General features: G+C 71.9%; 40 protein-coding genes (1 of these 40 running past the window's edge). 11 read left to right on the top strand and 29 right to left on the bottom strand.

Translation table 11 applies throughout. From position 1 onward, the window contains the following. From ABZ861_RS28995 to ABZ861_RS29055, 13 genes are all read right to left on the bottom strand, one after another. A partial coding sequence (locus ABZ861_RS28995) for a flavodoxin-dependent (E)-4-hydroxy-3-methylbut-2-enyl-diphosphate synthase (protein ID WP_361636161.1) occupies positions 1–203 on the bottom strand: 203 nt, incomplete at its 3' end. 4 nt (positions 204–207) lie between these two features. Beyond that, positions 208–1,230 (bottom strand): adenosyl-hopene transferase HpnH, encoded by a 1,023-nt coding sequence (hpnH, locus tag ABZ861_RS29000; RefSeq protein ID WP_361636164.1) that lies wholly within the window; start codon positions 1,228–1,230, stop codon positions 208–210. A gap of 5 nt (positions 1,231–1,235) precedes the next feature. Further along, entirely contained in the window at positions 1,236–1,928 is a 693-nt protein-coding gene (locus ABZ861_RS29005) for a 1-hydroxy-2-methyl-2-butenyl 4-diphosphate reductase (RefSeq protein WP_361636166.1), read from the bottom strand. Continuing rightward, the gene (gene shc / locus ABZ861_RS29010; protein ID WP_361636169.1) at positions 1,928–3,952 is read right to left on the bottom strand and encodes a squalene--hopene cyclase; all 2,025 of its coding nucleotides are present in this window, start codon (positions 3,950–3,952) and stop codon (positions 1,928–1,930) included. The genes ABZ861_RS29005 and shc overlap by 1 nt, the downstream gene beginning before the upstream one ends. A 116-nt stretch (positions 3,953–4,068) precedes the next feature. Further along, the gene (locus ABZ861_RS29015; protein ID WP_361636172.1) at positions 4,069–5,208 is read right to left on the bottom strand and encodes a polyprenyl synthetase family protein; all 1,140 of its coding nucleotides are present in this window, start codon (positions 5,206–5,208) and stop codon (positions 4,069–4,071) included. Continuing rightward, complete coding sequence (gene hpnE, locus ABZ861_RS29020) at positions 5,205–6,716, bottom strand: hydroxysqualene dehydroxylase HpnE (RefSeq protein WP_361636267.1); 1,512 nt, start codon at positions 6,714–6,716, stop codon at positions 5,205–5,207. The genes ABZ861_RS29015 and hpnE overlap by 4 nt, the downstream gene beginning before the upstream one ends. Before the next feature lie 154 nt (positions 6,717–6,870). After that, entirely contained in the window at positions 6,871–7,821 is a 951-nt protein-coding gene (hpnD, locus tag ABZ861_RS29025; RefSeq protein ID WP_361636175.1) for a presqualene diphosphate synthase HpnD, read from the bottom strand. Further along, complete coding sequence (gene hpnC / locus ABZ861_RS29030) at positions 7,818–8,714, bottom strand: squalene synthase HpnC (protein WP_361636178.1); 897 nt, start codon at positions 8,712–8,714, stop codon at positions 7,818–7,820. The genes hpnD and hpnC overlap by 4 nt, the downstream gene beginning before the upstream one ends. A gap of 595 nt (positions 8,715–9,309) precedes the next feature. Next, positions 9,310–10,194: a glycosyltransferase gene (locus tag ABZ861_RS29035; protein WP_361636180.1), complete on the bottom strand. Its 885-nt coding sequence runs from the start codon at positions 10,192–10,194 to the stop codon at positions 9,310–9,312. A gap of 8 nt (positions 10,195–10,202) precedes the next feature. Beyond that, positions 10,203–10,982, bottom strand: coding sequence for a CDP-alcohol phosphatidyltransferase family protein (locus tag ABZ861_RS29040; RefSeq protein WP_361636182.1), 780 nt, complete (start codon positions 10,980–10,982; stop codon positions 10,203–10,205). Next, positions 10,960–12,024: an iron-containing alcohol dehydrogenase family protein gene (locus tag ABZ861_RS29045; protein WP_361636185.1), complete on the bottom strand. Its 1,065-nt coding sequence runs from the start codon at positions 12,022–12,024 to the stop codon at positions 10,960–10,962. The genes ABZ861_RS29040 and ABZ861_RS29045 overlap by 23 nt, the downstream gene beginning before the upstream one ends. Further along, a complete protein-coding gene (locus tag ABZ861_RS29050; RefSeq protein ID WP_361636188.1) occupies positions 12,012–12,764 on the bottom strand; it encodes a phosphocholine cytidylyltransferase family protein in 753 nt (250 codons plus the stop codon). Before ABZ861_RS29050 ends, ABZ861_RS29045 begins: the two co-directional genes overlap by 13 nt. Continuing rightward, complete coding sequence (locus ABZ861_RS29055; protein ID WP_361636190.1) at positions 12,761–14,578, bottom strand: DUF5941 domain-containing protein; 1,818 nt, start codon at positions 14,576–14,578, stop codon at positions 12,761–12,763. The genes ABZ861_RS29050 and ABZ861_RS29055 overlap by 4 nt, the downstream gene beginning before the upstream one ends. 668 nt (positions 14,579–15,246) lie before the next feature. Here ABZ861_RS29055 and ABZ861_RS29060 point away from each other — a divergent pair. The 5 genes from ABZ861_RS29060 (at position 15,247) to ABZ861_RS29080 (ending at position 22,896) form a co-directional block, all read left to right on the top strand. Continuing rightward, a complete protein-coding gene (locus ABZ861_RS29060) occupies positions 15,247–17,220 on the top strand; it encodes a Helicase associated domain protein (RefSeq protein ID WP_361636193.1) in 1,974 nt (657 codons plus the stop codon). A 221-nt stretch (positions 17,221–17,441) separates the two neighbouring features. Beyond that, positions 17,442–18,839: a DNA-binding protein gene (locus ABZ861_RS29065; protein WP_361636195.1), complete on the top strand. Its 1,398-nt coding sequence runs from the start codon at positions 17,442–17,444 to the stop codon at positions 18,837–18,839. 154 nt (positions 18,840–18,993) lie between these two features. Continuing rightward, the gene (locus tag ABZ861_RS29070) at positions 18,994–19,875 is read left to right on the top strand and encodes a TnsA-like heteromeric transposase endonuclease subunit (RefSeq protein WP_361636197.1); all 882 of its coding nucleotides are present in this window, start codon (positions 18,994–18,996) and stop codon (positions 19,873–19,875) included. Next, positions 19,808–21,841 carry a Mu transposase C-terminal domain-containing protein gene (locus ABZ861_RS29075; protein WP_361636199.1) on the top strand — a complete coding sequence of 678 codons (2,034 nt, stop codon included), beginning with the start codon at positions 19,808–19,810 and terminating at the stop codon, positions 21,839–21,841. Before ABZ861_RS29070 ends, ABZ861_RS29075 begins: the two co-directional genes overlap by 68 nt. Positions 21,842–21,927: 86 nt before the next feature. Beyond that, positions 21,928–22,896 (top strand): ATP-binding protein, encoded by a 969-nt coding sequence (locus ABZ861_RS29080; protein ID WP_361636270.1) that lies wholly within the window; start codon positions 21,928–21,930, stop codon positions 22,894–22,896. Between the two features lie 366 nt (positions 22,897–23,262). On the opposite strand, the gene ABZ861_RS29085 is transcribed toward ABZ861_RS29080, so the two are convergent. Continuing rightward, positions 23,263–23,415 (bottom strand): hypothetical protein, encoded by a 153-nt coding sequence (locus tag ABZ861_RS29085; protein ID WP_361636202.1) that lies wholly within the window; start codon positions 23,413–23,415, stop codon positions 23,263–23,265. Positions 23,416–23,600: 185 nt separating this feature from the next. Between ABZ861_RS29085 and ABZ861_RS29090 the strand changes: the two genes are divergently transcribed. After that, on the top strand, positions 23,601–27,299 hold the full coding sequence (locus ABZ861_RS29090; RefSeq protein ID WP_361636204.1) for an NB-ARC domain-containing protein: 3,699 nt from the start codon (positions 23,601–23,603) through the stop codon (positions 27,297–27,299). Positions 27,300–27,855: 556 nt separating this feature from the next. On the opposite strand, the gene ABZ861_RS29095 is transcribed toward ABZ861_RS29090, so the two are convergent. From ABZ861_RS29095 to ABZ861_RS29105, 3 genes are all read right to left on the bottom strand, one after another. Continuing rightward, on the bottom strand, positions 27,856–28,863 hold the full coding sequence (locus ABZ861_RS29095) for a hypothetical protein (protein WP_361636207.1): 1,008 nt from the start codon (positions 28,861–28,863) through the stop codon (positions 27,856–27,858). A gap of 398 nt (positions 28,864–29,261) precedes the next feature. Continuing rightward, positions 29,262–29,837, bottom strand: a complete 576-nt coding sequence (locus ABZ861_RS29100; protein ID WP_361636209.1) for a MarR family transcriptional regulator — start codon at positions 29,835–29,837, stop codon at positions 29,262–29,264. A 24-nt stretch (positions 29,838–29,861) separates the two neighbouring features. Continuing rightward, positions 29,862–30,713, bottom strand: a complete 852-nt coding sequence (locus tag ABZ861_RS29105) for a hypothetical protein (RefSeq protein WP_361636213.1) — start codon at positions 30,711–30,713, stop codon at positions 29,862–29,864. 103 nt (positions 30,714–30,816) lie between these two features. On the opposite strand from ABZ861_RS29105, the gene ABZ861_RS29110 reads away from it, so the two are divergent. From ABZ861_RS29110 to ABZ861_RS29125, 4 genes are read left to right on the top strand one after another with little or no spacing between them, the layout of a single operon-like run. Beyond that, positions 30,817–31,368, top strand: a complete 552-nt coding sequence (locus ABZ861_RS29110; protein WP_361636216.1) for a hypothetical protein — start codon at positions 30,817–30,819, stop codon at positions 31,366–31,368. After that, the gene (locus tag ABZ861_RS29115) at positions 31,365–31,853 is read left to right on the top strand and encodes a hypothetical protein (RefSeq protein ID WP_361636219.1); all 489 of its coding nucleotides are present in this window, start codon (positions 31,365–31,367) and stop codon (positions 31,851–31,853) included. The genes ABZ861_RS29110 and ABZ861_RS29115 overlap by 4 nt, the downstream gene beginning before the upstream one ends. Next, positions 31,850–32,416: a hypothetical protein gene (locus ABZ861_RS29120; RefSeq protein WP_361636222.1), complete on the top strand. Its 567-nt coding sequence runs from the start codon at positions 31,850–31,852 to the stop codon at positions 32,414–32,416. The genes ABZ861_RS29115 and ABZ861_RS29120 overlap by 4 nt, the downstream gene beginning before the upstream one ends. Next, positions 32,413–33,801: a hypothetical protein gene (locus ABZ861_RS29125; RefSeq protein WP_361636225.1), complete on the top strand. Its 1,389-nt coding sequence runs from the start codon at positions 32,413–32,415 to the stop codon at positions 33,799–33,801. Before ABZ861_RS29120 ends, ABZ861_RS29125 begins: the two co-directional genes overlap by 4 nt. A gap of 110 nt (positions 33,802–33,911) precedes the next feature. Here the strand turns inward: ABZ861_RS29125 and ABZ861_RS29130 are convergent, their stop codons facing one another. Beyond that, positions 33,912–35,726, bottom strand: a complete 1,815-nt coding sequence (locus tag ABZ861_RS29130) for a zinc-ribbon domain-containing protein (protein WP_361636228.1) — start codon at positions 35,724–35,726, stop codon at positions 33,912–33,914. An 837-nt stretch (positions 35,727–36,563) separates the two neighbouring features. After that, a complete protein-coding gene (locus ABZ861_RS29135) occupies positions 36,564–37,682 on the bottom strand; it encodes a DUF4062 domain-containing protein (protein WP_361636231.1) in 1,119 nt (372 codons plus the stop codon). 76 nt (positions 37,683–37,758) lie between these two features. On the opposite strand from ABZ861_RS29135, the gene ABZ861_RS29140 reads away from it, so the two are divergent. Further along, a complete protein-coding gene (locus ABZ861_RS29140) occupies positions 37,759–38,211 on the top strand; it encodes a hypothetical protein (protein WP_361636234.1) in 453 nt (150 codons plus the stop codon). 808 nt (positions 38,212–39,019) lie between these two features. Here the strand turns inward: ABZ861_RS29140 and ABZ861_RS29145 are convergent. From ABZ861_RS29145 to ABZ861_RS29190, 10 genes are all read right to left on the bottom strand, one after another. Beyond that, positions 39,020–40,288, bottom strand: a complete 1,269-nt coding sequence (locus tag ABZ861_RS29145) for a pyridoxal phosphate-dependent aminotransferase (protein ID WP_361636237.1) — start codon at positions 40,286–40,288, stop codon at positions 39,020–39,022. Further along, complete coding sequence (locus ABZ861_RS29150; protein ID WP_361636240.1) at positions 40,285–41,595, bottom strand: 4Fe-4S cluster-binding domain-containing protein; 1,311 nt, start codon at positions 41,593–41,595, stop codon at positions 40,285–40,287. Before ABZ861_RS29150 ends, ABZ861_RS29145 begins: the two co-directional genes overlap by 4 nt. Further along, on the bottom strand, positions 41,592–42,671 hold the full coding sequence (locus ABZ861_RS29155; protein ID WP_361636243.1) for a GntG family PLP-dependent aldolase: 1,080 nt from the start codon (positions 42,669–42,671) through the stop codon (positions 41,592–41,594). Before ABZ861_RS29155 ends, ABZ861_RS29150 begins: the two co-directional genes overlap by 4 nt. Next, positions 42,661–44,907: a pyridoxal-phosphate dependent enzyme gene (locus tag ABZ861_RS29160; protein WP_361636245.1), complete on the bottom strand. Its 2,247-nt coding sequence runs from the start codon at positions 44,905–44,907 to the stop codon at positions 42,661–42,663. Before ABZ861_RS29160 ends, ABZ861_RS29155 begins: the two co-directional genes overlap by 11 nt. Then, positions 44,907–45,902, bottom strand: coding sequence for a kinase (locus ABZ861_RS29165; RefSeq protein ID WP_361636248.1), 996 nt, complete (start codon positions 45,900–45,902; stop codon positions 44,907–44,909). The genes ABZ861_RS29160 and ABZ861_RS29165 overlap by 1 nt, the downstream gene beginning before the upstream one ends. Next, on the bottom strand, positions 45,899–47,383 hold the full coding sequence (locus tag ABZ861_RS29170; RefSeq protein WP_361636250.1) for a lyase family protein: 1,485 nt from the start codon (positions 47,381–47,383) through the stop codon (positions 45,899–45,901). The genes ABZ861_RS29165 and ABZ861_RS29170 overlap by 4 nt, the downstream gene beginning before the upstream one ends. After that, positions 47,380–47,607 (bottom strand): MbtH family protein, encoded by a 228-nt coding sequence (locus ABZ861_RS29175; protein WP_361636253.1) that lies wholly within the window; start codon positions 47,605–47,607, stop codon positions 47,380–47,382. The genes ABZ861_RS29170 and ABZ861_RS29175 overlap by 4 nt, the downstream gene beginning before the upstream one ends. Before the next feature lie 93 nt (positions 47,608–47,700). Then, a complete protein-coding gene (locus tag ABZ861_RS29180) occupies positions 47,701–48,966 on the bottom strand; it encodes an MFS transporter (protein WP_361636256.1) in 1,266 nt (421 codons plus the stop codon). 14 nt (positions 48,967–48,980) lie between these two features. Then, entirely contained in the window at positions 48,981–56,144 is a 7,164-nt protein-coding gene (locus ABZ861_RS29185; protein ID WP_361636258.1) for an amino acid adenylation domain-containing protein, read from the bottom strand. Continuing rightward, a protein-coding gene (locus ABZ861_RS29190; RefSeq protein ID WP_361636261.1) for an amino acid adenylation domain-containing protein crosses the window boundary here: on the bottom strand, positions 56,141–57,671 show its end. 5,129 nt of this gene lie beyond the right edge of the window; 1,531 of the gene's 6,660 nt are visible here — the last part of the coding sequence; the start codon falls outside the window, past its right edge — the gene reads right to left on this strand; the stop codon is at positions 56,141–56,143. Before ABZ861_RS29190 ends, ABZ861_RS29185 begins: the two co-directional genes overlap by 4 nt.

Here is a 57,671-nt window from a genome sequence, read left to right on the forward strand (position 1 = left end):
ATCTGACACCCCGACGCCGTCAGCTCCGCGATCTGCTGCAACGTCGCGCCCACGTCCGAGGTCCGCGTCGTCGTCATCGACTGCACCGACACCGGGGCGTCCCCGCCCACCGCCACCGACCCGACCTGGATCTGCCGGGTCTTGCGGCGCTCGGCGATCGGGCGGGCCGGCATCGCGGGGACGCCTAGGTCCACTGCGGTCACAGGGTCACTCCCGGTTTCCGGAGACGGTCTCGCGCAGGGCGCGCAGGGACTCCTTCAGCGATCCCATGGTGGCCAGGACCGCGGTGGGCTCGTAGCCGCAGTGCGCCATGCAGTTGGCGCAGCGCGGGTCCTTGCCCCGGCCGTACTTGTCCCAGTCGGTCTCCTCGACGAGTTCGCGGTACGTCGGCACGTACCCGTCGCTCATCAGGTAGCACGGGCGCTGCCAGCCGAAGAGCGAGTAGTTCGGGATCGCCCAGGCGGTGCACGGGAAGTCGACCTTGCCCTCCAGGAAGTCGAGGAACAGGGGCGAGTGGTTGAGCCGCCAGCGGCGCCGGTTGCCGCCGGAGAACGCCTTCCTGAACAGCTCGCGGGTCTGCTCCACGCCCAGGAAGTGCTCCTGGTCGGGCGCCTTCTCGTAGGCGTAGGCGGGCGAGATCATCATCTCGTCGACCTTGAGGTCGTCGTTGAGGTAGTTGAGGACCTCGACGACGGTCTGCGGGGTGTCGGTGTTGAAGAAGGTGGAGTTCGTGGTCACCCGGAAGCCGCGTTGCTGGGCCTCCTTGATGGCCGCCACCGCCTCGTCGAACACGCCCTCCTTGGCCACCGACTCGTCGTGCCGCTCACGCAGTCCGTCGATGTGGACGGCGAAGGCGAAGTAGGGCGAGGGGGTGAACTTGTCCATCTTCTTGCGCAGCAGCATGGCGTTGGTGCACAGGAAGACGTACTTGCGCTTGGCGACCAACTGCCGGACGATCTCGTCGATCTGAGGGTGCATCAGGGGTTCGCCGCCGGCGATGGACACCATCGGCGCACCCGACTCCAGCACCGCTCCCACGGCCTGGGCGACCGGCATGCGCTGTTTGAGCACCCCGGCCGGGTGCTGGATCTTGCCGCAGCCCTCGCACTTGAGATTGCAGGCGAAGAGCGGCTCCAGCTCCACGATCAGCGGGAACTTGTCCCGCTTGCGGAGCTTCTGCTCGGCAAGGTATGTAGCGACCTTGACGGACTGGCGCAGTGGCATGGCCATCTGGCTCACCTCCTGGGGAGCAGCACATTACGGTGCCATTCGAAGAAAGTCGGCAGGACGGAACGAAGGACGCGGAAAGCAGATATTCCACCGCGCACCGTGCCGATGCGGACGAGTTCGTGCTCCGGGGCGTCCACGACCACCCGGACGGCCGCCACCGGACGCGGGCCGGTGCGCACGGCGGTCAGCAGCGTGGCCGCCGACTCCATGTCGACCGCGATGGCGCCGGTGGCGCGCAGCTCGGATCGCTCGGAGCCGCGGACGACGTGGTCGGCGCCGATGAGCGGCCCGGTGTGGACGGTGCGGCCGGGCAGGGCGCGGGCGAGTTCCTTCACGAGGAGTCCGGCGCCGGCGCACGGGACGGTCCCGCGCGCGTCGCGGGTCTCCTCGGCGACCACCAGGTCGCCGGGGTGCATGCCGGGGGCGAGTCCGGCGCAGAAGCCGGTGGCCAGGACGGCGGCCCCGGCCAGTTCCGGGCCGGCCAGGGCGCGGGCGACGGAGCGCTCCGCCGCTCGGGGGCCCATGCCGGTGCGCAGCACCGTCACCGGCCCGCCCGGACCCGCGCCGCCGTCCGCTCCTGCCCCGGGGCGCGCGGGGCCCCGGCGCGTCGCCCCGCGGTCGCCGGTGCGCAGGGCGAGGTGCTCGATGCCGAGCGCGCAGGCGATCAGCAGCGGGGCCGGAGCGGACGGGGAGGCCATCAGCCCGCCTTGGCCTCGGTGCGCGGCCCCGCCTGCGGCGGCCTGTCCGCGAAGGGCTCCCCGTGGACGTAGCGGCCGAGCGCGGTGAGCGGGAAGACCTGCCGGTACAGGTGGTAGTTGATGGAGAAGTCCCAGGGGAAGCCGGTGCCGGTGAAGTACGGCTCGTCCCAGGAGCCGTCCTCCCGCTGGGTGTCCGCGAGCCAGCGGACGCCGCGCTCGACGGCCTGGGAGTCCTTCTCCCCCGCCGACAGCAGCGCCATCAGCGCCCAGGCCGTCTGCGAGGCGGTGGAGGCGCCCTTGCCGCTCCACTCGCGGGCGTCCTGGTAGGAGCGCAGGTCCTCGCCCCAGCCGCCGTCGGCGTTCTGCACGCTCTCCAGCCAGGCCGCCGCGCGGCGGATCGCCGGGTGCGAGCCGGGCAGGCCGGCCGCGGTCAGGGCGGGGACGACGGAGCCGGTGCCGTAGAGGTAGTTGACGCCCCAGCGGCCGAACCAGGAGCCGTCCGGCTCCTGTTCGGCGAGCAGCCAGGCGATGCCGCGCCGGGTGCGCGGGTCGTGGCTCAGGCCCTCGACGGCGAGCATCTCCACGACGTGCGCGGTCACGTCGGCGGACGGCGGGTCGATGACCTCGCCGAAGTCGCAGAACGGCAGCCGGTTGGGGAACGGGCTGGTGTTGTCCGCGTCGAACGCGCCCCAGGCGCCGTTCTTCGACTGCATGCCGAGGTTCCAGCGCACCCCGCGCCCGATGGCGCGGTCCACCCGCTCGGGGTCGTGGTGGCGGACCCGGCGCAGCGCGAGCGCCACCTCGGCGGTGTCGTCGATGTCCGGGTAGTTGTCGTTGTGGAACTCGAACGCCCAGCCGCCGGGCGGCAGTCCGGGGCGGCGCACCGACCAGTCGCCGGGCCGCACGATCTGCTCGCCCAGCATCCAGTCGGCGGCCTTCACCAGTTGCGGGTGGTCGGCGCCGACTCCGGCGTCGGCGAGCGCGATGACGGCCAGGCAGGTGTCCCAGACCGGCGACTGGCACGCCTCGATCATCCGGGCGCCGTCCTCGCGCCAGACGGCGAAGCGGTCCAGCGACTCCAGGCCCGCGCGCATCACGGGGTGCTTGAGGTCGTAGCCCATCAGGTGCAGTGCGATGACGGAGTACACGGCCGGCGGCTGGATGCCGCCCCAGCAGCCGTCGTTCTCCTGGCGTTCGACGATCCAGCGGGCGGCGGTGTTCATCGCGGCCCGGCGCAGCCGCCGGGGCGCCACTCTGCGGAAGGCGTGCAGCGCCTTGTCCAGGCGCTGGAAGACGCCGTCCCAGGTGGCGGCCGGGGCGAAGGGCGTCTTCGGGCAGGGCCGCTCCGGGTCGATGTGCAGCTCGTCCAGGGAGAAGGGGGCGGGGCGCACCGGCCGCTTGGCGGAGACGACGGTGAGCGGCACGATGGTCTGCCGGGCCCAGCAGCCGAAGTCGTAGATGTTGAGCGGGAACCAGCGGGGGAAGTAGATCAGCTCCGGCGGGAGTTCGGGCAGGTCCTGCCACTTCCACCAGCCGAACAGGGCCAGCCAGATGCGGGTGAAGACGCGGCAGGCGGCGATGCCTCCGCGGGCCCGGACCCACGCGGAGGCGCGCGCCATGTGCGGGGCCTCGGGCGCGTCTCCGGCCAGCCGGAGGGCGACGTACGCCTCGACGGTGGCGGACAGGTCGCCGGGGCCGCCGTAGAAGGTGGCCCAGGCGCCGTCCTCGCGCTGCTCGCCGCGGATGAACAGCGCGGCGGCGCGGGTGGTGTCCTCGTCGGCGATGTCCAGGAACTGGCGCAGCAGCAGGTCCTCGGCGTCCATCGTGACGTTGGTCTCGAGGTCGCCCTTCCACCAGCCCTCGGCGTCCTGCCGGGCGAGCAGGAAGTCAGCGGCACGCCGCGCGGCCCGTGCGGCCGCTTCGTGCGCCCCGGCCACGACGGGGGCGCTGAGCACGGTGTCGCTGGCCGCGGCAGCGTGGGTCGGCAGTGTCGCCCCGGTGCTTCCGTCGGTCGTCGCTGTCATGGCTTCCCCTTCTTGCAGTCGTGCGAGTCGTGCTGCTGTGGGTCCGCCGTCGGCCGGCGCCCGGGACCTTCCGGCGCCGGCCGGCGACTACGCGAGGCTGGTTCGACCGATGGCGATCATCTCTTCCGTACGACGACGAAGTCGGCGAGCGCCGTGAAGGCGGCGCGCACCGGGCCGGGCATGTCGACGGCGTCCAGGGCCTCGACGGCGACGGCGTGCTGGCGGCGGGCCTCCTCGGCGGTCCAGTGGCGGCCGCCCGCCTCCTCGATCAGGGCGGCGCGGGCCGCGAACTCCTCCTCGGAGAAGTGCGCGAAGTCGCTGCTCTTGGCGTCGGCGGCGAGGATCTCGCCGAGCCGCTCGGAGGCGGCGCCGCCCGCCGCGAGCGCGGCCACCACCGGCAGGGACTTCTTGCGCTGGCGCAGGTCGCTCCAGGTCTGCTTGCCGGTGGCGTCCGGGTCGCCCCAGATGCCGAGGAGGTCGTCGACGGCCTGGAAGGCGAGTCCGAGGTGGTAGCCGTAGCGCTCCAGCGTGTCGGCGGTGCGGTCGTCGGCGCCGCCGAGCACGGCGCCGATGGAGCAGGCGCAGGCGAGCAGGGCGCCGGTCTTGTTGCCCTCCATCTCCAGGCACTCCTCGACGCTGACCCGGTCGCGGTGCTCGTAGGAGATGTCCTGCGCCTGACCGTCGATCAGGGCGCGGGTGGCGGCGGTCAGCCGCCGGGCGGCGCGGCCCGCGTCGACCGTGCCCAGCTCCAGCAGGACCTCGTAGGCCAGGGCGAACAGGGCGTCGCCGACCAGGATCGCCTGGGCGGGGCCGTGCACCTTCCAGACGGTGTCGCGGTGCCGGCGCTGCTCGTCGCCGTCCATCAGGTCGTCGTGCAGCAGCGAGAAGTTGTGCACCAGCTCCGCGGCGACGGCGCCGGGGACGCCGGTCTCGGGGGCGGCGCCGGCGACCTCGGCGGAGAGCACGGCCAGGGCGGGCCGCACGGCCTTGCCGCCGTCCCCGTGCGCCGGGTTGCCCTCGGCGTCGATCCAGCCGAAGTGGTAGGCGGCGACGGTGTCCATGGGAGGGGCCAGCCGGTCGACGGCCGCCCGCAGGACGGGCGTGGCCAGGGTCCGGCCGCGCTCCAGGAGCGCGGTCACGTCCACCGCGGTCCCTCTCACGGGCGTCGAGGCCGGGGGCACAGTGGGCACAGTCTCTCCTCTTGTCGCGGTGCCGGAGGCGAAGGGGCCCGCTGGGGGCCGCTGGTGAGTCGTCACCGGGCGCCTCCGCGCAGGAATGCTCCGGGCGCGTCCGGTTGCCGTCCGGGGCGGCGGGTCGCCTCCCTGGCCATGGCGCGCTCGGCCGCCTCCTTCTGGGCGAAGGGGCGGCTCGGCCGGGGCCGGCCCAGGGCGCTGAGCGCGGCGTCCGCCGCGCCGACTCCGCTGCGGACCGCGCTCTCCATGGTCGCGGGCCACCCGGTGGCGGTCCACGCTCCGGCCAGGTAGAGGCCGGGGGCCTCGGTGCGGGCGCCGGGCCGCAGCCGCCCGACGCCGGGGCCCGGGGCGAACGTGGCCGTGCGCTCCCGGGTGACGAAGAAGTCGCGGACTTCGGCCCGGCGGGCCCCGGGCAGCAGCCTGCGCAGTTCGGGCAGGTAGCGCTCGCGCAGCACGGCCACGGGCGCGTCGATCTCGTGCTGCGCCGCCGACTGGGACAGCGCGAGGTACTGGCCGTGGCGCAGTCCGGACGCCTCGGTGCGGTCGAAGATCCACTGCACCGGGGTGCCGAGGGCGGCGGCGAACGGGCGGGCGAGCACACGGCGGTCGTAGACGACGTGCACGTTGAGGATCGGCGCGGTGCCGATGGCCAGCAGCCGCTCGGGGGCCTTGAGGGAGCCGGGCGGGAGCAGGTCGTACGCCTCGCGGTGCGGCACGGCGAGGACGACCGCGTCGGCGTCGATCCGCTCGCCGGGGACCTGGACGCGCCAGCGGCCGTCGTCGCCGGTGGAGACGGAGGTGACGCGGGAGCGGACCTCGGTGCGCACGCCCGCGGCGTCGAGCGCCTCGCGGGCCAGCCGGTCGTGCAGTTCGCCCAGCGGGACGCGGGCCCAGCCGATGTCGGCCGCGCCCGGGTCGGACAGCAGACCGGTCTTGAACACCATCGCGGCCAGCCCCAGCGAGGTGTCGGAGGCGACCGCGTTCAGGGTGGCGACCCCCACGAGGTCCCACAGCGCCTCCACGGCGCGCGGCGACTGGCCGTGCTCGGCCAGCCAGCTTCCGAAGTCCCGGTCGTCCAGGGCCGGGTCGGCCGGGTCGAGGGCCTTGAGGGCGAGCGCGGCGCGGCCCACCCGCGCGCGCTCGGCGAGGGAGAGGTGCGGGTAGGTGGCCAGGCTGCGGCCGAGGTGCAGGGGGACGGGCAGCGGATCGCGGCGGAGCCGGCCGAGTCTGCGTCCCTCGGGCCTGCCGAGGTCGAGGACGGGCACGTCGAGCCGGTCCTGGAGCGGGGCGAGCGCGGTGGCGCCGATGCGGTCGAGGAACCAGCGGTAGGCGGTGCAGCAGCGCAGGTAGACGTGCTGTCCGTTGTCGACGGTGAGGTCGCCGCGCTGGAAGGAGAAGGCGAGGCCGCCCAAGCGTGGCCTGCTCTCCAGCAGGGTGACGCGCACGCCGGCGTCGGCGAGCGCGAGGGCGGAGGTGAGGCCCGCCAGGCCGCCGCCGACCACCACCGCGTGCCGTCCGGAAGAGTGCGGGGCGCCGGGCAGCGGACCGTGCGGTCGGGTCCCGTCGGTCATCGCGCGTCCTCCCCCGTGCGTCCGCGGCGGCGCGCGGGTGTCCCCCGGCCGTCCGCCACCGCTGGTGACGCCGTCCGGGGGCGCGGGGTTGCCCGCCGCCCGGCCCGGCGGCAGGACTGCGGGGTCGGCGGGGTCGGCGGGGTCGGCGGGGCCATCAGGCACGCCTCCTGACGGTCTGCCGGGTCACGTGCCGGGCGTCCAGGCCGGACAGCCCGCGCACGGCGACGTACGCCTTCTCGCGTCCGGGCAGGGAGACGCGGCCGCGCAGCACGGCCTCGGGGTCGCGCTCGATGCGGTCGAGCAGGCGGCGGTAGATCCCGGCCATGGCGGCGACGCACGCGCCGCTGCGCCGGTCCAGCAGGGGCAGCAACTGGTAGCCCTCGGCGAACAGGGCGCGGGCCCGGCGTACTTCGAAGTGCACCAGGCCCGCGAAGTCGGAGCCCTCGGGCGCCGCGGGCCCGTGGAACCCGGCCGAGCAGCCGAACTTGGCGAGGTCGTCCGCGGGCAGGTAGGTGCGGTCGCCCTCGGCGTCCTCGCGCACGTCGCGGAGGATGTTGGTGAGCTGGAGCGCGAGGCCCAGCGTGTCGGCGTACTCCGGGGCGCGCTCGGCGCCGCGCGCGCCGGTCTCGGTGCCGAACACGCCGAGCGAGAGCCGCCCGATGGCCCCGGCCACGCAGCGGCAGTACGTCTTCAGGTCGTCCCAGGTCTCGTAGGTCTCGCCGCGCACGTCCATCAGGACGCCGTCGATCAGCTCGTCCAGGCCGTCGAGCGGGATCGGGAAGGAGCGGGCGGCGTGGGACAGGGCGACGGCGACGGGATCGGTGTCGTCCTCCTCGACGGCGCCGCCCCGGATGCGGTCCAGCAGCGCCCGGGTCTCCCGCAGCCGCGCGACCTTCACCCCGTCGGCCAGCGCGCCGTCGCCGATGTCGTCCACCCGCCGGGAGAACGCGTACAGCGCCGACATCGCACGGCGCTTGGGCGCGGGCAGCAGCCTGATGCCGTAGGCGAAGTTGCGGGCCTGCTGCCCGGTGACGGTCTCGCAGTAGCTGTAGGCGGCGAGTACCGGTGCGGACGCGTGCTGTTCCGACTCCACGGTCCGGATCACCCCTTTCCTCGCAGAGTCGCGCCCGCCTCGCGCAGCAACTGGACCTTCCCGGGCTTGGGCGGGCCGGAGAGTACGTCGTAGTCGGCGGCGGCGATCGCCCTGATCGCCGCCCTTCCCCCCGCCACGAACCCCGCGAGCAGCAGCTTCAGCCTGCCGTGGACGCTACCCACCAGGGGGGCGCCTTCATTCAGCAGATCGCGGGCGCGTTCCGTCTCGTGCGCGACCAGCGCGCGCACCGACGCGCCCGCGGCGGGCTCGGCGAGGTCCGCCTCCTGCACGTCGAAGCGCTTCATGTCCTCGGCGGGCAGGTAGACGCGGTCGCGGGCGAGGTCCTCCTTGACGTCCTGGAGGTGCTCGACGATCTGAAGCGCGGTGCAGACCGCGTCGGAACGGCGGATCCGCTCGGGGGTCGAGGCGCCGGTGACGGCGAGGACGAGGCGGCCCACGGGGTTGGCGGACAGCTCGCAGTAGGCGAGGAGGTCGTCGTACGTCTCGTACCGGGTGACGAGCTGGTCCTGACGGTTGGCCGCGATCAGGCCGAGGAACGGCTCCGGGGTGAGGAAGCGGCGGCGGACCGCGGGCTGGAGGCGGCGCAGCAGGGGGTGGCGGGGGGCGCCGCCGAAGACCCGCCGCAGGTCGGCCTCCACGGCGTCGAGCAGGACGATCCGGTCGTCCGCCTGTGCGACCGGGACGCCGAGGAGGCGGGCGTCGGCGCCGCCGGGGGCCAGGTCGCCGTCGCCCGCGTCGTCGACGAGGCGGGCGAAGCCGTAGACGGCCATCAGGTCGTCGCGGCAGGTCCTGGGCAGGAAGAACGGCGCCACGGGGAAGTTCTCGCCCGCGGCCTTGTCCAGAGTGGCGCGTTCGGGGTCGTGCGCCGCGTCCGTCCGCCTCATCGCCCGCTGCCCGGGGCGTGGACGGCACCTGCTGTGTTGAGGTGGGGAGTTTCCGTAGCCATTGCCGTCACATCTCCCGTTCTACACTGCCGACCCGACACACACTATTTCGGACACGCCGCCCGGCTGTCCGCGAGGGCCCTGGTACAGGGTGTGGCGCGCTATCTCCCCACTTGCCGCTTTCCGGGACCGACACAGCTTACGTCGTACAACGCGGCGGCCGCGGCGAGGGTGTCCCGCAGATCACAAGAACACACCGATCGACGTCAAGATTCCTTGGCGTTGCCGGAGTTGACGCTTCCTTCGCGCACGCCGGGCCCGGCCGGAGCAGTGGCGCAGGGGTCCCGCGCGGCGCTCCCGCACGCGGTCCGCTCAGCCGCGCCCGTGCCTCTCCGGCGCCCTCCACAGGCAGCCGGAACGGTCGGCGAGGACGGTCGGGGCCCAGAGCAGCGCGCACGTCCAGACGTGCGGCGGGAGGCCGTCGGCGCCGCGGCCGTCGGCCGGGACGCGCGGCTCGCGCGCGGCGTCCGGCGCGCGGCGGCCGGGACGCGCGAGCCGGTCCGGGGGCGGCCGGCGCCCCCGGTGACGAGCCCGGTCAGATGACCGGGGGGCGGCCCAGCCGGGTGAGCCGCCACACCGTGCGCCACTTCATCGGCCGGCGCGGGCCGCACCCGGTGCTCCACCCCTCCTTGAAGCCGCCGAACCAGGCCCGCAGGGCGGGTCCGGAGGGGCGGCGCAGCAGGGTGAGCAGCAGCCAGATCCCGAGGTAGACGGGGACGAGGGGGGCCGGGAGGTTGCGGCGGGCCAGCCAGACCCGGTTGCGGGCCACCATGCGGTGGTAGACCGCGTGCCGCGAGGGCGCGGTCGTCGGGTGGTAGAGCACCATGTCGGACCGGTAGTCGATCATCCAGCCCGCGTCCAGGGCCCGCCACGCCAGGTCGGTCTCCTCGTGCGCGTAGAAGAAGGCGTCCGGCAGGCCGCCGACCTCGGCGAAGACCTGGGTGCGCACGGCGTTCGCGCCGCCGAGGAAGGTGGTGACGCGGGAGGAGCGCATCGGGTCCGAGGCGCGCAGCCGGGGCACGTGGCGGCGCTGGGTGACGCCGGTGTCGGGGTCGGCGATGCGGAAGCTGACGATGCCGAGCCGGTCGTCGGCGGCGAAGGCGCGGCGGCACAGCTCGGCGGTGTCCTGCCGGGCGAGCAGGCCGTCGTCGTCGAGGAAGAGCAGCACGTCGACGTCGCGGCCGCCGGGTCCGAACGCCTCGATGCCGACGTTGCGGCCGCCGGGGATGCCGAGGTTCTCGGGCAGTTCGACGGTCCGCACGCCCTCGGGGACGTCCGGGACGGGCGAGCCGTTGCCGACGACGACCGCCTGGACGCGGTCGCCGTCCTGCTTGGCGACCGAGTCGAGCAGCGCGCGCAGCTCGTCGGGGCGGTTGCCCATGGTGATGATCACCGCGCCGACCTTCAGGTCCGTGCCCATGCCGGCGCTCACTTCAGCCTGCTGGAGGCGAGGACGGACACCAGGTGCAGCACGGTCTGGAGCAGGGCGACGCCGGCCAGGACGGCGACGCCGAGCCGGGAGAAGAACAGGTCGCCGCGGATGTGGTCGGCGACCGCGAGGACCAGGATCAGCAGGGACGCCTCGATGCCCAGGACCAGCCGGTGGAACTTCAGCGCCGCGGCCGCCCTGCGGGCCAGCGCCATGCCGGAGGAGCGCGGCTCGGACGCCGCCTCCTGCACCGGCGCCATCCCGGCCTGGTGCCGGGCGACGCCGACGAGGTCGGTCTCCGCCTTGATCAGGACGGCGCCGAGGGCGGCGAGCGTGCCGAGGAACGCCCACAGCCAGTCGATCCGGCCCGAGCCGAACAGGTCGGCCGCGCGCAGCCCGAAGCCGACGAGGACCGCGGCGTCCGTCAGATAGGCGCCGACCCGGTCAAGGTAGACCCCGCCCAGCGAGTACTGCTTCTTCCAGCGGGCGACCTCGCCGTCCACGCAGTCGAGCAGCAGGTAGAGCTGGACCGCCACGACGCCGAGCACGGCGCCCCAGATCCCGGGCACCAGCAGCGCCGGAGCGGCCAGCACGCCGCAGACGGTCATCAGGTAGGTCAGCTCGTTGGGCGTGACCCGGGTGTTCACCAGGTGCCGGTCGACGCGCAGCGAGACCTCGCGCATGTAGAGGCGGCCGCCCCAGTGCTCACCGCTGCGCCGGTCCTTCACCCCCGCGGGGTGGACGACCGGCCGGAGTTCAGCTACCGATGGCTTGTGCATAGTCGGCGTACGCGTCCCTGATCTGGTCGGTGGACAGGTCGAGGTGTTCGAGGATCGTGTAGCGGCCGGGGCGGGTCTGCGGGGCGTAGTCGACGGCCTCCACGAACTCCTCCAGCTCGAAGCCGATCTCGCCGGGCAGCACGGGCAGGCCGTGGTGGCGCAGCACGTCGGCCATCTGCCCGGCGGTCTCGACGTCGCCGCGCAGGAAGGTGGCGAAGGCGCCGCCGAGGCCGCACTGCTCGCCGTGCAGCGCGCTGCGCCGGGGGAACCGCAGGTCGAACGCGTGGCTGATCTCGTGGCAGGCGCCGGACGCGGGACGGCTGTCACCGGCCACCGACATGGAGATGCCGCACAGGACCAGGGCCTCGGAGAGCGTGGTGAGGAACGCGTCGTCGCCTATGCCTCCGGGGTGGCGCAGCACCGCCTCGGCGGCCTGGCGGGCCATCGCGGCGGCCAGGCCGTCGACCTTCTCGCCGGTCTCGCGGTGCGACAGCTCCCAGTCGGCGACGGCGGAGATCTTGCAGATCACGTCGCCGATGCCGGCCCGGACGTAGCGCTGCGGCGCCTCGCGGATCACGTCGAGGTCGATGACGATGCCGATCGGGTTGGGCACGCCGTACGAGCCGCGGCCCGCGTCGTTGTCGAGGGTGGCGACCGGGGAGCACAGGCCGTCGTTGGCCAGGTTGGTGGCCACCGCGACCAGCGGGAGGCCGACCCGGGCGGCGGCGTACTTGGCGCAGTCGATGACCTTGCCGCCGCCGAGGCCGACCACCGCGTCGTAGCGGCCGGCCTTCTTGATGGAGTCGGCAAGCCGGACGGCGCCGTCGATCGTGCCGTCGGCGTCCTCGAACCAGTCGGCGTCCGGGAAGGCGGGCGCGAACCGCTCGCGCAGCACGCGGCCCGATCCGGCGCTGATGGCGAAGGCGAGCCGCCCGGAGGGCGAGACCCGCTCGTCGGAGAGGATCACGCCGAGGTCGTCCAGGGCGCCGCGCCGGATGTCGACGACGATCGGCGAGGGGATGAGCCTCGTCAGTACTGGCACGCGATCTCCCGGCCCTTGGCGAGGTCGTCGTGGTTGTCGATCTCGACCCACGTCACCTCGCCGATCGGGGCCACGTCGATCGTGAAGCCGCGGTCGACCAGTTCCTGGTAGCCGTCCTCGTAGTAGAGCTGCGGGTCCCGCTCGAAGGTGGTCTTCAGCGCGTCGGCCAGCTCCGCGGCGGCGTCGCCCTCGATCAGGGTGACGCCGATGTACTCGCCGGTCGCCTCGGCCGGGTCCATCAGCTTGGTGATCCGCCGCACGCCCTTGGCGGGGTCGACGACGACCTTCATCTCCTCGTCGGCGAGCTGCTTGACCGTGTCGAGGGCGAGGATTATCTTCCGGCCCTCGCCGCGGGCGGCGAGCAGGGTCCTCTCCACCGAGACCGGGTGCACCGTGTCGCCGTTGGCGAGGATCACGCCGTCCTTGAGGGCGTCACGGCCGCACCACAGGGAGTAGGCGTTGTTCCACTCCTCGGCCTTGTCGTTGTCGATCAGGGTGAGCTTGAGCCCGTACTTCTGCTCCAGGGCGGCCTTGCGCGCGTACACGGCCTCCTTGCGGTAGCCCACGATGATCCCGACCTCGGTCAGGCCGACCTCGGCGAAGTTGCCGAGGGTGAGGTCGAGGACGGTGATGCCGTCCTCCGCGCCGTCGGGCCCCACCGGCACCAGCGCCTTGGGCAGGGTGTCGGTGTAGGGGCGCAGTCGCCGTCCGGCGCCGGCCGCCAGCACGAGGCCGATCATGCGGGTTCTCCTTCGTCGTGTACGGCGGGTGCGCCGTCGTTGTGTGCGGATACCCAGAAGCGGATGCTCTCGGTGAGCACCACCGCGGCCACGAGCACGGCGAGCACCGTGAGCGCGACCTTGAACTGGGCGGCGGTGAGCAGTGCGGCGAGCACGGTGACGAGCAGCGTCCGCCCCTCCTGCCCCCCGATGGCGCGCACCAGCCGGGCCGGTGGCGCTCCGGCGTCGCCGCGGATGCGGTACACCGTGTCGTAGTGATGGTAGGCGACGGCCGCAACCAGCCCGAAAGCCGCCGGCAGCGCTCCGTTCACCTCCGCCCTGGCGGCCAGGGCGAGCACGGCGCCGTACTCGGCGGCGCGGAAGAACGGCGGCACCAGCCAGTCCAGGGCGCCCTTGAGCGGCCGGGCGACGGCGAGCGCCGAGGTCAGCGCGTAGACCAGGGCGGCGAGGACCGGCCAGGGGCCGCCGAAGGCGGGCAGGGCGCAGGCGGCGAGCAGGGCGGCGGCGCCGAGGAAGGCCGCGGCGGGGGCGGCGAAGCCGGGCAGCGTGCGGGCGGGGCCGCGCAGCAGGCGGGCGGCGGCCTCCGCGAGCGGGCCGCTGTCGGCGAGGTCGGCCAGCGCGCGGGCGGCGCGGTCGGTGCGGGTGGCCTTGCGGGTCACCGAGCGCAGGACGCGGCCGGCCGTGGTGTAGGCGGCGGCGCAGGCGCAGCCGATGAGCAGCACGGTGAAGGTGACGCGGGGGGTGGCGGCCGCGGTGAGCACGGCGATCATGGCCCAGCGTTCCCCGATGGGCAGCACGATCATGCGGCGCAGCCAGACCGTCCAGCCGACGCTGTCGAGCCGGTCGGAGAGCGCGGCGGTGGGGCTGGTGTTAGCGGTGGCGTCGTGGTTGGCCTCGGTGAAGGAGAAGTCGACCACGTGCCGGCAGGTCTGGAGCACCATCGCGCCGAGGGCGAGGGCCCACACGTCGTCGCCGCAGCGGGCGGCGCCGAGGGCGAGTCCGGCGTAGTAGGCGTACTCCTTGGCCCGGTCGAAGGTGGCGTCCAGCCAGGCGCCGAGGGTGGAGTACTGGAGGGAGTAGCGGGCGAGCTGCCCGTCGGTGCAGTCCAGGACGAACGAGGCGATCAGCAGCACGCCGGCGGCGACGAAGCCGGCCCGCGCGCCGGTGGCGGCGCAGCCGGCCGCCGCCAGCGCGGTGAGCAGGGAGGCGGTGGTGACCTGGTTGGGGGTGAGGCCGCGGCGGGCGCACCAGCGGGCCAGATACCGCGAGTAGGGGCTGATGAAGAAGGTCGTGAAGAACCCGTCGCGGGCCTTGACCGCGGACTTTAGCCGGACCGCCTCGTCGTCCACGGCGGCCACGGCCTGCCGGGCCTCGTTGCGGGCCTGCGGGTCGGCGGGGACGGCGGCGACGAGCCGGCCCAGCTCCGGGCGGTGCACGGCGGCGCCGTCGTCGTCCAGGGCGGTCGTGATCCGGTCGGCGAGGCTGCCGACGGCGAGGGCGGCGCCGCCGCCGGCGGAGGTCTCCCGGGCCATGGCGCGGGTCAGCGCCTGGCGGCCGGCCGGCTGGGCGGTGACCGCGCCGGGGACGGCGGCGAGCGCGAAGCGGGGGTCGGTCAGGCCCAGCCGCAGGGCGTGCGGGTGACCGACGAAGGCCGCGTCGACGACGGCGACGCGCTGGTCGCCGGGTATCTGGGCGAGGAGCGTCTCGGCGGCGGTGACGTCGGCGGCGGTCCGCACGTCGAAGCCGAGTGACCGCAGATCGCCCTCGATCGACGATCCGGGCACCGGCTGGCCGGTGAGGATGGCGGTCGACAACCGAACTCACTCCCTGGTGACGACGCGTCCGCGTCGGTCCCTGTGCACGAGAAATGGGGGCGCCGTCTGCCCGGTGGCCCCCGGGGGCGGCATGTCGGCAGAGGCTATCGGATGCCCGGAAGCCGGTGTTCACCGCCCGTTCACGGGGCGGTCGACGGTGTCTGCCGCAGCCCGCGCCGCGATCATCATCCGTGATCGGGGGCCGCGCCACAAACTCCGCCCCACAGTCGGGCATACGCCGCAAACGCCCGCGGGGCCCCTACGGGGGCCGTCGCGTGCGGCTCCTGTAGGGGACCCGGTGCGCGGCTCGGGGTCGGGACGCGTGACGCGGCGTCCGGGCATGCGGCGCGACCGCCGGAGATGTGCCGCGCGTGCGGGAGAGGCGGCGCTGGGCCGCTGTCTGCGGGGGCGGGTGCTCGCTGGGCACGAGGGGGCGCCGCGCGCCGTCGCGCCAGGCGGACGAACCGGCACCGGGGGGTGCGGGTGCTCGCCGGGCACGACGCGGTGCCGCGCGCCATCGCCAGGCGGACGAGCCGGCGCCGGGCGGGCCGCCGCCGAGCCGGGCTGGGCCGAACCAGGCCGGGCGGGCGGGCACCGCGACCCCGCGCATCCTCGCCGCTCCCCAGTCGCAGAAGGGCACCGCCGGCCAGAGGGCGGAGATCGCGACCATGGCCGACGACCTGGACGGCACCTACGGCGCGTGGCTCGCCGAGCTCGGGCTCTCCGAGGCGATCGAACGGGAGATCCTCGCCGGATTCGAGATCGACGTGCTGGAGATCCGCGACCCCTCCCCTGTGCTCGGGGAGTCCGAGGAAGCCCGGCGGGGCCGGCGCCTCGCGCTCCTGCAGACCGCGCTCCTGGAACACGCGGCGGCGTACAACCTGCGTACGGTCATGACGTTCCACCAGAAGGTCGAAGAGGCCCGCGCGTTCGCGGACAAGCTCCCGGAGACCGCGGCCGAGCTGTACATGAACGACGCCTCCGATGAGGACCTGGCCGCCGCCGGCAAGCTGCCGAAGTCCTCCATCGACGCGGAGTTCTACGAGTTGGAGGCCGGCCGCCACGTACCCCCGGACCGGGTGTGGTCGGCATGGCTGTGCGGCGACCACCTCGTATCCGAACGCCGTGAGGCCCTGCGTCAGTTCGCCAACGGCATCGACGCCGCCGGGCGGCGGGTGCATCGCGCCTTCCTCGCCAGCGTTCGCGTCCTCGGGGAAGGTGTCGACATCACCGGCGAACGGGGAGTCGACTCGATCTGCTTCGCCGACACCCGCGGCTCCCAGGTCGAGATCGTCCAGAACATCGGCCGCGCGCTTCGCCCCAACAAGGACGGCAGCACGAAGCTCGCCAGGATCATCGTCCCGGTCTTCCTGGAACCCGGCGAGGACCCCACCGGCATGGTCGCCTCCGCCAGCTATAAGCCACTGGCAGCCGTGCTCCAAGGCCTGCGCAGCCACGATGAGCGCCTGGTCGAGCAGCTCGCCTCCCGCGCCCTCACCAGCGGCAAGCGAAAAGTCCACCTCCAGCGCGACGAGGACGGACGAATCGTCGGCGGAGGTGAGGGCGAGGACCGGGAGCAGGAGGACACCGACGCCGCTGCCGAGTCGGCCCTCCTCCACTTCTCCACTCCCCGGGACGCATCGACCATCGCCGCGTTCCTGCGCACCCGCGTCTACCACGTGGAGTCGGTGGTCTGGCTCCAGGGCTACCAGGCCCTCATCCGCTGGCGGAAGGAGAACGAGATCAGCGGTCTCTACGCCGTGCCCTACGACACCGAGACCGAGGTCGGCGTCACCAAAACCTTCCCCCTTGGGCTGTGGGTCCACCAGCAGCGCAAAGCGCTGCGGGCGGATGAGCTGGAGGAGCGGCGCAAGACGCTGCTGGACGCGCCGGAGGCCGGGATGCTCTGGGAGCCGGGCGAGGAGGCGTGGGAGAGCAAGCTCGCCGCGCTCCGGTCATACCGGCGGGCCACTGGGCACCTTGCGCCGCGGCAGGACGCGGTGTGGGGCGAGGGCGAGGCGATGGTGCCCATCGGCCAGCACATGTCCAACCTCCGACGGAAAGGCGCGAAGAACGGTCTGGGCAAAGACCCGGAGCGGGCTGCCGTCCGCGCGGCGCAGCTGACGGCGATCGACCAGGACTGGGACTGCCCGTGGCCGCTGGACTGGCAGCGGCACTACCGCGTCCTGGCGGACCTGGTCGACGCCGACGCCCACCTGCCCGACATCGCACCCGGCGTGCTGATGCACGGCGACGACATCGGTAAATGGCTCCAGCAGCAGAAGCAGCCGGCCATCTGGGCGCGGCTCCTGCCCGAGCAGCAGGAGCAGCTGTCCCAGCTGGGCGTCACGCCCGCTAAGGCGCCGTCTCCCGCTCCGGCCTCCAAGAGCGCGACGAAGGGCCCGAGCAAGGCGCAGCAGGCATTCCAGCGCGGATTGACGGCCCTCGCACAGTGGGTCGAGCGGGAAGGCGCCGACCGGCCTGTACCCCGCGGCCACAGCGAGGACATCAAGGTCGACGGCGAGACGGAACCGGTGACCGTGAAACTGGGCGTATGGGTATCGAACACCAAGACCCGGCGGGACAAGCTCACGGCGGAGCAGCTGGGTGCGCTAAGAGGGCTCGGCATCCAGTGGGCGTGAGCTCGCCTGCCGGCTGGTGAAGCGCGCTGGTGGTCTCCTCTGCAGGGTGGCGTGGGGGGTCCGGTCCGTGCTCGAACGGCCGAATCCCCGGCACGCCGGCGCCTGTCTGCTCCAGGAAAGAGAGACCCACGGCCTGAGGAAGTAAGCAGACGGCGGACTGGGGACCGGACGACTACTGCGAAAGCGGCCGCCCGGATCGGCGAACACGAGACCGTGGTGGAGTGACCCATCATCCCGGCCTCCTGCGGACCTCTCCCTTGCGTGGGGAGACGACCTCGTCGCTGATCTGCCGCATCGCGAGCCGCTACGGGATGGAAGCGAAGGTGTTGCGGTCGTGCTGGCAGTGGCGCAACTACCCGCCGGGGCACGACGGCGGGGGCGCGCGGGCCGACGCCGAGGTGCTGCTGAACGCGGCCGGACGGCAGCTCCTGGCATGCCTGTGCGGCGTCGAAGAGAACGTGCTGGCGCGGGCGTTGCCGTCCTGGGGACAGGAGGACGCCAAGCTGTCGGCCGGAAAGGACGGGGTGCCGGCGGCGGCGTGGCGGACCGGGGGCGCGGTGGCCGGTCCGGTGGCGTTCGGCTGCCGCCTGTGCACCGCCCGGCGCACGGGGACGGCTCTCCGGGTGGTGCGATACGCGCCGCGGTGGGAACGAGCGTGTGTCCGGCATGGGCGGTGGCTGCTGGACGCAGACGCCAACCAGCCGCTGGAGCACCTCAACCTGCGTGGCCTGCCGGAGGTGGTGGCGGCGCAGCGGCGGTGGGCCCCGGTGGCGCGGCGGGCGGTGCGGGCCGGAGTAGAGCCGGAGCGGGTGTTCGCGCTGGCGCACGCGGTGGTGGCCCGGTGGTGGGAGCAGGCCTTTGGCTGGGAGCGGGAGACGATCTGGCCGGGGCGCCTGCACGAGGTCGCGGGCGGGGATGCAGGTGGTGATCTGGAGCGGTGGCGGATCGTGGGGCGGGACGCGGTCGTCTTCCCGGAGGTGGTGGCGGTGGCCGACGCACTGCTTGACCCGGCCATGGCCGGGTTGGTGTGGGCTGACAGCGGTGCCGGGCGGCCGCGGGCACTTCCCGCCGACGGGATGTTCTGCCGCAGGCTCGGTGAGCGGCTGGGGCGGGGATGGCTGGGGCCGCTGGCCGCGACGGACCACGGCGGGCCGCTCATCGCGTGGATGGGAAGCGTCATCCGCATTCGCCGGGGCGCAGGCGGGCCGCCCGGGTACGACAACGACCCGTGGTGGCTGCGGCAGGAGCACCAGGCCGCCAGCATGGCCTGTCAGCTGCGGGTGCTGGGCAAGGAGAAGGAGGCGCCCGGTTCGGGGACGATGTGGCGGGCTGCGGTACCCGCAGAGCAGCGCAGGCTGATCACCAGCGCTATCGACAGCGCCGAGGAGCAGCTGCTGCAGCTGCGCGGGGTGCAGACCGGTCCGACCGCCGACGTCGCCCGACGGCTGCTGCGCGGTCTCAGTCACAGTGCCGGCCTCATCGAAGCGGCCTGGAAACGGACCGCGGTGGCGGCGGTGAACGGCGGGGTTCCACTTCAGGAAGTGGCCCAGTGGATGGACATGCCCGTTGAAACACTCAACCAGATACTGGTGACGGGCTGGCAGGAAAGCGGCGGCTGAGAGCACTGCGCCGAGGGGCGGGTCATCTGTTAGCTGATACGGCACTCGTTTGTGGCAGAAACACTGAAAACGGCGGTGTTCGCTGGCGGGAGCGGTTTGGCTGACGCGAGTGACCAGCACAGGAGCAGCCCGAAGCCGGGCAGGGCGAGCGGCCGTGGACCAGGGCGGCGGGTTCGAGGCGGTGTTCCTCGACCCGGTGGGGCAGGCTGTGCAGCAGCGGTGGGCGGATGCCGCCATGACCGTGGCGTTCGAGGACTTGCCGCCTGTGTCGGCGTTCCCGGTGGTCCCGGGGCGGCGCTGGGGGCCGGGTCTGTGGTGGTCGGCGACGACCGGGCGGCACGTGGCTGCGGGTTCGAACGCGATGCGTGTCCAGCTGATGGTTCTGGACCGCGACCCGGACGTGACGGGGCTGGCGGGGCGGCCGGTGCGGCTGCTGTGGCGTGACCCGCGTGGACAGGTGCGTTCCTGGGTGCCGCAGCTTTTCGCCCGCCGTGCGGACGGCACCGCGCTGGTCGCCGACTGCCCCGGCCACCCCGGCGCGGGCGGGGAACGCGCGAGAATGGGCGCCGAGGCGGTCGCGCAGGCGTGCGCGGACATCGGCTGGACCTGCCGGCGCCTGCTGCCCCTCGACGACGTGCTGGCCGCCAACCTGAAATGGCTGGCCGGCTACCGCCACCCCCGCAACGCCGGCCGCCCCGGTATGGCGGCCGCGGTGGCGGAGGCGTTCACGCGGCCCCGGCCGCTGATCGAGGGGGCTGGGGCAGCAGGCGACCCGATCGAGGTCCTCCCCTGCGTATTCCACGCCTTGTGGCACGGACAGCTGACGGCCGGCCTGGATGCGCCGTTGCACGAACGCGTCCTCGTCGGCCCGCAGGACGCATCCCGGGCACGACGGGAGGTGCCTGGTGAGCGCGCGGCGCGGTGCCCGGCCGACCGTGAAGCCCGGTGCGCGCGTCCGGTTCCGTGGCGTGACGTGGCAGGTCGTCGCTCTCGCGGGGCAGGAGATCCATCTGGTCGGGCCGGACGGCGGGGGTGAGGCCGTGCTCGCCGGGCACCTGTTCGCCGACCCCGGCTTCGCCGTCATCGGCGCCGACATGCCGCAGGCGGCCCCGCAGTGGGGGCTGTTCGAGACCGCCCCCGCCGCGGCACGTGAGAAGGCGCTGGCCTGGCGGCGGCACGTGCGGGAAGTCGAGTGCGGGCTCACTGGCGGGCCCGGCAGCGACGGAGTGGTGCGGGAGCAGTACGACCCGGAGCGGTACACGCTGGCCGAGCGGGAGCAGGCCAAGGCGGAGGAGTTGACCGCGCTGGGCTTTGGCCGGGTCTCGCGCACCACGGTGCAGCGCATGCGGCTCGTCTACCGCAAACAAGGCCTGTGGGGGCTGCTCGACCACCGCACCACTCGCGCCTCCAGCCCCACCGGCCGGGCCGACGAACGGGTCGTCGCCGCCGTCCGCGAGGCGCTGCGCCGTCGGCGCGGCCGCTCCAAGGGCACCATCAACGGCCTGTTCCCGCTGATCAGCCAGATTCTTCAGGACCGGTACGGCCCCGGTACGGTGCCCGCGCCGTCGCAGGCCACGCTGTACCGCCTGGTCACCACCTTGGCCCGGCCCGGTGAACTGCCCACCGGGCCGGTGAGGCAGGTGCCGGCGAGCGTCGACGGGCGGGCCTTCACCCCCGCCACGGCGCTGCGGCCCGGCGAGCAGGTCCAGGTCGACACCACCCGCCTAGACGTCCTCGCCCTCTTCGACGACGGGCGTCTGGCCCGCCCCGAACTCACCATCGCTGTCGATGTCGCCACCCGCGCCATCCTCGCCGCCGTGCTGTGTCCCAGCGCGACCAAGGCCGTCGACGCGGCCCTGCTGCTGGCGGAGATGGCCGTGCCGCACCCCGCCCGGCCGACCTGGCCGGACATCCTGCGCATGGACCACGCACCCGCACTCCCCCACCAGCGGCTGGCCTCACTTGACGAGCGGCTGGCCGGCGCGGCGGCCCGGCCGGTCGTCCTGCCCGAGACGATCGTCGTCGACCGCGGCAAAGTCTTCGTCTCCGCCGCGTTCACCGCCGCCTGCGAGCACCTCGGGATCAGCGTCCAGCCCGCCCCGCCCCGCGCCCCCACCGCCAAAGGCATCGTCGAGCGGACCTTCGGCACCATCAACGCCCTGTTCTGCCAGCACCTGCCCGGCTACACCGGCTCCGACGTCACCCGCCGCGGCCCCGACACCGAGAAAGACGCCTGCTACAGCGTCGCCCAACTGCAGGATCTGCTCGATGAGTGGCTGGTGCACTACCACCACCGGTCCCATGAAGGCCTGCGCCACCCGATGATGCCGAAGAAGGCCCTCACCCCGAACCAGATGTGGGCCGCACTGGTCGCCGTCGCCGGCTACATGCCGGTCCCGCTCACCGGCCGCGACTACCTCGAACTGCTGCCCGTGCGCTGGCAGGCCATCACCCCCGCCGGCATCACCATCCACCACCGCACCTACGACCACGATCTCCTCGCCCCGTACCGCGGCCAAGCCTCCCCCGTCGCCGGCCGGGGCGGGAAATGGGAAATCCACTACAACCCCCACGACGTCCGCCAGATCTGGATCCGCCTGCCCGACGGCCACCTCACCGAAATCCCCTGGATCCACCGCGACCACGTCCACCAGCCGTTCAACGAACACACCTGGCAGCACATCCGCACCCACGCCCACCACAACAACCACGACGACAGCCAGCAGCATGAAGCCGACCTGGCCGACGCCCTCGACCAGCTCATGCGCCGCGTCCACAGCGGCCACGCCACCACCACCGAACAAGCTCTCCTGGCCCGCGCCACCACGCCGCCGGTTCCCCCCGCCCGGCACCCGCAATACGGCACCGGCCCCATCACCGCCGAGTCGGCGCAGCACGGCGAGGACGACAGCATCGACGACCTCCCCGAGGACGACGCCCGCCCCGCCGCGACCGCCGGATTCGGGCTCTACGACGCACACGAGGAAGCCGACAAGTGGTGAACACCCGCCCCCACCCCGCAGCGCATCAACCGCCCAGCGCACCCGGCGACGCTGACAGCGGCAACACGGCCGAGCCGTGCTGGGCCTTGACCACCTGGCAGGGCTGGCAGCGTTTCGCCACCACCGAGCTGCCCGCCCCGCCCCAGCCCGGCGACCCGCCCCGCAGCACCGACGAACGCCTCGCCTACCACTCCGCGTTCGTCACCATCCGCACCCCCGCCATCAGCCAACTCGCCACCCAGGTCCGCACCCTGATGATCCTCGGCCGCCACCAGCAGACCACCGCACGGCCCTCCCTCATCGTCACCGGCCCCGCCGCAGCCGGCAAAACCACCGCCCTGCTCAACGTCGGCCGCACCTGCCACCTCGCCCACACCCGCAAAAACCCGCCCCCGCCCGGATCAGCCCACAGCGCGGCACCCGTGGCGTACGTCCTCGTCCCGCCCGGCGCCACCGCGAAAACACTCATCACCGAATTCGCCCGCTACCTCGGCATCCCCGTCACCACCCGCATGACCCAGACCCAGATCACCGACGCCGTCTGCCACACCTACACCCAAGCCGGCGTCCAACTCGTCCTCATCGACGAGATCCACCGCCTCAACCCCCGCACCACCACCGGCGCCCAGGCCGCCGACCTCCTCAAAGACCTCACCGAACGCCTGCCCGCGACCTTCGTCTACGCCGGCATCAACGTCACCGACACACCCCTGTTCAGCGGCACCCGCGGCGCCCAGCTCGCCGGCCGCGCCACCCTCATCACCTGCGGTCCCCTCCCCGCCCGCCACGGCACCCGACAGCCGTTCCGCGACGTCATCACCGACATCGAAAACGCCCTCGACCTCCAACAGCACAAACCCGGTGTCCTCCCCCGCCACGCCGCCTACCTCCACCAGCGCACCGCCGGCCGCATCGGATCTCTCACAAGGCTCATCCGCCAAGCAGCCATCACCGCCATCCACGACGGCACCGAACGCATCACCAAAGCCACCCTCGACGCGGTACGACTCGACCACCTCGCCGAACAACACAACCGCCCCACCCGCAACCGCTAACCCCCGACCACCGAACAGGAAAAACAGCCCTGACCAGCACAAACACCAACCGATCCTTTACACGCTAGTAAAACCCACAACGAACCCGGTACCACTCAACACACACGACACAACCCCAGCCCACACCCCGAACCGGCCGCCGGAACCGCCCACCCGGCCACTCTCAACGAACCCACAACACACCAGGCCAACAAACACTCGGCACACCAACAACCCACCCTCCGAGCGCTACCACACTCGTGGGGGTCTGTCGACCTTTCCCCGGTCGACAACGATCGTCTCGGGATGCTTCCCACACATGCGGGGGTCTGCCGTTCGCCAACCGGGCACAGCTGTCCGTCGCCGCATTCCCCACACGCGTGGGAGTCAGCCGTACAGCAGGGCGGCGAGTTGAGCGATGCGCGGCCTTCCCCCTACGTGCGTAGGCTCGCAGTTCGACAGCTCCGGATGGGTCAGCCAGGTCCTTCCATCACTGGGCAGACCGGTGCGGTGGCGGCTGCGCACTGCCGCGGTGGCCACTGATCGGCTCCCGCTCTTCCCGCCACGGCCTCGTTTATCCCTGCGTGTCCTGGTCTGTGCCTGGTGTCGTGATGTGTGGCTGGGCTGAGGCCGAAAGCAGTCGCGAGTGGTGTCGCAGGAAGGCCCGTTGTCAGACACCGCACCTAGCCTTACGGCCACAAGTCGGTTTCGGCACAGGGGGTTGCGTGGCGTTCGACGGTGGGCGTGTGGCTGCTCGCGGGTTCCAGTATCAGTATCTGCGCACGGTCGAAGCGCTGCTGGCCAGTGTGCGCACCGGCAGGGCGGCTGTCTGCCGCATCGAGGGGCCCGGGGACACGGGGTCGCTCCAGCAGGCGGATTCGGTCGATTTCGATCTGACCGACGCTGATGGCCGCTCGCTGATGGCGGTCCAGGTGAAGAGCGCCGGAGCGGGACGGACTGTGCGGGCACGCGAGGCGGTGGCGGTGCTGGTGCGTCTGGTCACGGGGATCGACGCTGAGCGATACCAGCTGATCACCTCGGCCGTGCCGGATGAGGGATGTCTGCGGCTGGCTGAGCTGTTGCGCCGTAATCGCGGTGACGTGCTGCGGATCAAGGCCGAGCTGAAGGACCTTCTCGTGAAGGCGCCCGCTGCGTGGGGTATCTGCCAGGCGCTGCCGGAGGAGCATTGGGAGCGTCTGGCGCGTGCGGGGGTCGAGTTCGATGGCCGCAGCGACGGGCAGCTGCGTGCGGATCTCAATGACGCGCTGCGCGCCGAACGGGGGCGTGCCGGGCAGGGATTGTCGCGCAGGGCCGGAGGGCTTGTGCTGGGTCATTTGGTGGCTGAGGTCATGCGCCGTGCGGCCGACCCTGGCCTGGCGAACTGGGATGTGCGGGATTTTCAACGGTCGGTGCTGGTCGGCGACGAGGAGTTGATCGCGGCTGTCGGCCGGCAGGAATTCGGGATCGTCTACGGACAGCTGCCGCCCATTCCGGAGGTGGTGCGTGCGGACCTCGTCGATGGGATCGCAGAGGTTCTCTCTCCCGGCGAGGAGGGCGCTGAGGGTGTGAGGACGTGTGTCGTCACCGGGCTGTCGGGGCTGGGGAAGTCGAGCCTGGCGGCGGCCCACATCGCTGATCAGGCCTTCCGCTATGACGCGGTGTTCTGGGTGGATGCCGAGAGCGAGGAGGCCTTGGTCGCGTCGTTTGCCCGCGTGCTGGCGCATCTGACCGGCAGTGAGGAACCGGCAGAGGTGCGGGATCCGCGGTTGGTACGCGAGCGGGTGCATGCCGCGTTGCAGTCCCTTCCGGGGCGGTGGCTGATGGTGTTCGACGATGCGAGCGCGCCCCTGGCCAGTGCTTGGATACCGCGTCGCGGGCGAGGCCGGGTCATTGTCACGACGCTGGGCGGGCACTGGCACGGTGTGCAAGGGCGCATCGATCTGAGCCCGATGAGCGGTGAGGAAGCGCTCTGCTTGCTGCAGTTGCGACTGGGCTTGAGTGAGAGCGAGGTTGAGCAGTACGCGGCGTCGCTGTCCGGGCTGGTCCAGGTCCTGGAGTGCTGGCCGCTGGCGATCGAGGTTGCCTGTGGCTATCTGGTCAGCTGCGGTATCGGCGTGGACCGCCTTCCCGTCTACACGGATACGCTGATCCATCGGGCCGCGGACGATGAGCGGTCGGTGCCTGCCGGGTATCCGCGGACGCTGGCGGCGGCCGTGGCGCTGAGCACCGAGCGTCTGATCAGCGGCGCCCGCTCGCGTGGTCTGCTGCAGCCGACCCTGGCGACGGTGGCCGCACTGTGCTGGCTTGCTCCCCGCCGGGCGCCGGTGCATCTGGCGTTGGCGAGTGCCTTCGTCGGCCCCAGGAACCTGCCGCTGGCTCCCGGTTGGGTGGTGTTCGACGAGACGCAGATCCCGGTGCGCGAGGTCATCCGAGAACTGACCGACGTCTCCCTGGTGCGGTATGACGAGCCGCTGCCATCCCGCAAGGAGACTTTTCCGGGCAGTGACGACACGGTGTCGATGAACGCGGTGCTGCAGGACATTCTGGCCCGGCACCTGGGGCTGTCGCAGTCGGATGTGGCGGCGGGCCTGTCGCATGTGGCCTGTCACACCGACCGCTGGCTGCGCGGGGCCCTGCTCTCCGGGCAGGCGGAACGGACCTGGGAGCTGGCCCAGCACGCCACCGCGCTGATCGGGCACATCCGCTCCGCGCGCACAGCCGACGGGTACACGGCCCTGCTCATGGGTAATCTGGCGGCGTTTCACCATGCCCACGGCCAGTACGACGCCGCACACAGCCTGCTGCAGCTCGAGCTGCAGTGGCTGGGCCGAGCCGACGGCCCGGACGAGGGACTGGCGGCCCAGGCGCACACCCTGCTGGCACACCTTGCCCAGCTGCGCAAGCACGCCGACGCCGGCCCCCGTGTTGCCGCCCATCTGCGTCCCGTGCTGTTCTACCTCCGCCAGCTCGACGGGCCGCTGCCCGAGCCCGTCGTCAACCTCGCGGCCGAGGCGTCGCGGATCCTGCAAATGCGACTGCGCGACCAGCCGGACCCTGCGCTCGCGCAACTGCTGGAGGAGTTCCGTGCCCTGGCCGACGTGCTCCCCACCAAGACGACACAGGCGGTAAAAGACCTCCTCGCCGTCCAGGACCTGTTGGAACAGAGAGAAGCCGAACGCGCCGAAGATACCGCCACCGCAGCCTTGGCCAGGAGCACCGATCCATGGTCTGCCGCCACGGCCGACCTCAAACGCCTCCTGGTCGAGGCGCTCGTCCTGCAGGATAAGTGGGAGCAGGCCGATGCTGCACTCAGCGACTTTCTGCCTTATGCCGGCCCGCGCACCCTCTACGGATTCGCCCTGCACCACCTGGTGCACAATGTCGGCTGCCACTGCGCCTGGACTTGGGTGACCCTGGGAGAGCAGCGTGCGGTGAAACTTTTGGGGCGGCTGCTGGAGGAAACCGGCATCGCCGAGAATCCGGCGCTGGAGACGGCCACCGATGAGGCCAGGTTCATCCTGCTGCAGGTCGTGCACGACAGCTGGCGGGCCATGAACGGAAGCTCCGAGTATGGGGGGTTCCTGGAGCAGATGAGCCGACTCAACGACAAGGGGTTCACCGAGCCCTACGACCCGGACAGCGTGTGGGAGCGGATCTACTCCGGCTTAATGCCGCGGCTGTCTGCCGTGATGGGTGAGACGGTGCACCGCAACTACCAGGAGGAGGCAGACGCCATCCTGGCCATCGGCCTGCCCTCGCTTGATCGGGATCCAGCGGTCAAAGACGCCTACGCGGCCGCCCGTTGCCACGCGGTGCTGTCGTTGTCCACGGATCCGGTCTACGGCGGCCTCGCCGGACGCTCCACGATCGACCTCCTCCTGCCCGAAGCCCGGAAGTTCCTGCCCGGCCCGAAAGCTCTGGTCATCCTGCAACCCCACAAGATGGTCGGTGCCACCTCTCCCGACACCGGCAAGTCCATCGAGCTCCAGGTCCACCGGGCCTGCGACAAGGGCTTGCGCAGACTGGCGGGACCTCAGCCCACCCTCATCTCACCCCAGCACCTCACCCTCGTGCTGACCGGCCAGCGGCTGACCCTCGAACATGACGACGGCACCGTCATCGCCCGCGCGACCGTGCAGGCCTCCAGTCAATGGCGGCAGGCGGTCCGAACCCGCCTCAGCGCGGTGGTCTACTTCGGTTACGGCTTCGAACTCCACCACTCCCCCACACACCGGCGCCTCATGGCCTCCCCCACCGAACTCGGACGCCACATCAACAGCGCCAGCGACAACGGCCTCCTCGCAGCAGGGCTCGTATCCGTCCGCATCCAGCCCACACCCTCCGTTCAGCACCGGCCGCCAGCTACAGCCCGCCAGCAACCCCGCCGGTCAACCCGCGCCCAACGGAGGAAACCTCACGGGTAAGTCCGCCCACCGCGCCGCTGAAGAGCCCAACTCCACCTATTGGTCGGGCATTTCAGGCCGAACCACCGTAGGGAACTGCCGCCAGGCAGCGGCCCTCAACCCGCGCGGTCAGGCCATGTAAAGTGAACAAGAAACGCTTTACCAGTCTCCAAAACCACAGGCGCGCAAGGGCATTCCCCACATCTGTGGGGGTCTGTCCACGGATCTGCTGATGGTCGGCTTCGACCTGCGATCTTCCCCACACGTGTGGGGGTCTGCCGGTTACGGTCAGAGAGCCGGGAAAACGCTCGGGTCGTCCCCACACGTGTGGGGGTCCACCCTCTCTGAGGATGGGGTTGATCGTACCCAGCCCGTATTCCCTACGCACGTGGGAGTCTGTCGGGCTGGTGAATAGTCGCGGTGGATCCACGGGACCTCTTCATACACGTAGGGGTCGCCCCCCCCCCGGCCGTTATGGCAGACCGCGCCTGCGGCTGCGTTGTCGGTGGTTGTCAGTGCTGGTCGTCATCGAGCAGCCCCGGGACGACATCCCTGCCGACCATGAGGCACTGCCGGATCAACCCGTTGTGCCTTCGGCGGTGTTGACCCACATCACCATCTCTCCAGGGTTGTATTCCGCTGCAGCGTTCAGCGCCTCCACAGGGACAGCGTGTAACGCCGCCACGAACTCGGCCGGCAAGGCGCGCCCCGCCGGGTTCGTCACCAGCGCGTGCGGGGGAAAGTCACCGGGGCGGCCGTAGTCCAGAAGATGTGCTCGGCTATCGGCCAACGGCCGGCCCGCAAGACCCTCCACCACCTGGTGCTGATGTCTGACCAGCAAGACCGCGTCCACGTTCGCGAACTCAACCGCGCCACCATCAGCGCGGTAGAACGACCTGGGGGTGAACAGTCCCGAGGCCGGAGAGGTCAACGCCGTCAGAGGCTCGTTGACGAAGTCGTCCCACACGACGACGAGAACCGACCAAAAGTCCGGATCCGTCGCCCGGAAGCCGGCGAACTTCTTGTCCGCACTGATGAGGAAGTCCTTGACCGGGTTGTCGCGAGGGAATGTCACGGCCTTGTCGCCCAACGCTTCAGACGCCGCGGTGCGGGCGTTCAGCTGCCACCCGTTCGACGCTCGCTGTTCCCTGTGTACACGCAGGTCAGCAGCCTTGACCTCAACACCGAGCGCGCCGACACCATCAAGCTTGATCACGACCTCGGGATTGGCCTTCGCCCCGCCTGCGACCGGCTCCATCTCAAACGCTGCAGGTGCCGGCCAGCCGTAGGCGGCCAGATGCGCCACGACCAGCACTTCGCAGTACCAGGCCAGAATCTGCTGATAGTGGCCCAGATCCTTCTCGGCCCCGCCGAACGACTCCAATCGCTTGAGCTGCTCTGCGGCGAAGCCCGGCATCACCGCATCACCAGCCGCCAGCGCCATCACCGTCGGTCCGCCCACCATCGCGAAGCCAGGCGTCTTTGGATTGAAGTTATAACCCAACCAGTGCCATTGCGTGCGAATCGGACTATTTTGAATGGAACTCATCAATTCTGCGGCACGTCTGGCGATCGAGTGCGTCATCCACAAGGTCTTTCACTAGCTGAAGCAGTAACGGTCATCGTCGCTCACATGCTGACAGCTGGTCGCCTGCCGCGGGCGGGGCCCATGCCCGGTGTGCTGCCTTCGCCCGGGCCGGCGCCTTCACATCCTTGCTAGCCAGGCGCCGCCGTTCGGCTCCCGCGGACCGACACCGAAGTCAATGCCGGCCCTGACCCTTCAAAGTGAACAAGATCCAGTTCCTTGATCTACAAAGCTGCAGGTCAGCAAGGGCCTTTCCCGCACACGCGGGGATGCGTCTCACCCCGAGGCCGCATCCGTGTATTCCGGCCGCCTTCCCCACACGCATAGGGGTCGGTCCGGTAGGCCCCCCGATGGCTGTCCAGATGCGGCATCCCTGCACTCGTGCTGTCAACTGCTGGTCATTTGGTTGCACCTGCGGCGCCCTGGGCTTGGCGGTAGGTGTACTCTTTCCCGCCTCGGTCAGGGCCACTCGACCGCTCGCGGTAGAGGGCTCCGGCTTCGACGAGCTTCTTGAGCCGGTTGTTGGCGTTGGGCAGCGAGATACCGAGCTCTTCGGCGAGCTGGGCCGCCCGGAAGTCTCCCAGTCGGCGGATTTTTGCGTAAGTGTCGGCCAGGACGGCGGTGTCGCCGAGCAGTTCGTGCGTGTCGCCGTCCACGGCGATCTGCTTGCGGCGCTCGAGGCAGACAGTGACGCCGTCGCGGGTCTCTTCGTTCAGGCCGACAAGACGGACGCCGTCGGTGCGGATATCTCCTGCGGCCAGCAGGAGATAGAACTTGCCGAGGAACTCGTCGACGAAGCTGTTGGTCATCGCTTCGACGCCGCCGAAGTCGATGGTCAGCAGAGTCAGGGGGGCGGCGGCAAGTTGCTCTTCCAGGGCTTGGCGGGTCTCGGTGCCCTTGGCCCGGGTAGCGAGAAACGTGCCGTGCTCTTTCACGGGATAGCGGAGCATCGTTTCGCGTTTCTGCGGTTTCATTTAATTCATTGAAGCACAGCTCGCTCAGGAACGATACGAGACTCTCAGCCAGGACCAGGTTCCCTGTACGGGGGTGGACGTGTCGGTGGAGTGGGTCGGTGTGGTGTTGCCGCGGGGCCGGCTGGTGCGCAGCAGCCCGTCTCCGCTGCGCAGCACGAGGCGGGTTGCGGCGGTCCCGCCGGGGCCGGACAGCAGATCGGGCAGGCCGTTGCCGCGTTTGTCCTGTGTTCCGCTGACGCCGGGGCGCAGGGCGTGCTTGAGGGCTTCGGCGCTGGTGGCGATGCGGGTGTGGGCGGGATTGCGGCACAGGTGGGACAGGACGCCGATGCCGGTGTCGCATACGGCTATCTCCAGCCGGCGGTAGCCGGTGGTCTTGCCGCTGTAGGCCTGGGCGGCGATGAATGCGCCGCAGGTGCTGGCTCCGTGACTGGTGGCGTTGTCTATCAGTTCGCCTACGCCCTTGAACACTCGCCGCCCGTCACGGGTGCCGAGGTGCCGGATGGCCATCTGCCCGATTTTCCCACCGATGGCGTCGGCCGTGTCCGGCCGCAGGTGGGCGACCTCGTGCAGGGTGGTGGAGCGGTCGTAGCGGGTCTTGCCGGGGGTGGTGCCTTCGACGTGAGTGCCGTGCGGCAGAGCTTCGAGCAGGTCCATGCGCTGCATGTAGGAGGTGACATCCGGGGAGGCGGGCAGGAGCAGCGTGATGCTGCTGCCCGCGCCGGTGTGGGTGTGTACGTAGGCGGCCGCGGCCGTCAGGTCGAGGGGGCTGGCGAAGGCCAGGCGGCGGGCGTCCAGGACGAGCCGGCCCGGTTCGGCACGGCGTACGACGAGGTCGCGGCGCAGCAGGGGGTGGCGTCCGGCAAGTTCCAGTAGCACAGCTGACCAGCATGCCATGCGCCGGGCGGGGTGCGGGGGATCACTCGTTCGGGCGCGTCTCTGCACCTCTGGACTCACTCGTGATACGATTTCACTGTCGTCAATGAAAACGTATCTGGCGGTCGGCCCGTATGCCGCCCAGCCGAGGCCGGGCACGCTCGCGCGGGCCGCCATGTTCGGGAGAAAGGTTCAGGTCATGAGGGTTCACACCTACAGGGTCGGGCAGGGCGGGGCACAGACTCAGGAGGTCGAGCCGAAGGCCCGCCTGGCCGACGTGGTGATGGTCGAGGCCGACGAGAAGGCCTACCGCGTCGGCGACGAGCTGGAGCTCGACGTGGAACTGACGGTGCTCGAGCTGTTCGGCCAGCAGCCGGGCCACGTCGTCGTCCACAAGTGCCACCGGATCGAGGTCACGGTTGCTTACGCGGGTACGGAGAAGGCCGTGCAGGCGCACCCGGCAACACGGGTGCGGCAGGTACGCGAGGAGGCGGTCAAGGCCTTCGGTATCCCTGCGGCGGACGCAGCCGATCTGGTGCTGCGGCTGCCGGGGACCACCACGGACCTGCGTCTGGCCGAGCCGGTCGGCGGGCTCGTCCCGGCTGGCTCGTGCACGGTGGCCCTCGACCTTGTCCACGCCGGCAGGGCGCAGGGATGAACCGCGCTGTGGAGCCGGGCGTCGATCCGTGCAAGGCACGGCTGCTGCGCGACCTCCAGGATGCGGCAGTTGATGCCGGGGTCGACGCCGGGCTCTGGCACATCGTCAGCATCGCCTGGCCGGCGATGACTGTCGCCATCTCGGTCGGTGAGGGCAGGGAGTGCGGAATGCGTCTCGACCTGCAGGACTATCCGGCCACCGCACCCGCAGGCCGGCCGTGGGATCTGGCGGCCGATGCACCCCTGCCGGTTGAGGGATGGCCCGTCACCGGTCGTAACCCCGAGGTCTTCCGCCCCGACTGGTCACCCGGCAACCAGAACGCGCCCTATCTGCCATGCGACCGGGTCGGCCTGGCGACACACGGCCAGTGGGCCACCGAATCCCCGCAGCGGGCCTGGAACCCGAGCAGAACCATCGTGTTCTATCTCGAGGAGATGCACCGCATGCTGTCCGACGCCCGCCTGCCGTCAGGAGGCACCTCGTGACGGACGCGCGTCTGGTCTTCGACGCCTCCATGTTCCGGGGCTTGATGCGCGAGCTGGCACGCCGCGGCGCGGGCCGGCGGGAGTCGGGGGCGTTCTTGCTGACCGATCGCGACCACCCCGCGGACCGCCTCCCCCAGCCGGTGACCGCCATCGCCTACTACGACGACCTCGACCCGGGCTGCCTGACCGGCGCGATCACCTTCCGCGCCGACGGGTACACCGCGCTGGCCGCACGCTGCCGCCGCGAGGGGCTGCGCGTCGTCGGCGACATCCACACCCACCCCTCCGAGCGTGTGGCCCAGAGCCGCACCGACGCCGCCAACCCGATGGTCGCCCTGGACGGGCACGTGGCGCTCATCGCCCCCCGTTACGCCAGCGGCGTCACCGACGCCGGGGCACTGGGCGTGCATGTGCGGGAGAGTGGGGGCTGGTTCTCCTCCTTCGGACCCCAGTCCGCGGCCCTCGTACGTATCCGCACACACCGCCTCCCCCGACTTCGGTGGGCACGGCTGCTCACACGCCGTCTGGCCGCAGGCTGGAAACGTCTTTGGAGGAACTCATGAACGTCCCCAGCAGGGACATCGTCCATCGCACCGCCCTGCTGGGCGTGCACGACGGGACCCATCCGACTCTCGAAGCCGCGCTCGATGCCCACGCAGCCACCGGCATCGTGATCGTCGCCGGTCACCAGCATGATCGGCATGGCGCGTACCAGGCTGCACTGTGCACCGCGATCGCCACAGCCGTGCGGGCCTTCGGCCACACCAAGGTGGTGGCGGACGACTCCGAGGTGATGGCGGGCGGCCCGCACCGCGGGCGCACGCTCGCCGAGGTCGTGGCCAGCGAGGGCGCCACTTTGACCACGGACCTGCGGGACACGCCGACGCACTGGCCGGTAGTGCTCCTGGGCACGCCAGCCCCTACGCTCTCGCAGAGTCTGTCCGCACATCCGATCGTGCTGCGCGCGTGCTGGAACAGGTGGACTGCCTCGGTGCACCCGGCGGTAGGACCGGCCGCCAACGCGGACCCCGCGCGTGCGGACACGAGCGACGCCGGGAACGTGCTGGCCGCGCTCTGCGCGGCCGCCCTCGGCGTCCACGAAGCGTTCGGCGCCGTACAGGCCCGCCCAGGCAGCGACGTCGGTCACCGGTCCATCAGCCTCAACCTGTGGTCACCGGCCGGAGAAGAAGACGAGGGGCCGCTTCTCACCCACATGCCTGCCTCATGGTGGCTGATCGGACTCGGCCACCTCGGGCAGGCCAACGCCTGGGCCCTGTCCTGGCTGCCCTACCCCGATCCCAGTCAGGTCTGCGTCCTGCTTCAGGAAGTGGACAGGGCCGTCAACGCCAACCACAGCACCGGCATGCTGACTCCCCGCCGCCCTGCCCCGGTCCGTAAGACCCGTCTCGTCGCCGCCAGCCTCGACACACTCGGCTTCGACACCCGCATCATCGAGCAGCGTCTGGACCACAACACCCGCATCCCCCCGAACGACGCCCACGTCGCTCTCCTCGGTGTCGACAACCTGGCCACCCGCCGCATGATCAGCGGCGTAGGCTGGAACCTGGCCATCGACGCCGGGCTGGGCGCTGGCCCGGCCGATTTCAACGCCATCCAACTGCGGCGCTTCCCCGCAGCACGCCTGAGCGATCAGGTGACCGCCTGGGCCGAGCCCTCGGTCACCAGCCCCGCGCTGCCCCGCAACCACGCCTTCGACGATCTCTCTCGCCGCGACGCTTGCGGCGCCGTCCAGCTCGCCGGAACTGCGGTCGGCGCCGCCTTCGTCGGCGTGATCGCCGCCTGCCTCGCGCTCGCGGAGGCAACACGCCAACTGCTCGGCGGTGTAGGTCTGGACGTCCTGAGCCTGCATCTAAGCTCGGCCGACCTCGATACAGCGCCGGCCACTCGCGAGTCTCATCCCCCTGCCGTCCGGCTCACCACGAGCTGAACGAGTACGAGGCCCTACGAGCACCCTGCGCTCTCCCCATCCGGAAAACCGACCGGCACCTGACCTCCCCGTTAGGATCAGGGGGCGCGGCTGCCTCCACCGCAGCAGGGCTAACCCTGGGCCCCCGGCCGCTTGCCTCGCCTGCTTGCCCACCTGCACACCCGCTCGATGATCTCGTCCGGTTTCGGCAGTGCCGAGTACACGACGAACTCCGCGTAGTTCGGGTCGTCGATCGACAACGGTGGCAGTGGATGCTCGCGCAGCCTTGCCACCAGGTATCCGGCAGTCAGCAGGTCACGGGACTTCTCGATGTCGAGGTCAGTCTTGTCCGCGTGCCAGTAGGAGCCGTCGTACTCGATGGCAAGCTTCTGCCCTGCTGCCGTCTCGACGGTGATGTCGACGAGCCAGCTTGCGCGTCGGGCGAATGCCTCGTGCCGCACCGACTGACCCGACGATGCCCGGCCGAAGGCACGCTCCGCGGCTGCCCAGTGATCCAGCTCTATGCGGGACTTGCCATGTTCCCGGCACTCTGGACAGCCGCTGCCGCTGGCTCGTGAGGACAAGGCCGCCTGCCACTCGTGAGCCGGGTTTGCCGAACACACCCAGGCAGGTATGAACGCGGTCGTGCCGGTCGGGCGCACCTGCCACGCGGACAGCGGGTTGGCCGGCGACCATTGCGCCGCGAGGTCGGGGAAATGGTAGGCGAGCGAGTCGAGGATCGTACGGCACTGCGGGCAGCGCAGACGCTGGCCTTGTTCCCGGCGGGCCGGTGTCTCCTGCCATTCGTGGCCGCAGTCGTCGTTGCGCCACCAAAGGAGCTTGCGTGAGCCGGGCGACACCTTCGACAGCTGAGTCCTGCCGTTCTTGGCAGGGTGCCACTGTGCGGCGATCTCGGCGTTGAGCGCGAAGGCCACAGGACCGGTCTCGACCGCTTCAAGACGCCGCGCGCGTGTGTCCTGGCCGCGGCAGGACGGGCAGCCGTTACGCAGATACGTGAGCGGAGACTGGCGGCGACTGTGTCCTCGTGGGCAACGAAACTGGTGGCGTCGGTAGTCCGCGGTCATCACGGTATGAGGGTCCGCCTCGTCGTCCCATACGGCGAGCAGTTGGGGCACGTCGGCGACCGGCGTCCTCTCATAGCGCGCGTGCTCCGCCTCCCGCTCGGCGCGTCGCCTCGGTTCGCACTGCGGACATGCGCGCATGTTGACCATGTCGAGGATCCGTTTGGTGAACCGTATTCCGCAGTCCGGGCACCGCCAGGCCGCCTCTCGCCGGGCTTTGACGGTGGCGGTCTCCCAGGCTGCGGCGTCGTTGTGCTCGTGGTCCCACCAGTCGAGGACCGGCAGTTCGCTGTCTTTGAGGAGGTCGCGCTGCTGAGAACCGGCGGGCCTGGTCGTCTGCCGCTCACGCCGGGGATTGACCTGGCACTGGCAGCCGAACCCGATGTCCCCCAGCCGCGCGGCGCTCACGCGGCAGCAGTAGCGACACCGCACATGGTGCGGGTCGTCGGACAGGGACGGGGCGGTCAGGGCGCTGAGGTAGTCGTATCCGTTCTTCTCGGCGTGCTCTCGCGCCTGGGCCTGCGGTACCGGGCTCAGGTCCGCGTACGCGCCCATGGCCTGGCGGGCCTCCCGCGCCCACTGCCGCCAGTAGCAGGCCCGGCATGTCGCTTCTTGGTAGGCGTTCTTCTCCAATGTGTACTCGAAGCGGTAGTGCGCTTCACAACCGCATGCCAGGCACCGGGTCAGACGCCACGCCTTCGGTTTCGTGAAAGGCTCCAGCGGTTCCAGGCCGCCCTCGCGCAGGATCTGCGTGATGTGGGAATCACACCAGGTGCTCTTCGTGCGGGTAGAGAACGCGGCTGGCTGTCCGCAGTCTGGCTCAGAGCACAGTTGGGGCGTATTGCGGGGCAATGGGGAACTCACGTGCGGATTCTCGCAGGTGCGTGCGCCGGTGGCACGAGGCGGCGTACGTGTTGCACTGCTATCTCCAGCAGCTGGTGATGCGGCGCAACTCGGCCAGCAGGGCATCGCTGTGCACGTGGTCCTGCAACCCGTCGGCGTCGGTCGGTCGCAGTCGTTGCAGTCCCTGGCTGTTCAGTGTCTGGAGCAGGGGCTCGGCATGGTCGTCGAGCCAGTCGTCCGCGCCGAGGTCGCGGGCCAGCCGGAACAGACCGATGACAACGCGCGGTGGCCTGGGCTGCGGGATTGTTGCAGGAGGGTGAGTGCTTCGGTCAGGGCGGCCTGACTTTGCCGACCTGCTGTGTTCCACATCAAGGTGGTCTGGGCCTCGACAAGCAGGCACGACAGCCTGGTCAGTGGGTTACCGCCGGTGTCGAGAGCCGGTGCCTGGGGTCCGAAACGGCGGGAGATCTGGGCGAGTCGAGAACGTAGATGACTGTGGCGACAGGCAGATCGGCGGCGGCGTGAAACCGCGGATCTTCCGCACGCGCGTGGAGGTCGTTCCCAGGTCAGCGCCGCGGCCCTGGCAGCAATCGCCCGACGGGAGCCAGGTATGACTGGGACGCATGAACCGGCTGTACCAGGACGTCGCGGAACTCCTGGACACTTATCTGCCCGCAGACAGGCCGGCCAACCGGTTCTCGGACGGGACCGTCGTTATGAGCAAGTGGCAGCAAACCCTTGATTAGGAAGACTGGAGCGCCGAGGCCGACGAACAACCTCCCGGACTGATGGTACTGATACCGGCCCCGTAGTAGCTAACTGCTGCGTGGGGCCGGATGTTGCCGTGATGACACCGCATTAGCTGGCTGACGGGTGCTGGTTGATCAGGACTCGTGCCAGGACGGCTGCTACCTCGTGTGCACCGGTGTCCAGCGCGGCCAGGCTGGTCGACTCGTCGGGCTCGGTTTGCAGCGTGAACGAGCGCCCGAAGCCGACGAGTTCGGCGCGTGTACGTGACTGGTGTGGGTTGAACCTGTCGATCTGGGTCAGTGTGGGGTTCGATACGCCGATGGCCACTGCGATCCGTTCGTGCTGGATCAGATTGAGTGCGCCAGTGGACCTCAGCAGGGCGGTGATCTGCTGAGGCAGAGCGTCCTGATCGAGGATGGAGCCCATGGAGTCTCGGGGGAGTGTGGCCCGCAGGGACACCTGACCGGTCTTGTGCAAGCGCACTTCTACCAGTTCCCCCGCCCGGGCGGCGTCCCACCGACGTGGCCGTGTGAGGGGGATGCTGACGGTCACATGCGTCTGGGAGCTGGACGGCGTCAGAGCAACGTCATTGCTGACTGCCCCGGTCCGGCGGATGCGGTCCACCAGCGAGGTGCCGAACTCCGCGAGTTCCCGGGCGGAGTAACCCGCGAAATCCACGGGTAGAACATGCAGTTCCAGCAGAGGAATGTTAACGCCGCCTTCGACGCCAGCCTCGTCCAGGCTCCAACGCAGTTCAACGGGTTGCGTCAATGCCGCAAAGGACAGCGGGGACGGGCCTGACTCTAGCTCCTTCACCTTCTGCACGACCTTGGTCATCAACTCGGCCGTGTCGTGGAACGAGTCACGGAACACGCCGGTGGCGTAGGCCTCCACGGTTCGGGCGAAATCCCGCTGGACGTCCTCGAATGTGACGCCCAGCTTGCGGTAGACCAGGCGTGGCTTGCCCACTGTTTTGGCCGTCACCCACTCGTCGTGGGTTGCCGACTGTCCTGTCTCGGAGAAGACGTGACCGTAGGCCGGTCCGAGCAGGAAGAGGCAGACATCGGCAGAGTCGAGAGCTGCCAGGCACGCTTCCCGGCCGGGGGTGGTCTGCGCGGTGAAGTCCTCGAACAGGACCGGGGTGTGCCCCAGCGCACGGATGAGGCCGGGCAGCGCGTCGCGCTCCTCCTCCAGTCCCTTGCGGACGCTGCTGATGAAGATTCTCACGCTACTGTGTCTCCACTACTGAGGCGCTCGTCGAAGTGAACCGGATGACCGGCGAGTGTCGGGATGCGGGGGCTTCGTGGCTGAAGTTTCAGAAGAGGCGATACGCGCCTATTGGAAGGAACACCGGGAGCAGCTACGACAGTGTGAGACCCAACGCTCGGCACTGACCAACCTCCTGCTCGTCATCACGGCTGCTCTGAGTGCTCTCATTGTCCAGCAGAAGTTCTCGACGTACGTCATGCCCCTGTGCCTCTTCGTGGCGATGACCGGAGGATATGGGGCAGTGGCCGTCTCCAAGTACTTCGAACGGGCTTCCTACCACCTCTCTCAAGCACGAGCTCTGACCAAGGACTTGGTGGACCGGGGAGTCCTTGGCTCCGACGAAAGACTGGTACAGGCGAGAGCCGATCACTACCGCCGCTTTCCTCGACTGCACCGCATTCGCCTTCATCGTCTGTGGGTGATCCTGCATCTTGCCATCGCCCTGTATGGAATGTGCCTCTTCGGCGTGTGTGTGGCCATGACCTGATGCCGACCTGGAGGGTATTCGGCTGAGTCCTACCCGCGCTGACCGGCGGGCGACGTGCCGGTCCCCAGGCTCCGGAGGCTGAGGGCGCGCATGACGCGCGACCTGGCGTGCGGCCGGACGAGGACCGGAACCGGGACGACAACGACTGGACGGACCCCTCCCCCGGCATGCACCTGACGGTGAACCGCTTCTGGTCCTCGGCCCAGTCGACCGTCGCCAAGACGTTCCCACCCCATTTTCAGGACCATCGCATCCTGGATCCCGACGCAGCCCCGGGTACCTCGTCCAGTCTTCCACTCGGGCGGTGAAGCCGGCCCTGCATGACGCCATGCCCGCGCCACTTACCTGAGTCCACTTCATGCGCAAGCGAGGTAGTCGCAAAAAACATTGCTCGGGTGCATGCGCTCCCAGCGGTGAACCCTGGGCGATCAGACTCCTCGACCATCACGCACAGCCCTCGCTCCAGCCAAGCCCAAGAACAAAGCTGCAGGTCAGACGCCTACCCATATGGGCTTCTCATTCCAGTGCGCTGGGGATTCTCATGCGATGTCACCAAGAACGCCTTACTCCATGTCACCACATCTGCGCCCCGACCAGCAAAGGTGCGTGGCATCGAGATGAAAACCACAGGTGACACTGAAATGAGAAGTCGCACCTTCGCGTTCCGCTGTCCGGACTCCCCCGGCCGCCTTCGGCTCGCTGGTGCTGGGCCATCGCCGAGGGCGCGGGCCGGCAGGTGGTCGGTGGTGATCCGCGCCGGTCCTTCCGGGGCCGGTCCGCCCCCGGAAGGACCGGCGCGGGCCGGGGGTCATCCGGCCAGGGCGGTGAAGACCTCGGCCAGGTGGTCCAGGCGGCGCCGGACGTGCGGGACTGCGGCGGGTGTCGGGGAGCGGAGGACCTCGGCGCGCTCCTCTTCGGTGTCGCCGTACAGCAGGCTCGTCGCCGCGCGGAAGCGGAGCGCTGAGGGGGCGTCGCCGAAGGGGGCGCCGGCGAGGACCGCGACCGCGTGGGTGTCGAGCAGGTGTGCCTGGAGGGAGGCGCCGTCGGTCACGCCGTAGCGGGAGAGGGCCGCGCGGTGCGGTTCCAGGTCCGGGTAGAGGTAGAAGCCTCCCGCCGGGCGCGGGCAGCAGGCGCCGGCCCGCTCTACGATGCCGTGCAGCGCGCAGGTGACCGAGGCGTGCACCGCGGTGCACCGGCGCACGTGCTCGCGCAGGTCCTGCGGCTCGGAGTAGGCGTAGGCGGCGACGGCCTGCATCGGGCCGGACAGCGACGACCACACCTCGCTGGCCAGGCCGAGGACGCGCTCGCGCAGGCGGTGGCCGCCGGGTGTGTCGGTGAACCGCGCCGTGCCGACCCGCCACCCGCCGACACCATGGCTTTTGCTCAGGCCCGCGGTGACCACGACGCCGTCATCGAGCAGCTCTCCGGGGCTGCGGAACGGGGCGGCCGGGTCGTGCAGTACGTCGCGGTAGATCTCGTCGCTGATCACCACCACGCCGTGCTCCCGGCTGATCCCGCACACCGCCTCGACCACGCCGCCGGGCGCGAGGGCACCGGTGGGGTTGTCCGGCAGGGTCAGCACCACCGAGCCCACCGGCCGCCCCTGGCGCTCGGCCGTCTCCAGGACCGCCCGGTAGGCGGCGGGGTCGGGTACCCCGCCGGAGCCGGACGGCACGGGGACGAGCCGGGATCCGGACCGGGCGAGCCTGGCCTGGGCGGGGTAGGTCACCCAGCACGGCCGGGGCAGCACGACGTCGCCCGGGATCGCGTCCATCAGGGCGTACAGCAGCGGTTTGCTGCCGGGAGCGAGGACGACCTGGTCGGGTGCGGTGGGCATGGCGCGGCGGGAGAACCAGCCCGCCACCTCCGTCAGGGCCTCGCGGGAGCCGGCGACGGGCGCGTACCCGAACCCGGCCGCGGTGTGCAGTTGTTCCACCAGGCCCGGAAAGACCGGCAGGCGGGCCTCCCCGAAGCCCAGGTGGATGATGGACTGCCCGGCGGCCTTCCGTTCCTCGACCTCTTCGTGCAGGGCGAGGTTCGCCGCGATCGCCGGCCGCCGTGCGACGGAGGTGCTCATGCGTTCCTCCTTGCCGTCAGCAGGGCCGAGGCGAGGTCCACGGGCGTGCCCGGCGCCGCCGTCAGGTCTGCGGCCCAGGACGCGGACGGCGCTCCGGTGGCGGTGAAGGGGCGTCCGGTGAGCGCCGGGTCGCGCGCCTGGATGAACCGCAGGTCTAGGACCGCCTGGCCGTCCACGACGGACGCGCCGTCGACGACGATCTTGCCCGGTGTAGCCGACATCACCGGGCCGCGGACGGTCCGGGCCAGACCCGGCAGCGAGCTGTACGCGTCCCGGAACGTCTGCCAGGCGGAGACGAGCGGCACCTTGAAGTAGTCGTAGGGGCCGGTGTCGCGCTCCACGAACATGTAGTACGGCGTGATGCCCTCCATCGACTCCTCCCGCCACAGCCGCGACCACACGGCGGCGTCGTCGTTGACGTGTGCCACCAGCGGTGCCTGCGCGTAGAGCTGGGCGCCCACGGACCGCAGCCGGCGCACCGCGGTGAGGGTGGCCTGGGGGCGCAGCTCGCGGGGGTGGCTCAGGTGCGCCATGACGGCGAGCCGGCGTCCGGAGTCGACCACCGATTCGAGGACCCGCAGGAGGTCGTCGGAGTCGCGGTCGGTCAGGAACCGCATCGGCCAGAAGGTCAGGGCCTTCGTGCCGATCCGGATCGTGCGCAGGGTCGGCACGGTCAGCAGGGCGCGGACGTGTTCGCGCAGCCGGTCCGCGGACATCATCATCGGATCGCCGCCGGTGATGACGACGTCCTCGACCTCAGGGTGGCGGCGCAGGTAGCTGACGGCGTCGTCGGGCCGCGAGGTGGCGAAGCGCTGGCCGGGGTCCCCGACGAACTGCGCCCAGCGGAAGCAGTACGAGCAGTAGGCGTGGCAGGTCTGCCCCTGGCTGGGGAACAGCAGCACGGTCTCGGCGTACTTGTGCTGCAGGCCCGGCAGCGGTTCGTCGTCGAGGACGGGGACGTTGTGCTCCTGCTGCCCCGAGGGGTGCGGGTTGAGGCGGGCGTGGATCGCGCGGACGACCTCGCGCAGCGCGCCCCGGTCGTGCTCGGCGGCCGCGAGGGCGTGCATGTCCTCCGCCGGCAGCATTCCCGGCTGCGGGAACGTCAGCTGGTACATGGGGTCGCCGGGGACGTCGGACCAGTCGATCAGCTCTTCCAGCACGTGGGTGTTGACCCGGAACGGCAGGACGTGGGAGAGCAGGCGCACCGCGCGGACGGTGTCGTCGTCCAGTGCGTACCGGCGGGCCAGGTCGTCCAGCGCATGCGCGGTGACGGCGCGGTATCGGGTCGCCAGGGTCGTGGTGCTCATGCGTTCGCCCCCTGGGTCCGGCGGGAGTCCAGCAGGGCGGCGACGATGTCGGCGGTGCGGGTGATGTCGTCGGGGCTCACGCCTCGGTGGATCACCGCCCGGATGCGTCCGTGCCCGAACTCCCCCAGGTTGACGCCGTGTTCGTAGGCGGCGGCCACGAAGGCGGCGGGGGTGAACAGCTCCGGCGCGATGCGGAAGAGCAGGATGTTGCTGCGCGGCGGCGCCGTGAGGAGTTCCAGTCCGGGGATGCGGGCCAGCTGGGCGGCGAGGGTGCGGGCGTTGGCGTGGTCCTCGGCGAGCCGGTGGTGTTCCTTGAGGGCCACGATGCCCGGTGCGGCCACGATCCCGGCCTGCCGCATGCCGCCGCCGAGCATCTTGCGCCAGCGCCTGGCCCGCTCGACGAAGCCGGCGTCCCCGGCGAGGATCGAGCCGATCGGTGCGCCCAGGCCCTTGCTGAGGCAGAACTGCACGCTGTCGACGTGCCGGCAGATCTCCGCCGGGTCGGTGTCGAGGGACACCGCGGCGTTGAACAGCCGGGCACCGTCCAGGTGCAGGGCCAGTGCGTGGTCGGCGGTGAACTGCCGTACGTCGGCGAGGTATTCCAGTGCCAGGGGTTCGCCGCCGCAGCGGTTGTGTGTGGTCTCCAGGCACACCAGCCGCGGCGGGACGAACTGCGGGTCGTCGTCCTCCTCCGGGAACGCGTCCGCCAGGTCGGCGAGGGTGAGGGTGCCGTCGGGCCGGGTGGGGACGGGCTGGTAGGCGATGCCGCCCAGGACGGACGCCCCTCGGGCCTCGTAGAGGTAGATGTCGCTCTCGTCGCCCACCAGCGCGCTGCCCCCGCGCGGGACGTGTGTGAGCAGGGCGGTGAGGTTGGCCATGGTGCCGCTGGGCATGAGGACGGCCGCGTCCTTGCCGACGGTGGCGGCCGCCTGCGCCTCCAGCGCGGCGACGGCGGGATCCTCCCCGTAGACGTCGTCGCCCAGCTCGGTGTCCGCCATGGCGGCGGTCATCTCCGGGGTGGGCAGGGTGAAGGTGTCGCTGCGGAGCTCCACCTGGGTGTCGGTGTCAGCGGACATGGACGGTCATCTCCTTCATGGCGAGGTCGAGGGCGTGGTCCACGTCGGCTCGGGTGCGGCCGGTGGCGATGATCGAGCCGATGCGCTGCAGGGCGTGGGTGGGAGCGGACACCGTGGCGCCCGGGGACACGGTGAGGTCCACCCGTTCGACGCCGGGGACCGCCAGTGCCTCCGCCTCGCCGGTGATCCGCTCCAGCGTGCCGCTCGCGGGGGCGGTGAGGAACCGGATCCCGGCGCACAGGGCCCTGCTGGGGGTGAGGTCGGGCCGGTGACCGGCCGCCTGCCGGACCTGCTGGTCGATCAGGTCGATGCCGGTCGCGTACCGGATCAGGGTGGGGATCCGGCCGCCGGCGAGCCGCGGGTTGATCTCGACGACGACCGGGCCGGCCGCGGTGAGTTTGACCTCGGTGTGGGCCGGGCCGTGCGCGAGGCCGCAGGCGCTCAGGGCGGCGCGGACCTCGTCGAGGACCGCCTCCTGCGTGGGCGGCGGCAGTTCGGCCGGGAAGCGGTGTCCGAGTTCGACGAAGTGCGGCGCAGCGGAGACGGTCTTGAGGGTGAGGCCGATCACGTGGGTCTCGCCCGCGTGCCCGAACGTCTCGACGCTGACCTCCTGCCCGTCCAGGTACTCCTCCACGAGGGCGACGCCCGCGGCGGCCTGGCCGCGCGCGTTGTGGCGTACCGCCAGCAGATCGGCGAGGTGGCGGCGGGCCTGGTCCGCGTCGGGGACGAGCAGCACGCCCTGCGAGCCGGACTCGTCGGACGGCTTGACCACTCGCGGGAAGGACAGGCCGGCCAGGGCGGTGTCGAGGTCGTCACCGGCGGAGACGGTCGTGAACGCGGGCTGGCGGCAGCCGGCCCGCGTCAGCACGGCCCGGCTCAGGTGCTTGCGGCGGCAGGTGCGCACCGCCGCGGCGTCGGGGCCGGGCAGTCCCAGCCAGCCGGCCAGGTCGGCGACCGCGGGCACGTAGAAGTCGCTGGTCGTGGTGACGCACCGGATCGCCTCGCGGCGGAAGCGCTCGACGACGGTGTGCCGGAGCGCGGACGCGTCGTTCGTGTCGCATTCGACGACCTCGCAGCCGTCGGGGACCTGGTAGCGGGAGGGGTCACGGGTCAGCAGGGTGGGCAGCAGGCCCAGTCCGGCGGCGGCGGCGAAGGCGTCCATCCCGGTGCCGGTGGTGTTGGACTCCACGAACAGGGCGCGGGGGGTGTCGACGGGCAGCGGATCGTCGGTGTACGACCAGGCCGACACCACCTGGTCCAGGTCCACCCGTGACGGCTCCTGCCGTACCGGCATGGCGTCGATGCGTCGGTCGCGCCAGAATTCCTCGCTGTGGACGGAGTCCACGTAGCGGTCGCCGCGGTCGGGCATGATGCCCACCAGCCGGGTGCCGGGCGGTGAGGTGCGGGCCAGGTGGCCGAGTACGGCGTACACCGACCCGGAGGTGTTGCCGGCGAAGAGTGCCTGCTCGGCGGCGAGGCGCCGGGTGGCGTCGAACGCCTCCTTGTCGTTGAGCCAGTGCACCTCGTCGATGAGGGAACGGTCCAGGTTCTTGGGCAGCAGGCTGTTGCCCAGTCCGCTCTGCGCCCGCTGCGGCCAGTCCGGCTGGCCGAAGAGGGCGCTGCCGACGCAGTCCACGCCGACGACGCGTAGTCCGGGCAGGCGGTCGCGCAGGCCGCGGGCGGTGCCGGTCAGGGAGCCGCCGGAGCCGACCGCGCCGATCAGGGTGGTGAACTCGGGCAGGTCGGCGAGGAGTTCACCGGCCAGGGAGCGGTAGGCGGCGGGGTTGTCGGGGTTGCTGTACTGCTGCGGCCAGAACGCGCCGGGCAGGGTCCGCAGCAGTTGCTCCAGCAGTTCCAGCCGGGCACTCTGCCAGCCGTGTCCGGTCATGGCCTCGACCACGTGGACGGTGCAGCCGAGCGTGTCGAGCTTCGCGCGGGTGACGGGATCGATCCGCGGGTCGGTCACGATGTGCACCGGGTGCCCGAGGGACCGGCCGACCAGGGCCACGCCCAGGGCCATGGTGCCGGAGGAACTCTCGATGACGGGGGCGCCGGGCCGCAGGTCGCCGCGCCGGCGGGCGCTGAGCAGGATGTGCCGGGCGACCCGGTCCTTCATCGCGAACAGGTTCTGGAACTCCAGCTTGGCGTACACCTCGACCTCGGGCCGCCAGTCCGGGTGGCGCAGTCGTAGCAGCGGGGTGTGGCCGATCGCGTCGCGGACGTCGTCGTAGAGCACTAGCGTGTCTCCCTGCTGACAAGGGGCGGGACATTCGGCACGGCATGGGCGGGCTCTCGGCGGGAGTCACCGCCGGGAGCGGCGACCGTGCGGTAGACGAAGAGGCGCGAGTCCTCGCAGCCCAGCACGGCGCGGGCGCGGGCGGCGATCTCCGGGTCGGGGCGGCCGTCGATCAGGGTGCCGACCATCGTGCCGCTGTGCGCGGTGACGATCCCGACGCCGCCCAGTGCCGCGCACAGCCGGCGGGCCGGTTCCAGGTCGCGGGGTGCCGGGAAGCAGCCGGACAGCGACAACTCCGCGCTGCGGGTGCTGATTTCACCGACCGCGGCCAGGTCTCCGGCCGCGACCGCCCGCTGGAGCCGCTCCAGCAGTCCCTGGTACTCGCGCCGCACCGCCGCACGGGGCGACTGCCGGACCCGGTTGAAGCGGACGGTGTCGACGGTGCCGCCGAGGTCGATGCCGACCACGGTGGCCGGCGGCAGGAAACCGAAGCGGGCCCGCAGCCGCACCCGCCGGTGGAAGAACGCGACCACCTCGTCGTACATGACGCCGTCCGAGGGCTCCACGGGCCGCAGACAGTCCTCGATGTCCGACGCGCTCAGCCGGCGTCCGAGGCTCGCGGCCACCGCCCTGGCGGTGGCGACGAGGTCCGCGGAGGAGCTGGCCAGTCCCTTCCCTTCCGGCAGGCTGCTGCGGATCGACAGGATTCCGCCGCCGGCGCGGCGGTTGTCGGCCAGGATCCGGCGGGCGACCTCGCGGGACTTCAGCTTGCAGGCCGGCCGGACGACCACGTCGTCCAGGTCCGCGCGCGGCTGGAACGTGGCGACGGAGCGCTCCTCGATGGGCAGAGTGACCAGGAAAGCCTCACGGGGGTCCTGCAGTTCGCCCTGGAGCAGCTCCCCGAAGGTGCCCGGCGCGGTGCCCACCCCGGTGCCCGGTCCGGGCCCGCCCGATCGCGGGGGGCTCGCCGGGCTGTGGTACGGATCGGTTTTCATGGCAGCAGTTCCCCGTTCTCGGTGGTCCCCTCCTCGGGGGCGGCGGCCGATCGCCGCTCCTGCCAGGCGGCGCGGATCCGCGCCAGCCGGCCGCGCTGTTCGTCCAGGAGCGCGGCCACCTGGTCGGGTCCGGTGGAGCCGGCCGAGACCTTCGCCAGCAGGTTTGCGTCCACGTCCAGGGCCCGGCGCAGCGCTCCCTCGGCGTCGGCGACCGCGTGCCCGCCGCGTTCGGCCGCGACCTGGCGCAGCAGGTCCGGGTGCGGCACGGCCAGGTCCAGGCCGCTGTCGAGTACGGTCACCACGTACCGCCCGACCAAGGCTTGCGCGTCGCGCCACGGGATGCCGTCGTCCAGCGTCAGGGCGTTGGCCAGGCCGAACCCGCCCAGGAAGTCGGACTCGACGGCCGCCCGCATCCGTGCCGTGTCGAACTCCGCGTTGTCGAGCACCACCGCGAGCAGGGTGCTGACCAGTTGGGCGTTGCGGTGCGCCTCCAGCAGTTGCGACCCGCCCTCCTTCGCCACCTCGACGGAGTTGGCGAAGGCGGTGTTGCGCTGGCACAGCAGTACGTCGAGGTGGATGGAGCTGAGGTGGGCGGACTTGCCCCGGATGCGCTCCAGGACCGGGTAGTTCTTCTTCTGCGGCATGGCGGAGGAGATCCCGGCCAGCCGGTCCGGCAGCCGCAGGAAGCCGCGCTCACCGGACCAGGCCATCAGGTCGGTCACGAACCGGCTGACCCGCACCCCGAACGCGGACAGGTCGCCGCTCATCTCCAGCGCCCAGGAACGGGAGGCGACCGACACCAGGGCGTGCGGCTGCGGGGCGCCGAAGCCGAGCAGATGGGCCAGCCGGTCGCGGTCCCACGGCAGTTCCTGCCCGGCCATCGCACCGGCGCCGAGGGGACAGGCGTCCATCCGGTCCCAGGTGGCGAGCAGCCGGGTCAGGACCGCGAGCGTCTCGTCGGCCAGGGCGAGGAGGTAGAAGGCCGGCGTCACCACCTGTGCGGGCTGCAGGTGCGTGTAGCCCGGCATCGGGGTGCGCAGATGTCCGGCCGCCAGCCGGTGGGCCCCGTCGGCGACCCGCGCGACGGCGTCGGCCGTCGCGCAGAGCCAGCCGCGGGAGGCCATCAGCTGCGCGCACGCCTGAATGTCGTTGCGGCTGCGGTCGACGTGCCAGGGCGGGGGCGTTCCGCCGGCGGTGTGGACGGCTCGTTCGACGGCGAACCAGATGTCGCTCATGTTCGCCGCCGGGTCCGAGGAGACGCCGTCCCGCTCCACGGCCTCCAGGCCGCGCGAGACCGCCTCGACGCCGGCCGCGTCGAGGACCCCCATGCGCTGGTACTCCGCGAGCAGCGCCCGCTCGATCCGCAGGTAGTACGGCAGGTACTCGCGGCGCTCGAAGTCGAACTGCGGTGTCAGGACGGCCTCGTCGAGCAGGGCGTCCGGGTCCGTGCCGATCCGGCCGGTGAGTATGTGGCCGGTCATCGGGGCGAGCCGTTGCCGTCGGCGGCGGCCATGGCCTCGCGCACGCTCCTGGGCCGCATGTCCGTCCACACTTCCTCGATACGGGCCAGGCAGTCGGCCTTCGGGCCTTGCGTGCCCTCGGTCCGCCACCCGTCGGGCACCTCACGGTCGGCCGGCCAGATCGAGTACTGCTCCTCGTCGTTGAGGACGACGAGGTAGGTCCGGAGGTCTTCGGTCTCGGGCATGTGTCTCTCCTTGGTGGACGGTGAGCAAGATCCGGTTCGGTGGGTGGTACGGAAGGTCCGGCCGGGGCCGGCGGTGTGCGGGGCGACGGCCGGTCAGGCGACGGTTTCGGGGACGGCTTCGAGGTCGCGCAGCGCGCGCAGACGCGGCACGCGGGAGGTGCCGATGGGGATCAGCGCGAGGAGCAGGCCGAACGCGGCTGCCACCAGCGTCGGGACCAGGCCGATGGACCCGCCCAGGAACCCGCCGGCCAGCGTGCCCAGCGGGGCCACGCCCATCACGACCAGCCGGATGCTGGCGTTCATCCGCCCCTGCAGCGCGGCGGGGGTCAACGTGGTGCGGAGCGTGCGCTGGTTGACGTTGTAGACGATGATCGACGCCGCGTCCAGCACGTGCATGACGACGAGGTCGGCGACGGCCAGCGGGCCGGGCAGGACCGCGGCCAGCGGGACCAGGAACGCCGTCACGACCGCCACCGCGATCGCGGACACGATGACCGGTCCGTACCCCAGGCGCCGGGCCAGGGAGGTGGCGATCAGGGCCCCGATCAGGGAGCCGACACCGGAGGAGGAGAAGATGAGCCCGATGACGAAGGGGTGCAGATCCAGCTGCCGGGTCATGAACAGGATGAAGATGGGTTCGATCATGTAGGTGAACAGGTTGAACACCAGCGTCGTGGACACCAGCGCCCGGATCACCGGGTGCCCGGTGACGAAGCGGGCTCCCTCCTTGATGGCGCGCAGCATGCCGGCGTCCTCGGCGACCGGGGGCGGGGACTCGGGGGCACGGATCCGGCTGACGCACGCGGCGGACAGCAGTGCGGTGACGACGTTGAACAGCATGGCGAACGGGGCGGTCAGCAGCTGGACCGCCAGTCCGCCGATGCTGCCGCCGGACACGGTCGCGGCGGAATTGCTCAGCTCCAGCTTGCTGTTGCCCTCGGCGATGTCGTCGCGCGCGACCACGAAGGGCAGGAACGACAGCCCACCGATGTCGGCGACGACCTCGCATACCCCGGCGCCGAAGGCGACCGCGAGGAGCAGACCGATGTCGAGCCGTCCCGTCCAGGCGGCGACCGGGACGACGGCGAGCACCGCCGCCCGGCACAGGTCCACCACGACCAGGGTGCGCCGCTTGGCCCGCCGGTCGAACCAGACGCCGACGTGCAGGCTCATCAGCAGGTACGGCACGAACGCCATGGCCGACAGCACGCCCAGCTCGGCCGGTGAGGCGTGCAGGGTCAGCGCCGCGGTCAGCGGGAGCGCCACGGCCGCCACCTGGCCGCCGAACAGTGTCATGGTGGTGCCGAGCCACAGGTTGCGGAAGTCGGCCTGCCGCCACAGCCCGAGCCGCCGGCTCACCCCCCTCACCGCGCTCACCGCGTGCCGGCCTCGGTGAACCGGCGCACCGCGTCGGCCAGCGCCTTGACCCAGGGCGGCCGCACCAGCGCGTAGTGGTCGGTGTCGATCGCCTCCAGGCGGAAGTCCTCGGCGCCCGCCAGCTTTCGCCAGCGCCGCACGTTCGCGTCGGTCGTGCTGTGCCGGGCCTGCACGTAGAGCACCGGCCGGCCGAGCGGGCCGGCGGTGTAGGAGTCGGCCGCCGCCCGGTTCGCCGAGAACACCGCGAGCATCCGTTCGAGGCCGGCCTCCGCGACCTCCCGGAACTCCGTCGCGTCGGGGCCCGCCGTGCGGTCCAGGTCGGCTCGGAACGCCTCCTCGTCCTCGCCGTGCCGAACCCGCCCGTCCGGATGGGTCGTGTCGATCAGCACCACGCGGCAGTCCCTCCCCTGTTCCTCGATCTGTCGTGCGGCCTCCCAGGCGAGCAGCCCGCCGTCGGACCAGCCCGCCAAAGTGAGCGGTCCCGGTGCGTGCGCCGCGGCCGCCACCAGCCGGGCCGCGGCGGCGGGCACCGACGTGTGCGCCGACTCGCCCGGCCGCAGCCCCAGGGCCTCGACGGTCACCACGTCGAAGTCCTCCTGGAGCAGGGGCAGCAGGTGCGCGTAGCCCAGCGCGTGGCCGCCGACCGGCGGGGCGAGCAGCAAGGTGGCCGACGCCTGCTCCGGGCGGGGTCGGGCGGGTGTGCCGAGCGGCCGGTCGCGGACCGCGGTGCCCGGCTCGATACGCGCCGCCAGGGCGCGGATGGTCCGGCTGTCGAGCAGGTCGCTCAGGTGCAGCCGGGCACCGAGCCGCTCGTCCAGCAGGGCCACCAGGCGCAGCGCGGCGAGCGAGTGGCCGCCGGAGTGGAAGAAGTCGTCGTCCCGTCCGGGCTCCTCGACGCCGAGCACGTCGGCCCACACCGCGGCGACCTCGCGCTCCAGCGGTGTGCCGGGCGCGCTGTGCCGGGCGCCGGGCGCCGCGGTGCCGCGCGGTTTCGGCAGGGCCCTGCGGTCGAGCTTGCCGCTGGCGGTCAGCGGGAGCCGGTCGAGGACGACCACGGCGGACGGCACCATCGCGTGCGGGAGCCGGGCGCGGCAGGTCTCCCGCACGGATTCGGACAGCGCCGCCCGCGCCGTGTCACCGGACGCCGGTGTCACGTACGCCACCAGACCGTCGTCCACGACGGCGGCACGTACGTCGGCCACGCCCTCGGCGGTGGCCACCGCGCTCTCGACCTCGGCGAGTTCGACCCGGACGCCGCGGACCTTGACCTGGTCGTCCCGGCGGCCCCGGAACTCGACGGCGCCGTCCGGGCGCAGCCGTCCGATGTCCCCGGTGAGGTAGCCGCGCAGCGGCCGGCCGTCCGCTCCGGTGGCGGCGACGAACGCGGCCGCGGTGAGGGCGGGGGCGCCGACGTAGCCGGTGGCGAGCCCCGCGCCGCTGATCAGGATCTCGCCCTCGGCACCCCACGGGCAGGGCAGTCCCCAGCTGTCGACGATGTGCAGGACCGTGTTGTCGATGGGGTGGCCGATCGGTACCACGCCCGAGCGATCCTCGGGCCGGCACTCCCAGTGGCTGACGTCGACCGCGGCCTCGGTCGGGCCGTACAGGTTGTGCAGGGCGGCGCCGGTGCGGTCGTGGACCGCGTCGCGCTGTCCGGCCGTCAGCGCCTCGCCGCTGCAGAAGACGTGCCGCAGGCTCGACAGGTCGCCCGTCGGTGGCGCCGCGAGGAACGCGTCCAGCATCGAGGGCACGAAGTGCAGCACGTTGACACGTTCCCGTTCGATCAGGCCGGCCAGGTACGCTGGGTCGCCCTGCCCGCCCGGCCGGGCCACGACGGTGGTCGCGTCAGCCAGCAGCGGCCAGAACAGCTCCCACACCGACACGTCGAACGTGAACGGCGTCTTGTGCAGGACCCGGTCCTCGGGGCCGATCGGGTAGGCGGACTGCATCCACTCCAGCCGGTTGACGATGGCCGCGTGGTTCACCGCGACGCCCTTCGGCCGCCCGGTGGAGCCGGACGTGAAGATGACGTAGGCCGGCGCGGTGTCGGGGACGGCCGGCAACGCCTCCGGCACGTCGGCGGCGGCCGGGGTGCCGGTGCCGTCCGGTACCGGCACCGCGATCCGGTCCGACGTCCAGGACGGCGCGTCGCCGGCCGGGGCGGTGACCACCACGCGCACACCGGCCTGCTCCGCCTGCTCCCGGCAGCGCCGGTCGGGGGCCTCGGGGTCGACCGGTACGTAGGCGGCGCCCGCTTTGAGGACGCCGAGGACGGCGGTGAGCAGGTGCTCCGAGCGCGGCAGGCACACCGCGACCCGGTCCCCCGCCCGCACTCCGGCTTCGGCCAGCGCGGCGGCCAGCAGGGTGGAACGGGCGGCCAGATCGCCGGCGGTCAGCCGGCGCTCGCCGGCCAGCGCGGCGATCCGGTGCGGACGTGCGCGCAGCCGCTCCTCGATCAGGCCGTGCAGGGTCCTGCCGCGCCGCCGCTCCACCTGGGGGCCGCGCAGCGCCTCCAGCCGCTTCAGTTCGTCCGCCGACAGCAGGGTGTGCGCGCGGAACGCGGCATCGGGGTCGCCGGTCGCCTGGGTCAGGGCGGTGACGTAGTACCCGCCGAGCCGGGTGAGGAAGTCGGCGTCGAAGCGCGCCGTGTCGTGGCGCAGCGTCAGGTGCACGGTGGAGTCCTCGTCGCTGTAGGAGAACTCGGCGCCCAGCGGCACCTCGGAGCTGGCGACGGAGCGGTCCGCGTCGTAGGTGATCGCCTCCTGCGTGCGGCGTGCGGCGGCGAACCCGTGGAAGTTGGTGAAGTTGAAGAACGTCTCGAACAGCCGCTCCTGGCCGCTGTCGGTGAGGATGCGGCGCAGCGGGTAGCGCCGGTGCGGCTGCACCGCCGCGTCCTGTTCGGCGACGGCCGCGATCAGCCCCGCCCATGACCCGCTGTGCAGCGGGACACGGAAGGGGACGGTGTTGAGGAACAGGCCGATCAACTCGTCCCCGCCGGCCGTCTCTGGCCGTCCGTTGTAGACCACTCCGGTGATCACGTCGTCCTGGCCGAGGACCGTGTTCATCACCCGCAGGTGGGCGGCGAGCAGCACGATCCGCACCGAGACGCCCAGGGCGCGGGCCGTGCGGGCGACCGCCACACCCACCTCGGCGGGTACGTCGATCCGCTGGGTGCGCATCCCGGTACGGCCGGACGCCGGGGCGTGCGGCAGGACCGCCGGAGCGGGGTCCGCGGTGCAGGCACGCCAGAACTCCCGCGCGGCCGGGTCGGCCAGCGCCCGGCGCTCCAGGGCCACGTAGTCGCCGAAGCCGTGCGTCGGCGGCTCGCGGCGGGCGGCGCCGCCCTCGCCGATGCGGTGCAGGTACAGGTCGATGAGTTCACCGACCAGGCAGTGCTCGCTCCACCCGTCCAGCACCGCGTGGTGCTCGGTGACGAACACCGCGGCGGAGTCGGCGGCCAGCCGTGCCACGCGCAGCCGCAGCAGGCCGGGCCGCGTGACGTCGAAGGCGGTGGCCCGCTCCTCCTCGAAGATCTCCTCCAGCCGCCGCTCCTGGACCTCCGCCGGTTCACCGCCGAGGTCGTCGCCGCGGAACCGCACCGGTGCGGCCCGGTGCACCAGTTGCAGCGGCTGGGCGTACCCGGAGACGTGGAAGGACGTGCGCAGGATCTCGTGGCGTGCGACGCACTGCTCCAGCGCCCACCGCCAGGCGGCCTCGTCCAGGGTGCCGCGCACCCGGTTACGGGTGACGTTGTGGTAGAGCCGGGGATCGGCCGCGCTCTCGAAGAGCATGCCGCCCTGCAGCGACGTGATGGGGTAGGCGTCGATCACGTCGGCGGGCATGGCGGCTCGTTCGGCGGGGTCGAGGTCCTGCATCGCGGTCCGACCACCTGGCGCGTCCGAGTCGCGCACCGGCCGTACGTGCGGGGCGAGTTCGGCGATTGTCGGATGGTGCAGCAGGGCCGCGACGTCCACGTGCAGGCCCCTGGCACGGGCCGCCGCGCTGATGCGGATGCTGCGGATGGAGTCGCCGCCCGCGGCGTAGTAGTTCGTCCGTGTTCCGATCGCTCGGGTGTCCAGCACGTCGCGCCAGATGTCCAGCAGCACCCGTTCGGTGGCGTCGGTGGGCTCGCCGTCCGCCGTCGCGTCCGCGCCGTCCCCGCCGTCCCCGGCGGCCGCGGTGAGGCGCCGCTCCGCCACCGCCGCGCGCAGTGCGGCGCGGTCGAGCTTCCCGTTCGGGGTCAGCGGCAGGGCGGAGACGGGGACGATGTCGCGCGGGACCATGTAGCCGGGCAGCCGGCGGGCGACGGCCGCGCGCAGCCCGGCCGCGTCCGTCCCGCCGTCCGGGGTGACCACGGCGGCGCACAGGTAGTCGCCCTCGTCGTCGCGCATCACCACCACGGCCACGTCCCGGACGCCCGGCAGGCCGCTGAAGGCGGCCTCCACCTCGCCCGGTTCGATGCGGAAGCCGCGGACCTTGACCTGGTCGTCGGCGCGGCCGGCGAAGACCAGTTCCCCGTCACCGGTGGTGCGCGCGAGGTCGCCCGAGCGGTACATCCGGGCCCCCGCGCCGCCGAACGGGTCGGGCACGAAGCGCTCGGCCGTCAGCGCGGGCCGGTCGAGGTAGCCGTCGGCGAGGCCGGCGCCGCGCACGACGACCTCTCCCGGTACGCCCGCCGGGACCTGCTGTCCCGACGCGTCGAGCACGACCACGTCCAGGTGGGGCAGCGGCACGCCGATCGGGCTGACCCCGCCGGAACCGATGTCCCCGACGGTGATCCGGCGGTGCGTCACGTGCACGGTGGTCTCGGTGATCCCGTACATGTTGACCAGTTCGGGCCGCTCGGTCCCGAAGGCCGCGACCCACTCGCGCAGCGTCCGGGGGTCGAGCGCCTCACCGCCGAAGACCACGTAGCGCAGGGTGGCCACGGCGTCGGGGGCGGCCGCGGCGAACGGCTGCAGCTGCCGGAAGGCGGTCGGCGTCTGGCTCAGCACGGTGACGCCCTCGTCCGCGACCAGCCGCCAGAACGCCTCGGGGGAACGGCTCACCTCGTAGGGGACGACGACGACCCGTGCCCCGGAGGCGAGGGCGCCGTAGACCTCCCAGACGGCGAAGTCGAACCCGAAGGAGTGGAACATGCTCCACACGTCCGCGGGGCCGAGGGTGAAGAGCCGGTCGCACGCGTCGAGCAGGGCGCCGACGTTGCGGTGGGAGACGAGGGTGCCCTTCGGCCGGCCGGTGGAGCCCGAGGTGTAGATGACGTACGCGGTGTCCCCCGGTCCGGTCCGCGGCAGGGGGACGTCCGGGGCCGCTTCGCTCGTGTCGGCGTCGGTGTCGATCGTGGTCACGTCGATGGCGCCGTCCCGCAGCGTGCGGCGGCCCGCGCCCGCGACGACGGCGACCCGCAGGCCGGCGTCCTGGGCGATGAGCCGCAGCCGCGTCGCGGGGTTGACCGGGTCGAGCGGGACGTAGGCGGCGCCGGCGGCCTGGATGCCGATCATGCCGACCACCAGGCGGACGTCGCGGTCGGCGCACAGCCCGACGAGGTCGCCGCGCCGCACCCCGGCCGCGAGGAGCCGGCGGGCGAGGTTCTCGGCCGCCTCCAGCAGCTCCCGGTAGGTGAGGGTCCGCCCGCTGCCGGAGACCGCGGCCGCATCGGGTGTCTCGCGCGCCCACCGGCGGACGCGGTCCAGCAGCGTGGCGTCGTCCGGGGCGGCCACCGGGAGGGCCGGCCGGGGTGCGCTGTCCGCGGACGGCAGGATCGTCGCCAGCGGCACGTCCGGCTCGGCCGCCGCGCGCTCGGCCAGCGCGAGCAGGTGCGCGGCGAACGCGGCGACGGTGGCCGGGCGGAACAGGCCGGTGCGGTACTCGAAGATTCCGCGCAGCCCGTCCCCGTCGGCCTGGAACTCCAGGTTCAGGTCGAACTTGGCGGTGGTCGCCGTGCCGTGCACCGGCTCGATCTCCAGGCCGGGCGCCTCGTAGCGGACCCTGGGTGTGTTCTGCATGACGTAGAACGCCCGGAGCATCGACGACGGGCGCGGCCCGCCGGGCGCGGCCAGCGCCTCGACCACCCGCTCGAAGGGCAGCTCCTGGTGGTCGTAGGCGTCCAGCGCGGCCGTGCCGACCTCGCCGGCCAGGTGGCCGAACGACAGGCCGGTGTCGACGCGCACCGGCAGGGCGAGCGTGTTGACGAAGAGGCCGACGGTGCGCTCGAACTCCTCGCGGGTGCGCCCCGCGACCGGCGTGCCGACCACGATGTCCCGCTGCCCGGTGAGCCGGTGCAGCAGCACCCCGTACAGGGCCAGCAGCCCGCTGCTCAGCGTGGTGCGGTGCTCCGCGCAGACGGCGCGCAGCCGCGCCGTCAGGGCGGCGGGCACCTCGAATACGTGGACGGCACCCGCGTCGGCGGCGTCCGCACCGGCGGCTTCCGGGCCGGCGGCTTCCGGGCCGGCCGCTGCGGCGCCCGCGTCCTCGGCGCCCGCCGCGTGGGGGCGGTCCGCCGGCAGGTCCGTCTCCAGGGCGCGGCCGGCCAGGGCCTCGCGCCAGAACGTGGTCTGCCGCGCGGCGGCCGGGCTCTCCAGCCACTCCTGCTGCCAGGCGGCGTAGTCCGGGTAGTCGAACTCGACCTGCGGCAGTGTGTCGCCGCGCCCGGCGACCTCGTCCCGGTAGGCCTGGAGCGTCTCCTCGACGATGATCGAGACCGACCAGCCGTCGACCACCAGGTGGTGCATGGCCAGCAGCAGGATCCACTCGTCGCGCCCCGCCACGCGGGCCAGGGCCGCGCGCATCAGCGGCCCGGTCTCCAGGTCGAAGCCGCGGGCGCTTTGTACGTCCGTCCAGTCGCGCGCGGCGGTGTCCCCGGCGGGCACCTCCGTGTCCTCCCAGTCCAGGGCCGCGTCCGGGTCGACGGCCTGCTGGATGCCGTCGCCGGTGACCACGAGATGGGTGCGCAGGGCCTCGTGCCGGCCATGCACGCGGGCGACGGCGCGGCGCAGTGCCGCCGTGTCGAGGTCGCCGCGGATGCGCAGGCACAGCGGCACGTGGTAGCGCGTGCTGTCCGGGAGCGCCCGGTCGAGGAAGTACATGCGCTGCTGTGCCGAGGAGGCGGGGAAGAGGTAGCAGCCGCTCTCGGTCGCCGTGTCCTGCTGTCCGGTGCTCACGTGGTCCTCCGTTCGCGGCGGCGGACGACCGGTTCGGGGCCGTCGTCCGGGCCGGCGCCGTCCGCGGCGGGCCGGTCCCGCCGCTCGTCGAGCTGTCGGGCGAGGGCGCCGACGGTGGGGTGGTCGAAGACGAGCCGCAGCGGCACGTCTTCGCCGTACCGGCGGCGGATGCGGGAGATGATCCGGGTGGCCAGGAGGGAGTGGCCGCCGAGCGCGAACAGGTCGTCGTCCAGGCCGACGCGCTCTTGCTGGAGCACCTCCTCCCAGACGGCGGCGACGAACCGCTCGGTGTCGGTGCGTGGCGGCCTCGGCTCCCGGACGGTGGCCCGGCTCGCGGCGAGTTCCTCCAGTGCCCTGGCGTCGATCTTGGAGTTGCGGGTGAGCGGGAAGCGGTCGAGCAGGTGCAGCCGCGCCGGGACCATGTGGGCCGGCAGCAGTTCACGCAGCCGGTCCAGCAGGTCCGTCTCCCGCCCGGCGCCGCCGGGCGCGTCCGGCGCGTCCACGGCGAAGGCGACGACGCTGCGCAGATCGGCCGGGCCGCCGTCCGCGGAGCGGTCGGTGCGCACGAGCAGCACCCGTGCCGCGTCGACACCGGGCAGTCCCCGCAGGACCGACTCGATCTCGCGCAGGTCCACCCGTTGGCCGCGGACCTTCACCTGGCTGTCGATCCGGCGCACGTACTCGATCTGGCCCTCCCGGTTCCAGCGCACGTGGTCCCCGGTCCGGTGCAGGCGGCCGGGACCGCCACCGAGGTGGTCGGGCACGAACCGCTCGGCGCTGGAGGCGGGCCGGCCGATGTAGCCGTCGGCGATCCCGGTGCCGCCGACGTACAACTCGCCGGTCACGCCGTCCGGCACGAGCGCGCCGTCGGGGTCGAGCACCCACAGGCTCGATCCCGGGATCGCCCGGCCCACGGGGGTCGCCGGCGCCCAGTGTTCCGGGTCGCCGCTCAGCACGGTGGTGGTGACCACGTGCGTCTCGGTCGGGCCGTAGTGGTTCACCAGCCGTTCGGTGCGCACCCGGCGCAGGAAGTCCGTCAGGGCCGGTGTGACCAGCTGCTGCTCGCCGGTGGTGATGATCTCCGAGAGCCGCAGCGGCGGCAGGTCCCCCGACTCGCGGGCGTACTGGACGAGGTTGGTCAGCCCGCCGAAGGAGACGAACAGCCGTCGTACGTCGTGCCGGGACATCACGTCGAGCAGCACCACCGGGTCGCGGCGGGCGTCGTCGCTGGGCAGCATCACCAGGGTGCCGCCCGCGTCCCAGGTGGAGAACATCTCCTGGCAGGAGACGTCGAAGGTGGTCTGGTTGAACTGCAGCACCGCGGTCCCCGCGTCGAGCGGCAGTTCTTCGCGCATGCTCTCCACCAGGTTCACCACGGTGCGGTGCGGCATGGCCACGCCCTTGGGCGTGCCGGTGGAACCCGAGGTGTACAGCACGTAGGCCAGCGAGTCGGGAATGCGCGGGACCGGCCGCGTGGTGGCCGGGGCCTCGGGCAGCCGGTCCAGGACCCGCAGCGCCGGCCGGTGC

This window comes from Streptomyces sp. NPDC046985 (assembly GCF_040644415.1).
GTDB lineage: Bacteria > Actinomycetota > Actinomycetes > Streptomycetales > Streptomycetaceae > Streptomyces.

Coding starts and splice junctions, on each gene's coding strand:
- hpnH (WP_361636164.1), bottom strand. CDS start 1,230: ATGGCCATGCCACTGCGCCAGTCCGTCAAGGTCGCTACATACCTTGCC.
- ABZ861_RS29005 (WP_361636166.1), bottom strand. CDS start 1,928: ATGGCCTCCCCGTCCGCTCCGGCCCCGCTGCTGATCGCCTGCGCGCTC.
- shc (WP_361636169.1), bottom strand. CDS start 3,952: ATGACAGCGACGACCGACGGAAGCACCGGGGCGACACTGCCGACCCAC.
- hpnE (WP_361636267.1), bottom strand. CDS start 6,716: ATGACCGACGGGACCCGACCGCACGGTCCGCTGCCCGGCGCCCCGCAC.
- hpnC (WP_361636178.1), bottom strand. CDS start 8,714: ATGAGGCGGACGGACGCGGCGCACGACCCCGAACGCGCCACTCTGGAC.
- ABZ861_RS29035 (WP_361636180.1), bottom strand. CDS start 10,194: ATGGGCACGGACCTGAAGGTCGGCGCGGTGATCATCACCATGGGCAAC.
- ABZ861_RS29040 (WP_361636182.1), bottom strand. CDS start 10,982: ATGCACAAGCCATCGGTAGCTGAACTCCGGCCGGTCGTCCACCCCGCG.
- ABZ861_RS29050 (WP_361636188.1), bottom strand. CDS start 12,764: ATGATCGGCCTCGTGCTGGCGGCCGGCGCCGGACGGCGACTGCGCCCC.
- ABZ861_RS29060 (WP_361636193.1), top strand. CDS start 15,247: ATGGCCGACGACCTGGACGGCACCTACGGCGCGTGGCTCGCCGAGCTC.
- ABZ861_RS29095 (WP_361636207.1), bottom strand. CDS start 28,863: ATGACGCACTCGATCGCCAGACGTGCCGCAGAATTGATGAGTTCCATT.
- ABZ861_RS29100 (WP_361636209.1), bottom strand. CDS start 29,837: ATGAAACCGCAGAAACGCGAAACGATGCTCCGCTATCCCGTGAAAGAG.
- ABZ861_RS29110 (WP_361636216.1), top strand. CDS start 30,817: ATGAAAACGTATCTGGCGGTCGGCCCGTATGCCGCCCAGCCGAGGCCG.
- ABZ861_RS29115 (WP_361636219.1), top strand. CDS start 31,365: ATGAACCGCGCTGTGGAGCCGGGCGTCGATCCGTGCAAGGCACGGCTG.
- ABZ861_RS29125 (WP_361636225.1), top strand. CDS start 32,413: ATGAACGTCCCCAGCAGGGACATCGTCCATCGCACCGCCCTGCTGGGC.
- ABZ861_RS29145 (WP_361636237.1), bottom strand. CDS start 40,288: ATGAGCACCTCCGTCGCACGGCGGCCGGCGATCGCGGCGAACCTCGCC.
- ABZ861_RS29150 (WP_361636240.1), bottom strand. CDS start 41,595: ATGAGCACCACGACCCTGGCGACCCGATACCGCGCCGTCACCGCGCAT.
- ABZ861_RS29155 (WP_361636243.1), bottom strand. CDS start 42,671: ATGTCCGCTGACACCGACACCCAGGTGGAGCTCCGCAGCGACACCTTC.
- ABZ861_RS29165 (WP_361636248.1), bottom strand. CDS start 45,902: ATGAAAACCGATCCGTACCACAGCCCGGCGAGCCCCCCGCGATCGGGC.
- ABZ861_RS29170 (WP_361636250.1), bottom strand. CDS start 47,383: ATGACCGGCCACATACTCACCGGCCGGATCGGCACGGACCCGGACGCC.
- ABZ861_RS29175 (WP_361636253.1), bottom strand. CDS start 47,607: ATGCCCGAGACCGAAGACCTCCGGACCTACCTCGTCGTCCTCAACGAC.